The organism is Pseudomonas sp. NyZ201, assembly GCF_049860765.1.
Classification (GTDB): Bacteria; Pseudomonadota; Gammaproteobacteria; order Pseudomonadales; family Pseudomonadaceae; genus Aquipseudomonas; species Aquipseudomonas bharatica.
Genome location: NZ_CP187557.1, coordinates 1 through 56,143 on the forward strand (window position 1 = coordinate 1; position 56,143 = coordinate 56,143).

The window sequence follows — 56,143 nt, forward strand, 5'->3', positions numbered from 1 at the left end:
GTGTCAGTGGAACTTTGGCAGCAGTGCGTGGAGCTTCTGCGCGATGAGCTGCCTACCCAGCAATTCAATACCTGGATCCGTCCGCTACAAGTCGAAGCCGAAGGCGACGAGTTGCGCGTCTACGCGCCTAACCGTTTCGTACTCGACTGGGTCAATGAAAAGTACCTGGGCCGCTTGCTGGAACTGCTCGGTGAACACGGCAACGGTTCCGTGCCGGCGCTCTCCTTATTAATAGGCAGCCGTCGCAGCTCGGCTCCGCGTGCAGCACCCAACGCACCGCTCGCAGCTGCCGTGGCTGCTTCCCAGGCCGCGGCAGCCAAGGTTGCACCGGCGCCAGCCGTCAGCGAGCCGGTCAACCACGCCCCTTCTGCGCCTGTTGCCGAGCCTGCAATGGAAGAAGCGCCGTCCCGGGAAAGCTTCGATGCGATGGGGGGCGACGCTCCGGCCACTGCCCCCGTTGCCGCCAACGGTCGTTCGGAACAGCGTACCGTGCAGGTCGAAGGTGCACTCAAGCACACCAGCTACCTCAACCGGACCTTTACCTTCGAAAACTTCGTGGAAGGTAAATCCAACCAGCTGGCCCGTGCCGCAGCCTGGCAGGTGGCGGACAATCCCAAGCACGGCTACAACCCGCTCTTCCTTTATGGGGGCGTAGGCTTGGGTAAGACCCACTTGATGCATGCCGTGGGTAACCATCTGCTCAAGAAGAACCCCAACGCCAAGGTTGTCTACCTGCATTCCGAGCGCTTTGTCGCGGACATGGTCAAGGCGTTGCAGCTCAATGCGATCAACGAGTTCAAGCGTTTCTATCGTTCCGTGGACGCCTTGCTGATCGACGACATCCAGTTCTTCGCTCGCAAGGAGCGTTCCCAGGAAGAGTTTTTCCACACCTTCAATGCCCTTCTTGAAGGCGGCCAGCAGGTGATTCTCACCAGCGACCGTTATCCCAAGGAGATCGAAGGCCTGGAAGAGCGATTGAAATCACGCTTCGGCTGGGGCTTGACCGTAGCGGTCGAGCCGCCCGAGCTGGAAACCCGTGTTGCGATCCTGATGAAGAAGGCCGACCAGGCCAAGGTCGAGCTGCCGCATGACGCCGCGTTTTTCATTGCCCAGCGCATTCGTTCCAACGTTCGCGAACTCGAAGGTGCACTTAAGCGTGTAATCGCCCACTCCCACTTCATGGGCCGCGATATCACCATCGAACTGATTCGTGAATCGCTGAAGGATTTGCTGGCGCTGCAGGACAAACTGGTCAGTGTGGATAACATCCAGCGCACCGTCGCCGAGTACTACAAGATCAAGATTTCCGATCTGTTGTCCAAACGTCGCTCGCGTTCGGTGGCTCGCCCACGGCAGGTTGCCATGGCCCTGTCCAAGGAATTGACCAACCACAGTCTGCCGGAAATCGGCGATGTATTCGGCGGCCGTGACCACACCACCGTGCTGCACGCCTGCCGCAAGATCAACGAACTCAAGGAATCCGACGCGGATATCCGCGAGGATTACAAGAACCTGCTGCGGACCCTGACGACCTGATGTCAGCGCAGCTTTTCAAGGCAAGGGACTAGACCATGCATTTCACCATTCAACGCGAAGCCCTGTTGAAACCCCTGCAACTGGTCGCAGGCGTCGTCGAGCGCCGCCAGACCTTGCCGGTACTGTCCAACGTACTGCTGGTGGTCCAGGGTCAGCAGTTATCACTGACCGGTACCGACCTCGAAGTCGAACTGGTCGGCCGCGTCCAACTGGAAGAGCCGGCCGAGCCTGGCGAGATCACCGTACCTGCGCGCAAGCTGATGGATATCTGCAAAAGCCTGCCGAACGATGCGCTGATCGATATCAAGGTCGACGAGCAGAAGCTGCTGGTCAAGGCCGGTCGTAGCCGCTTTACCCTTTCGACACTGCCAGCCAACGACTTCCCGACCGTGGAAGAAGGTCCGGGCTCGCTGACCTGCACCCTGGAGCAAAGCCGCTTGCGTCGCCTGATCGAACGCACCAGCTTCGCCATGGCCCAGCAGGACGTGCGCTACTACCTCAACGGCATGCTGCTGGAAGTATCCACAGGTACCCTGCGTGCAGTTGCCACTGACGGTCACCGTCTGGCCATGTGCTCTATGAGCGCCGACATCGGTCAGGCCGACCGTCACCAGGTGATCGTGCCGCGCAAAGGTATCCTCGAGCTGGCACGCCTGCTCACCGAGCCGGATGGCACTGTCAGCATCGTCCTGGGTCAGCATCACATTCGCGCCACTACCGGTGAGTTCACCTTTACCTCGAAACTGGTGGACGGCAAGTTCCCTGATTACGAGCGTGTGCTGCCGAAAGGCGGCGACAAACTGGTGCTGGGCGACCGCCAGGCATTGCGTGAGGCTTTCAGCCGGACCGCGATCCTGTCCAACGAGAAGTACCGTGGCATCCGTCTTCAGCTGGCCGCTGGCCAGTTGAAAATCCAGGCGAACAACCCTGAGCAGGAAGAAGCGGAAGAAGAGATCAGCGTTGACTACAACGGCGCTTCGCTGGAGATCGGCTTCAACGTCAGCTATCTGCTGGACGTGCTGGGCGTAATGACTACCGAGCAGGTTCGTCTGATCCTGTCCGACTCCAACAGCAGCGCGCTGCTGCAGGAAGCGGACAATGATGACTCCTCCTATGTCGTCATGCCGATGCGTCTGTAATCTTTCCAGACAATTCTAGATGTCCCTCAGTCGTGTCTCTGTCACCGCGGTGCGTAACCTGCACCCGGTGACCTTCTCACCCTCCCCGCGTATCAACATCCTCTACGGTGCCAATGGCAGTGGTAAAACCAGCGTGCTGGAGGCCATTCACCTGTTGGGGCTGGCTCGTTCATTCCGTAGCACCCGACTGAACCCTGTCATCCAGTATGAAGAAGCCGTCTGTACGGTTTTTGGCCAGGTGGCACTAGGAGACGGCGCATCGAGCAATCTTGGTGTATCCCGAGAACGCCAGGGAGATTTCACCATCCGTATCGACGGGCAGAATGCCCGTGGTACCGCGCAACTTGCAGAAATCCTGCCGTTGCAGCTGATCAATCCAGATAGTTTCCGCCTGCTTGAAGGTGCGCCGAAGATCCGTCGCCAGTTCCTCGATTGGGGAGTGTTCCACGTGGAACCCCGCTTTATGGGAACTTGGCAACGACTGCAGAAGGCGCTGCGGCAGCGAAACTCCTGGCTCCGGCATGGTACACTTGACGCCGTTTCGCAAGCGGCCTGGGACCGTGAATTGTCCCTGGCCAGTGCTGAAATCGACGAATATCGCCGTAATTACATCAAAGCGTTGAAGCCTGTCTTCGAGCAGATCCTCAGCGAATTGCTGGAGCTGGAGGGGCTTACCCTCAGCTATTACCGAGGCTGGGACAAGGACCGGGAGCTTATCGACGTGCTCGCGGCCTCTCTTCAACGTGACCAGCAGATGGGGCATACCCAGGCTGGTCCGCAACGCGCAGATTTACGCCTCCGGCTGGGTGCGAACAATGCTGCGGACATTCTGTCCCGCGGCCAGCAGAAGTTGGTGGTTTGCGCGTTGCGTATCGCCCAAGGACACCTGGTCAGCCAGGCGCGCCGCGGTCAGTGTATTTACCTGGTGGATGACTTGCCGTCCGAGCTGGATGAGCAACACCGTCGTGCGCTGTGCCGCTTGCTGGAAGACTTACGCTGCCAGGTGTTTATCACCTGTGTAGATCACGAATTACTGAGGGAAGGCTGGCAGACGGATACGCCGGTTGCTTTGTTCCACGTGGAACAGGGCCGTATCACCCAGACCCACGACCATCGGGAGTGAAGGCATGAGCGAAAATCAAACGTACGACTCCTCCAGCATCAAGGTGCTGAAAGGGCTTGATGCCGTACGCAAACGTCCCGGTATGTACATTGGCGACACCGATGATGGTAGCGGCCTGCACCACATGGTGTTCGAGGTGGTCGACAACTCGATCGACGAAGCCCTCGCCGGCCATTGCGACGACATCACCGTAATCATTCACCCTGACGAATCCATCACCGTGCGCGACAACGGTCGCGGCATTCCGGTCGATGTGCATAAAGAGGAAGGGGTCTCCGCGGCAGAGGTCATCATGACCGTTCTCCACGCCGGCGGTAAGTTCGACGACAACTCCTACAAGGTTTCCGGTGGTCTGCACGGCGTAGGTGTCTCGGTAGTAAACGCCCTCTCCGAAGAACTGACCCTGACCGTTCGCCGCAGCGGCAAGATCTGGGAGCAGGTCTACGTTCACGGTGTTCCACAAGCGCCGATGAAAATTGTTGGCGAAAGTGAAACCACTGGTACCCAGATTCACTTCAAGCCTTCGGCTGAAACCTTCAAGAACATCCACTTCAGCTGGGACATCCTGGCCAAGCGGATTCGTGAACTTTCCTTCCTGAACTCCGGCGTCGGTATCCAGCTGAAGGACGAGCGTGCAGGCAAGGAAGAGTTCTTCCGTTATGAAGGTGGCCTGCGTGCATTCGTTGAATACCTGAACACCAACAAGACTCCGGTGAACCAGGTTTTCCACTTCAGCGTCCAGCGTGAAGATGGTGTAGGTGTGGAGATCGCCCTGCAGTGGAACGATAGCTTCAACGAAAACCTGCTGTGCTTTACCAACAACATCCCGCAGCGCGACGGCGGTACCCACCTGGTTGGCTTCCGCTCCGCCCTGACCCGTAACCTGAACAACTACATCGAGCAGGAAGGTCTGGCCAAGAAGAACAAGGTCGCGACTACCGGTGACGATGCCCGTGAAGGTCTGACCGCGATCATCTCGGTCAAGGTGCCGGATCCGAAGTTCAGTTCGCAAACCAAGGACAAGCTGGTTTCCTCGGAAGTGAAGACTGCCGTGGAACAGGAGATGGGCAAGTACTTCTCCGACTTCCTCCTGGAAAACCCGAACGAAGCCAAGGCCGTTGTTGGCAAGATGATCGACGCTGCCCGTGCCCGTGAAGCGGCGCGCAAAGCCCGTGAAATGACCCGCCGCAAAGGTGCACTGGATATCGCCGGCCTGCCGGGCAAACTGGCGGATTGCCAGGAGAAGGACCCTGCCCTTTCCGAACTCTACCTGGTGGAGGGTGACTCCGCAGGTGGATCGGCCAAGCAGGGTCGTAACCGCAAGACCCAGGCCATCCTGCCGTTGAAAGGCAAGATCCTCAACGTCGAAAAGGCCCGTTTCGACAAGATGATCTCCTCGCAGGAAGTCGGCACCCTGATCACCGCCCTCGGCTGCGGTATCGGGCGCGAAGAGTACAACATCGAGAAGCTGCGCTATCACAACATCATCATCATGACCGATGCTGACGTCGACGGTTCGCACATCCGTACCCTGCTGCTGACCTTCTTCTTCCGTCAGTTGCCTGAGCTGGTCGAGCGCGGCTACATCTACATCGCCCAGCCGCCGCTGTACAAGGTCAAGAAGGGCAAGCAGGAACAGTACATCAAGGACGACGAGGCCATGGAAGAATACATGACCCAGTCGGCCCTCGAGGACGCTGCCCTGTACCTGAACGAGTCTGCCCCGGCGATTTCCGGCCCGGCGCTGGAAGCCTTGGTCAATGAATTCCGTGGCGTGATGAAAACCCTGAAGCGCCTGTCGCGCCTTTATCCACAGGAGCTGACCGAGCACTTCCTGTACCTGCCGGCGGTTTCCGTGGAGCAGCTGTCCAACCAGGCCGCGATGCAGGAGTGGCTGGACAAGTTCCAGGAGCGCCTGAACGGCGTCGAGAAGTCTGGTCTGCTGTACAAGACCAGCCTGCGTGAAGACCGTGAGCGCAATATCTGGTTGCCGGAAGTGGAAATCACCTCCCATGGCCTGGCCAGCTATGTCACCTTCAACCGTGACTTCTTCGGCAGCAACGATTACCGCACTGTCACCGCGCTCGGTGCTCAGCTGGCGTCGTTGCTGGAAGAAGGCGCCTACGTGCAGCGCGGTGAGCGCAAGAAAGCGATCAACGAGTTCAAGGAAGGTCTGGACTGGTTGATGGCCGAAAGCACCAAGCGCCACACCATCCAGCGATACAAAGGTCTTGGCGAGATGAACCCGGACCAGCTGTGGGAAACCACCATGGACCCGGCCGTGCGTCGCATGCTCAAGGTCACCATCGAAGACGCGATCGCTGCCGATCAGATCTTCAACACCCTGATGGGCGATGCGGTGGAACCTCGCCGCGAGTTCATCGAAAGCAACGCGCTGTCGGTGGCTAACCTAGACTTCTGATAGTCGGGGATAAATCGGCAAAGTAACGAAGAAGGCCAACCCTCTGGGTTGGCCTTCTTCGTTTGTGCCAGGAAATTTAACCTGTTCCACGTGGAACATCGCTTACGCCCAGGTCCCTTGAATGGGATGTATCTGGAGAAAGGACGATGATCATCGGCGGTAACCTATATGTGGAGGCACTGTTCGGCAGTGCGACCTGGACCATCAGCTACCTGGTGATGGATGACGAAACCCGACACTGCGCCCTGATTGACAGTGTTCTCGACTACGATCCCAAGTCTGGACGCACCGATACCCATAGTGCCGATAGGCTGATCGACCGGGTCCGCGAACTCGGCGCCAGCGTGCAGTGGATTCTTGAAACTCATGTCCACGCCGATCACCTATCGGCAGCGGCCTACCTTAAACAGGCACTGGGCGGACAGTTGGCCATCGGTAGCAATATCACCCAAGTGCAGAAAACCTTTGGCGCCCTGTTCAATGCCGGTCCCGGTTTCGCTCGGGACGGTAGCCAGTTCGATGTGCTGTTCGGCGACGACAGTACATTCACCATCGGTGGCTTGAGGGCGCGAGCACTGCATACGCCCGGTCATACCCAAGCCTGCATGACCTACCTGGTCGAAGCCGGAGACGAGACGGTGGCTTTCGTCGGTGACACCCTGTTCATGCCCGACTACGGCACTGCCCGCTGCGACTTCCCCGGTGCCGATGCGCGTACCCTGTTCCGCTCCATCCAGCGCATTCTTGCCCTTCCCGCCCATACCCGGCTGTTCATGTGCCACGACTATCTGCCCGGTGGCCGCGAATTGCGCTACATGACCACGGTCGCCGAGCAACGCGCCAGCAACATCCATATTCGTGACGGCATCAGCGAGGATGACTTCGCCGCCATGCGCCAGGCCCGTGATGCCACTCTCGAGATGCCCGTACTGATGTTGCCTTCGGTACAAATCAACATGCGCTGCGGCCAGTTTCCCGAACCCGAGGAAAACGGCGTCAGCTACCTGAAGATCCCGATCAACGTTCTGTAGATACGCTTTCGCATCGTTACATCCTATTCGGCCAATAGCTCGCCCTGCTCCTCGGCACACAGCGCCAGCAAGTAATCCCAGACCACCCGCAGGCGTACGGACTTGTGCAGCTCGCGGCGGGTACTGATCCAGTAGCTGCGCTGGATGGTTTCGCTGGGCAGGATGCGCACCAGTCCAGGGTCGTGCCGGGCCATGTAGTTAGGCAACACCGCAATACCCAACCCCGCCCGAGCAGCATGCTGCTGGGCGATCACACTGGTGCTGCGGAACACCACGTTCGGCGCCCGGCAGAAGCTGTGCAGGAACAGCAATTCCTGGCTGAACAGCAGGTCATCGACATAGCCGATCCAGCTGTGCCGAGCGAGGTCCTCGCGGCTGTTGAGGGCGGGCGCCCGGGCCAGGTACTCGCGGCTGGCATAGAGCGCCAGGCGATAGTCGGTGAGCTTGCGGGTGATCAGCAGATCGGCGTTGGGCCGCTCAAGGTGAATGCTGATTTCCGCCTCGCGGTTGATGATGCTGACGAAGCGTGGCACCGCCACCAGCTCTACCTCCAGGCCCGGATAACGTTCGAACAACCCGCTCAGTCGTGGAGTGAAGAATACGATACCGATGCCTTCGGTGACCCCCAGGCGAATCTTGCCGAGCGGCGTAATTGCCTGGGTGATCTCCTCCTGCGCCAGCAGCGCGACGTTCTCCATCGCCTCCGCATGCTTGAGCAGAGCCTGCCCGGATGGGGTCAGTTCATAGCCCTGGGCATGCTGGACGAACAGCGCCGTGCCTAAACTCTGCTCGATATTCTCGATATGCCGGGCCACGGTACTGTGGGTGGTGTTGAGGCGCTTGGCGGCGGTCAGCAGGCGGCCGCTGCGCTGGAGTTCGAGAAAAAACCGCAGATCATTCCAGTCGAACATGTTGGTCCCATTCATCGCTGGCCTCGTTGGCGCTGTGCTAAAACGCACAACGGTTGAGTGAAATCTCTCGTTTTCAACTCGAAAGTAATCAACAACACTGAGGCAAGACAAGAATAAAAATCAGGCGAGAGGTTTGAAATGCCATCAGCCGAACTGTCCTACGACTACGTCATTGTTGGCGCCGGCCCGGCTGGCTGCCTGCTGGCCAACCGGCTTTCCGCCGATCCCGGTTGCCGTGTCGCCCTGCTTGAAGCGGGAGGTCGCGACAACTACCCCTGGATTCATATTCCGGTGGGCTACCTCTACTGCATCGGCAATCCCCGCACCGACTGGTGCTTCAAGACCGAGAACCAGCCTGGCCTTACCGGGCGCAGCCTTGGCTATCCGAGGGGCAAGGTCCTGGGTGGCTGTTCGTCGATCAACGGCATGATCTATATGCGCGGTCAGGCCGGCGATTACGATCGTTGGGCAGAGGAAGGCAACCCAGGCTGGGCGTGGAAGGATGTGCTGCCGCTGTTCAAGACCAGCGAAAAGCACTTTGCTGGCGCTTCGGACATACATGGCAGCGAAGGCGAGTGGCGGGTGGAACGGCAGCGTTATTCCTGGCCGATCCTCGACGCCTTTCGCGAGGCTGCGGCCCAGCAGGGTATTGCCAGCGTCGATGACTTCAACGGTGGCGATAACCAGGGTTGTGGATACTTCCAGGTCAACCAGAAATCCGGCGTGCGCTGGAACGCGTCCAAAGCCTTCCTGCGTCCTGTCGCTGACCGTCCCAACCTCGACGTGCTCACCGGTGTCGAAGTCGATCGGGTGCTCCTCGAGAACGGTCGTGCGGCGGCGGTACGGGGACGTCGGGAGGGCCAGTGGCAGGATTTCCGCGCCCGTCGCGAGATACTGCTGTGCGCCGGCTCCGTAGGATCACCGGGCATCCTGCAGCGCTCCGGCATCGGTCCGCGGCCGTTGCTCGAACGCCTGGGCATCGGCGTACAGCACGAACTGCCGGGCGTCGGCGGTAATCTCCAGGACCATCTGCAACTGCGCCTGATCTACCAGGTGGATAACGTGCGCACCCTCAACCAGGTTGCCAACAGCCTGTTCGGCAAGATGGGCATGGGCCTGCGTTATCTCTATGACCGCAGCGGACCACTGGCGATGGCGCCGAGTCAATTGGGGGCCTTCGTGCGCAGTGGTCCGGAGCAGACCTCGGCCAACCTGCAGTATCACGTCCAGCCGCTGTCACTGGACCGCTTCGGGGAACCGCTGCACCGCTTCGCCGCGTTCACCGCCTCGGTGTGCAACCTGCGCCCGGTCAGCCGCGGGCGTGTGGATATCCGCTCCGCCGATCCGTCCGTGGCGCCGATGATCGACCCCAACTACCTCAGCGCAGCCGAAGACCTCAAGGTTGCCGCCCAAGCCATCCGCCTGACCCGCGCCATCGTCGCTTCCCCTGCCCTGGCGCCCTTCTCGCCCAGGGAATACCTGCCGGGCGCAGCGCTGGATAGCGAAGAAGAACTGCAAAAGGCCGCCGGCCAGATCGGCACCACGATCTTCCACCCGGCCGGAACCTGCCGCATGGGCAGCGGTCCGCTGGATGTGGTGGACGCACAATTGCGAGTGCATGGAGTACCTGGCCTGCGGGTCGCCGATGCCTCGATCATGCCGAACATAGTGTCCGGCAACACCTGTTCCCCCACATTGATGATCGCGGAGAAGGCCGCGCAACTGATTCGCCAGGGCCATGAGGCCGCCGGCAAGCGTAGTGACCGAGCAACGATAACGACGCCCTGAGCCTTGCCCGGGCGGCGCGCAAGAGTGACACCGGCAGCAGTCGACCGGTGTCGACAGTGGACAACAACAATAATCACTGTGCCCCCAACGACGGGGCCGAGGACAGCACGATGTCGGACACCCTCCAGCAACAGGGCGCAACCACGACGGCCAACAGCCGTCGCGAAGAGCGCAAGATAATTTTCGCGTCATCCCTCGGGACGGTTTTCGAGTGGTATGACTTTTTTCTCTACGGGGCCCTGGCCGCGGTTATCAGCAAGCAATTCTTCGCCGGGGTCAACGACACCACGGCGTTCATCTTCGCGCTGATGGCCTTTGCCGCAGGCTTCCTGGTCAGGCCTTTCGGTGCCCTGGTATTCGGTCGCCTCGGTGACATGATCGGGCGCAAGTACACCTTCCTGGTGACCATTGTGCTCATGGGCCTGTCGACCTTCGCTGTCGGCCTGCTACCCACCTATGCCAGCATCGGCATCGCTGCGCCAATCATCCTGGTAGTGCTGCGCATGCTCCAGGGCCTGGCGCTGGGGGGCGAATACGGCGGCGCGGCTACCTATGTGGCCGAGCACGCGCCACCCGGCAAGCGCGGTTTCCATACCGGGTTCATCCAGTCCACCGCCACGCTCGGCCTGCTGCTTTCGCTGATCGTGGTACTAGGCAGTCGGTATATCAGTGGCGACCAGTTCGAAACCTGGGGCTGGCGCTTGCCATTCCTGCTTTCCATCGTGCTGCTGGCGATCTCTACCTGGATCCGCATGAGCATGCACGAATCGCCTGCCTTCGTGAAAATGAAGGCCCAGGGCAAGGTGAGCAAATCACCGATCCGCGAGTCGTTCACCTCCTGGCCGAACCTGAAGGTGGTACTGACCGCGCTGTTCAGCATCAACGCCGGACAGGCCGTGACCTTCTACACCGCCCAGTTCTACGTGCTGTTCTTCATGACCCAGATGCTCAAGATGGACCCGGCCCAGGCCAACTCGCTGTTGATCATCAGCGTGGTGATCGGCGCGCCGTTCTTCGTCTTCTTCGGTTGGCTGTCGGACCGCGTGGGGCGCAAGCCGATCCTGATGATTGGCCTGCTGCTGGCTACCGTCCTGTACTTCCCGCTGTTCAAGGCCCTGAGTCATTACGCCAATCCGCAGATCGACGCCGCCAGCCGCCAGGCGCCTATCGTGGTACTCGCAGATCCGGCCGGTTGCACGTTCCAGTTCGACCCTGTGGGTAAGGCACGCTTCGACAGCCCGTGCGACAAGGTGAAGACCTTCCTGGTCAAGCAGGGCCTTCCCTACAGCTCGCAAGCCCTGCCAGCCGGCAGTGCCGTGGCGGTGACCGTTGGCGAGCAGCGCATCGACGGCTTCGACGAAGCAGCCTTGCGTGCCGCCATCGACAAGGCCGGCTACCCGGCCAAGGCCGAGGCTGCCAACGTCAACCAGCCGATGGTGGTCCTGCTGATCGTGGTGATGATCCTGATCGCCACCATGACCTACGGCCCGCTGGCGGCGGTGATGGTCGAGCTGTTCCCGACCCGCATCCGCTATACGTCGATGTCCCTGCCCTATCACATCGGCAATGGCTGGTTCGGCGGATTCCTGCCAACCGTATCCTTCGCCCTGGTGGTATACACCGGGGATATCTTCTACGGACTGTGGTATCCGGTACTGATTACCGGGGTCAGCTTGGTGGTAGGTCTGTTCTGCCTGAAAGAAACCCGGGATGTGGATATCGACAAGATCTGAGCTGATCACATGCGCAAAAAAACCGGCTTAAAAGCCGGTTTTTTAATTCCGCGAAAAAACTTATGCACGATTTACATGAAACCTTCATACCCAGAAATATGTATGAATATCAGCAAGTTGCATTCGTTTTTCACGGGTCATCCAAATATTGTCAACAAGTTATCCACAGATCGCCTCAGGCCACCGAGGCAGTTTCGCTGGTGGTGGCTTGTGGCGGCAGCGAACCCAGGTCGCGCTGGGTCTGTTCGTTCCACGCTGCAGCGCGGTCGTTCAGCTCTGCGATGGCCCGCGGGCCGGAGCCCTCGGCCCACATCGGCTGGCCGATAACCACCTCGATGGTGCCGGAACGCTTGCCCCAACCCTCTTTCGGCCAGAACTTGCCGGCGTTATGAGCAATTGGCAGCACCGGCAGGTTGGCGTTCACTGCCAAGGCTGCGCCACTGCGGGAGAACTTGCCGACCTGACCGAAAGGCACGCGGGTGCCTTCCGGGAAGATCAGCACCCAGACATTCTGCTTGAGCAGCTCGTCGCCCTTGCTCGCGACCTGTTTCAGCGCGACCTTCGGGTTGTCCCGGTCGATGGCGATAGGCCGCAGCATGGCCATGGCCCAGCCGAAGAACGGCACGAACAGCAATTCGCGCTTGAGCACCTGGCTCAAGGGTTGGAAATAGGCAGAAAGGAAGAACGTCTCCCAGGTGCTTTGGTGATTGGACACGATCACACAAGGCCGCTCGGGGATGTTCTCGGCGCCGGTCACCTTGACCTTGATACCGAGGAATACACGTACCAGCACCAGCGCGAAGCGGCACCAGTAGACATTGATGAAGCGATAGCGCACCGGGAACGACATGAACGGTGCGACAAAGAAGCTCAGCGAGCACCAGAGCAGCGAACTGGTCCCCAGCAGCACATAGAACAGGAAAATTCTGATCGCCTGCAGGATCGACATAGCAGCGTGTACCGTTGCGGGCGTGCCCGCTCGAAGTAAGAACGCGCCCGCAAGGGCCGGCGCGTCAGGTGTGGATAAGTGTTCTGGCGATGGCGGCCAGGTCATCGAAGACCAGTGTATCCGGTGGTACGCCTTTGGCGAGGGTCTTCTCGCCTTTGCCGGTACGCACCAGGACCGGTTGTGCATCGACGGTCAGCGCGGCCTCCAGGTCACCCTTGCTGTCGCCGACGAACCACACGCCGGTCAGCTCGACCCGGTAATGTGCGGCAATCTCGCGCAGCATGCCGGGCTTGGGTTTGCGGCAATCGCAGCCGTCATCCGGCCCGTGTGGGCAGTGGACGATCAGGCCGACCTCGCCACCAAGACCGGCCACCAGCTCGCGCAGACGGGCGTGCATGGCGTCGAGGGTCGACAGCGGGTAATAGCCACGAGCGATGCCGGACTGGTTGGTGGCGACCGCCACCGTCCAGCCGGCCTTGCTCAACTGCGCGATGGCCTCGATCGAGCCGGGGATCGGAATCCACTCGTCCAGCGACTTGATGTAGGCGTCGGAGTCCTGGTTGATCACCCCGTCACGATCGAGAATCAGCAGTTTCAAGGCTTACCCCAGCAGCGAGATATCGGCCACGCCCAGGAACAGACCGCGCAGGCGGCTGAGCAGGGCATAACGGTTGGCCCGCACGCTGGCGTCCTCGGCATTGACCATCACCGCTTCGAAGAACGCATCCACAGGCTCGCGCAGGGCGGCCAGGCGTGCCAGCGATTCGGCGTACTGGCGCGAGGCGGCCATCGGCTGCACGGCCTGGTCGGCCTGCTGGATCGCCGAGTACAGCGAGAACTCGTTGGCGTTGTCGAAGTACTTCGGCTCGACAGTGCTGGCGATGGTGCCTTCGAACTTGCTCAGCAGGTTCGATACGCGCTTGTTCACCGCGGCCAGTGCCTCGGCCTCCGGCAACTTGCGGAAGGCCTGGACGGCCTGCACGCGCTGGTCGAAGTCCAGGGCGGAGCCCGGCTTCAGGGCACGCACGGACAGGTAGGTGGCGACGTCGATGCCTTCGTCTTCATAACGCGCACGCAGGCGGTCGAAGATGAACTCCAGCACCTGCTCGGCCAGGCCGGCGGCCTTGACCTTGGCACCGAACTGCTCGACGGCGACGTTCACCGCGTCGGTCAGGTCCAGGTCGAGCTGTTTCTCGATCAGGATGCGCAGCACGCCCAGGGCCGCGCGACGCAGTGCGTACGGGTCCTTGGAGCCGGTTGGCAGCATGCCGATGCCGAAGATACCGACCAGGGTATCGAGCTTGTCGGCGATGGCCACGGCTGCGCCGGTCAGGGTCGACGGCAGTTCGGCACCGGCGCCGCGCGGCATGTACTGCTCGTTCAGGGCCAGGGCGACGTCTTCCGGCTCGCCGTCGTTGAGTGCGTAGTAATAACCGGCGACACCCTGCATTTCGGGGAATTCGCCAACCATTTCGGTAGCCAGGTCGCACTTCGACAGCAGGCCGGCACGCGCAGCACGCTGCGGATCGCCACCGATCTTGCCGGCGATGAATGCGGCCAGCTTGCCGACGCGCTCGGCCTTGTCGAAGACGCTGCCCAGCTGGGCCTGGAACACCACGTTTTGCAGGCGCTCGTTGAAGCTTTCCAGCGGCTGCTTCTTGTCCTGCTTGAAGAAGAACTCGGCGTCGGTCAGGCGTGGACGCACGACCTTCTCGTTGCCTTCGATGATCTGCTTCGGATCGCGGCTCTCGATGTTGGCCACGGTGATGAAGCGCGGCAGCAGCTTGCCGTCGACGTCCAGCAGGCAGAAGTACTTCTGGTTGTCCTGCATGGTGGTGATCAGGGCTTCCTGCGGCACTTCGAGGAAGCGCTCTTCGAACGAGCACACCAGCGGCACTGGCCATTCGACCAGGGCAGTCACTTCGTCCAGCAGCGCCGGCGGCACGATGGCGGTGCCTTCCTGCTGCATGGCCAGCTCGGCGGTACGCTTGCTGATCAGCTCGCGGCGCTCGTTGAAATCAGCCAGGACGTAGGCCTTGCGCAGGTCTTCCTGGTAGTTGGCCGGGGCGGAGATGCGCACGTTTTCCGGGTGGTGGAAGCGGTGGCCACGGGATTCACGGCCGGCTTTCTGGGCGAGGATGGTGCAATCGACCACGTCGTCGCCGAGCAGCATTACCAGCCACTGGGTCGGACGCACGAACTCTTCCTTGCGGGCACCCCAGCGCATGCGCTTGGGAATCGGCAGGTCGTTCAGCGAATCCTCGACGATGGTCGGCAGCAGGCTGGCGGTCGCCTTGCCCGGGATATGCTGGGAGAAGCGCAGCTTGGCGCCGCTCTGGTCGATCTCGGACAGCTCGACACCGCATTTCTTGGCGAAGCCCAGGGCGGCCTGGGTCGGGTTGCCTTCGGCGTCGAAGGCAGCCTGACGGGGCGGGCCGTCGACGTTGATGCTGCGATCCGGCTGCTGGGTATCCAGGTCACGGATCAGAACGGCCAGGCGGCGGGGTGCGGCATAGACGTGCTTGGCGCTGTAGTTCAGGCCGGCAGCCTGCAGGCCCTTCTCGATGCCGGCAAGGAATGCGTCGCCGAGGCTGGCGAGGGCTTTCGGTGGCAGTTCTTCGGTGCCCAGTTCAACCAGGAAATCTTGAGCACTCATTCCGCAGCCTCCAGCTTGGCCAACACTTCATCACGCAATTCAGGGGTTGCCATCGGGAAGCCGAGGCGGGCACGGGCTTGCAGGTAGCTCTGGGCCACGGCTCGGGCCAGGGTGCGCACGCGCAGGATGTAACGCTGGCGCTCGGTCACCGAGATGGCGCGGCGGGCGTCCAGCAGGTTGAAGGTGTGCGAGGCCTTGAGGACCATTTCGTAGGTCGGCAGCGGCAGCTCCAGCTCGATCAGGCGGTTCGCTTCGCTTTCATAGAAGTCGAACAGTTCGAACAGCTTCTCGACGTTGGCGTGCTCGAAGTTGTAGGTCGACTGCTCCACTTCGTTCTGGTGGAACACGTCGCCGTAGGTGACCTTGCCGAACGGGCCGTCGGTCCAGACCAGGTCATACACCGAATCGACGCCCTGCAGGTACATGGCCAGGCGCTCGAGACCGTAGGTGATCTCGCCGGTGACCGGCAGGCACTCGATGCCGCCAACCTGCTGGAAGTAGGTGAACTGGGTGACTTCCATGCCGTTGAGCCAGATTTCCCAGCCCAGGCCCCAGGCGCCGAGGGTCGGCGATTCCCAGTTGTCTTCGACGAAACGGATGTCGTGGACCAGCGGGTCGAGGCCGATGGCTTTCAGCGAGCCCAGGTACAGCTCCTGGAAGTTCGCCGGGTTCGGCTTCAGGACCACCTGGAACTGGTAGTAATGCTGCAGGCGGTTGGGGTTTTCGCCGTAGCGACCATCGCCCGGGCGACGGCTTGGCTGGACATAGGCGGCGTTCCAGGTCTCAGGGCCTACGGCGCGCAGAAACGTGGCGGTATGAAAAGTGCCGGCGCCCACTTCCATATCGTAGGGCTGAAGCACCACACAACCTTGCTCGGCCCAGTACTGCTGGAGCGCGAGGATCAAGTCTTGGAAGGTACGCACGGCTGGCGTAGGCTGGCTCACGAAATTCACCTGTTTCTAGGGCTGCGAATATAAAGAGCGGGAGTATAACCCGATTCGCCCCTGCCTCTACCCATGGTGCTTTATGCCTCGTTGCTTTTGGTGTACCGACGATCCGCTGTACCAGGCTTATCACGACCACGAATGGGGCACGCCGCAGCGCGACGCGGGGCAACTGTTCGAAATGCTGTTGCTCGAAGGGTTCCAGGCCGGTCTTTCCTGGATCACCGTGTTGAAGAAACGCGAGCGTTATCGCCAGGTGATGTTCAGCTTCGATCCGCATCGACTGGCCGAAATGACCGATGAGGAAATCGAGGAGCGCATGCTTGATCCCGGCATCATCCGCAACCGCCTCAAGCTCAATGCCGCACGGCGCAACGCCCGCGCCTGGCTGGCGCTGGAAGACCCGGCGGCGCTGCTCTGGTCGTTCGTCGGCGGGCAGCCGAAGATCAATCACTTCGTCGGGCGTGGCGAGGTGCCGGCGGTTACCGATGAAGCCAAGGCCATGAGCAAGGCCCTGCAGAAAGCCGGCTTCACGTTCGTCGGCCCGACCATCTGCTACGCCTTCATGCAGGCAACCGGCATGGTCATGGACCACACCACCGATTGCGATCGATACGCCGCCCTGCTGCGCTGACGGGTACAATGCCCGGCTTGTGTATGGAGGAACCTGCCTGTGGATAAATTCAAGGGCGCCTTGATGGTCGGGGCGCTGCGACTGTTTGCCAAGCTGCCTTGGGGCGCCGTGCAGCGCGTCGGTGCGGCCATCGGCTGGATCATGTGGAAAGTCCCGAACAGTTCGCGCGAGGTGGTGCGCATCAACCTGGCCAAGTGCTTCCCGGAGATGGACCCGGTCGAACGCGAGAAGCTGGTGGGCCGTTCGCTGATGGATATCGGCAAGTCCTTTACCGAAAGCGCCTGCGCCTGGATCTGGCCGGCGCAGCGTTCCATCGATCTGGTGCGTGAGGTCGAGGGCCTGGACGTGCTGAAGGACGCCCTGGCTTCAGGCAAGGGCGTGGTGGGCATCACCAGCCACCTGGGCAACTGGGAGGTGCTCAATCACTTCTATTGCAGCCAGTGCAAACCGATCATTTTCTACCGGCCTCCTAAGTTGAAGGCTGTGGATGACTTGCTGCGCGAGCAGCGCGTGCAACTGGGCAACCGCGTAGCGCCTTCGACCAAGGAAGGCATCCTCAGCATCATCAAGGAAGTGCGCAAGGGCGGCCAGGTAGGCATTCCGGCGGACCCTGAGCCGGCCGAGTCGGCAGGGATCTTCGTGCCGTTCCTCGGGACCAAAGCGCTGACCAGCAAGTTCGTGCCGAACATGCTGGCCGGCGGCAAGGCGGTGGGTGTATTCCTGCATGCCCTGCGCTTGCCGGATGGCAGTGGTTTCAAAGTGATTCTGGAAGCGGCGCCGGAGGCGATGTACAGCACCGACACCGAGACCTCGGCGGCGGCGATGAGCCAGGTTGTGGAAAAGTATGTACGGGCCTATCCGAGCCAGTACATGTGGAGCATGAAGCGCTTCAAGAAGCGGCCGGCGGGAGAGGCTCGCTGGTATTGAGGGCGTACGCGGACCCTGTGGGAGCGGGTTTACCCGCGATGACGTCGGTGGATTCACCATCGCAATCGCGGGTGAACCCGCTCCCACAGGGGCGCGGTGAATTCAATTGCCGGCTTTATCCAGTTTCCTGAGAAACACCACCATCTCTTTCTCGGCCTGCTTGTCCCCATGAGCCCGCGCCGCCGCGATGCCCCGCTCCCAGGCATCCCGTGCCGCCAGGTTATCCCCAGTCGCCAGCCACGCCTTGCCGAGCAGTTTCCACGCCGCCGAATACTTCGGGTCCATCTCGACACACCGGGCCAGATGCACTGCCGCCTCTGCGCCATTGCCCTCGTCCAGCCACGATTTGCCCAGGCCAAAGCGCAGCAGGGCGTTATCCACACCCTTGGCCAGCATCTTTTCCAGCGATTCGCGCATGGTGTCTTTCCTTAGAAGAAGGTCAGGCCAACGTGGAACAGCTTTTCCACGTCACGGATGTACTTCTTGTCCACGACGAACAGGATGACGTGGTCGCCCGTGCGGATCACCGTGTCGTCGTGGGCGATCAGCACTTCTTCGTCACGGATGATCGCGCCGATGGTGGTGCCCGGCGGCAGGTTGATGTCCTCGATGGCCTTGCCGACCACCTTGCTCGACTTCGCGTCACCATGGGCGATCGCCTCGATGGCCTCCGCCGCTCCCCGGCGCAACGAGTGCACGCTGACGATATCGCCGCGTCGCACGTGGGTCAGCAGCGTGCCGATGGTCGCCAATTGCGGGCTGATGGCGATATCGATCTCGCCGCCCTGCACCAGGTCCACGTAGGCCGGGTTGTTGATGATGGTCATCACCTTGCGCGCGCCCAGGCGCTTGGCCAGCAGCGAGGACATGATGTTGGCCTCGTCGTCGTTGGTCAGGGCCAGGAAGATATCGGCATCGGCGATGTTCTCTTCCAGCAGCAGGTCGCGGTCCGAAGCACTGCCCTGGAGCACCACGGTGCTGTCGAGGGTGTCCGAGAGGTAGCGGCAACGTGCCGGGCTCATCTCGATGATTTTCACCTGGTAACGGCTTTCGATGGCCTCGGCCAGGCGTTCGCCGATCTGCCCGCCGCCAGCGATGACCACACGCTTGTTGCCTTCGTCGAGGCGGCGCAGTTCGCCCATGACCGCACGGATATCGGCCTTGGCGGCGATGAAGAACACCTCGTCGTCAGCCTCGATCACCGTATCGCCCTGCGGCAGGATCGGCCGGTCGCGTCGGAAGATCGCGGCCACCCGGGTTTCCACATTGGGCATGTGCGCGCGGATCTGGCGCAGTTGCTGGCCCACCAGCGGCCCGCCGTAATAGGCCTTGACCGCCACCAGCTGGGCCTTGCCCTCGGCGAAGTCGATCACCTGCAACGCGCCGGGGTGTTCGATCAGGCGCTTGATGTAGTGGGTGACCACCTGCTCCGGGCTGATCAGCACGTCCACCGGGATGGCTTCGTTGTCGAACAGGCCGGCGCGGGTCAGGTAGGCCGATTCGCGAACCCGGGCGATCTTGGTCGGCGTATGGAACAGCGTATAGGCGACCTGGCAGGCGACCATGTTGGTCTCGTCGCTGTTGGTCACCGCCACCAGCATGTCGGCGTCGTCGGCGCCGGCCTGGCGCAGGATGGTCGGGAACGAGCCGCGGCCCTGGACGGTGCGGATATCCAGGCGATCGCCCAGGTCACGCAGGCGGTCGCCATCGGTATCCACCACGGTGATGTCGTTGGCTTCGCTGGCCAGGTGTTCGGCCAGCGTGCCGCCGACCTGTCCCGCGCCGAGGATGATGATCTTCATCCGCTCCCTTCCCTTTTCTGTTAACCGCGTGCGGCGGCGATCTTGATCAGCTTGGCGTAGTAGAAACCGTCGTGCCCGCCTTCCTGGGCCAGCAGCTGGCGGCCGTGTGGCTGGCGGATGCCGGCGTCGGTAGCCAGGTCCAGCTCGCGGGCACCGGGGGTGCGGTCGAGGAAGGCCGCGATCACCTCGGTGTTCTCCGTGGGCAGGGTCGAGCAGGTGGCATAGAGCAGCATGCCGCCCACTTCCAGGGTCGGCCACAGGGCATCGAGCAGTTCGCCCTGGAGGCTGGCGAGGGCGGCGATATCGTCGGCCTGGCGGGTCAGCTTGATATCCGGGTGACGGCGGATCACCCCGGTAGCCGAGCAGGGCGCGTCCAGCAGGATGCGCTGGAAGCCCTTGCCGTCCCACCAGCTGGCGGTGTCGCGGGCGTCGCAGGCGATCAGCTGGGCGTCGAGGCCGAGGCGGTCGAGGTTTTCGCGCACGCGAGTCAGGCGCTTGGCTTCGAGGTCGATAGCGACTACACCGGCCAGTTTTTCTTCGGCTTCGAGCAGGTGGCAGGTCTTGCCGCCGGGGGCGCAGCAGGCGTCCAGCACCCGTTGGCCGGGAGCCAGTTCGAGCAGGTCGGCGGCCAGTTGCGCCGCTTCGTCCTGCACGCTGATCCAGCCCTGGTCGAAACCGGGCAGGTTGCGCACGTCGCAGGCTTCGGCGAGGACGATGCCGTCGCTGCTGAACCGGCACGGTGCGGCCTCGATACCGGCGTCACGCAGCAAGCCGAGGTAGGCGTCGCGGTGGTGGTGGCGGCGGTTGACCCGCAGGATCATCGGCGGATGAGCGTTGTTGGCGGCGCAGATGGCTTCCCATTGCTCCGCCCAGAAGGCCTTGAGCGATTTCTGCAGCCAGCGCGGGTGGGCGGTGCGCACCACCGGGTCGCGCTCCAGCTCGGCGAAGATGGCCTGCCCTTCGCGTTGTGCACGGCGTAACACGGCGTTGAGCAGGCCCTTGGCCCACGGCTTCTTCAGTTTGTCGGCGCAGCCCACGGTTTCGCCGATGGCAGCATGTTCCGGGACGCGGGTGTAGAACAGCTGGTACAGGCCGACCAGCATCAGCGCATTCACATCAGCGTCGGCGCTCTTGAATGGCTTCTGCAGCAGGCGCTCGGCCAGTGCCGACAACCGCGGCTGCCAGCGTGCAGTGCCGAAGGCGAGGTCCTGGACCAGGCCGCGGTCACGGGCCTCGACCTTGTCCAGTTGCGCTGGCAGCGAACTGTTCAGCGAGGCCTTGCCGCTGAGCACGGCGGCCAGGGCGCGGGCGGCAGCCAGACGCGGGTTCATTGGCCGAGCACCGTGCCGCTGGCGAATTTCTCGCGGCGGCTGTTGAACAGATCGCTGAAGTTCAGGGCCTTGCCACCGGGCAATTGCAGGCGGGTCAGGCACAGCGCGCCTTGCCCGCAGGCGACGATCAGGCCGTCCTTGCTCGCCGAGAGGATTTCACCCGGGGCGCCCTTGCCCTCGGCGGGCTTGGCGGCGAGCACTTTCAGGGTTTCGCCGTCGAGGGTGCTGTGGCAGATCGGCCAAGGGTTGAAGGCGCGGACCAGGCGTTCCAGTTCGTCGGCCGGACGGCTCCAGTCCAGGCGCGCTTCGTCCTTGTTCAGCTTGTGTGCATAAGTGGCCAGGGCGTCATCCTGCACTTCGCCCGGCAGGGTGCCGGCATCGAGCCCGGCAATGGCCTCCAGTACGGCGGGCGGGCCGAGTTCGGCAAGGCGGTCATGCAGGCTGCCGCCGGTGTCCTCGGGGCTGATCGGGGTACTCACCTTGAGCAGCATCGGCCCGGTATCCAGCCCGGCTTCCATGCGCATCACGGTCACGCCGCTTTCGGCGTCGCCCGCCTGTACCGCGCGCTGGATCGGCGCCGCGCCGCGCCAGCGCGGCAACAAGGAGGCGTGGCTGTTGATGCAGCCGTGTCTGGGAATATCCAGCACCACCTGCGGCAGGATCAGGCCGTAGGCCACCACCACCATCAGGTCGGGCTTCAGTGCGGCCAGTTCGGCCTGGGCGTCGGCATTGCGCAGGGTCGGCGGTTGCAGCACCGGGATAGCGTTATCCACAGCCAGTTGCTTGACCGGGCTCGGCATCAGTTTCTGTCCGCGCCCGGCCGGGCGGTCCGGCTGGGTATAGACGGCAATGATTTCGTGCTGGCTGGCCAGCAGGGCCTTGAGGTGTTCGGCGGCGAACTCGGGGGTGCCCGCGAAGACGATGCGCATGCAGTTCTCGCTTAAAAGAAAAAGGCTTGCCGGAGCAAGCCTTCAGGAATGAGGAGGATCAAGCTTGCTGGCGGTGCTGCTTTTCCAGCTTCTTCTTGATGCGGTCGCGTTTGAGCGTCGACAGGTAATCGACGAACAGCTTGCCGTTGAGGTGGTCGCACTCGTGCTGGATGCACACGGCCAGCAGGCCTTCGGCGATCAGCTCGTAGGGTTTGCCGTCGCGGTCCAGGGCCTTGACCCGGACTTGCAGGGGACGGTCGACGTTCTCGTAGAACCCGGGGACCGACAGGCAGCCTTCCTGGTACTGGCCCATGTCCTGGGTCAGCTCTTCCAGCTCGGGGTTGATGAACACCCGCGGCTCGCTGCGATCTTCACTGAGGTCCATGACCACCACACGCTTGTGCACGTTGACCTGGGTAGCGGCCAGGCCGATGCCGGGGGCGTCGTACATGGTTTCGAACATGTCATCCACCAACTGGCGGATGGCGTCGTCCACTTCCGTCACCGGTTTGGCGATGGTGCGAAGGCGCGGGTCCGGGAATTCGAGGATGTTCAGAATGGCCATAGGCGTATGAGCTGCACTGTGCGGTGGGTGACAAACATGAACGCACATAATAAAGGGATTCAGCGCGTTCGGCACCTGTGAAAAGGTCGGCTAGGGTTGAATTGCCGGCTTTCGATGAAAGTTTTCAAAGCATTATCAACAGAGTTATCCACAGGTTGTGAAGTGTGGGCGGCTCACCAAAGATCAAGGATGGTCTTATGTCTTGCGCTGAATTTACCGTCTGTCCCCCTGCCGAGCTGGAAGCGCGATTGCGTTTACAGCGGCTGCCCGAGATCGGCGCACAACGCTTCTGCAAATTGATTCAGGTGTTCGGCAGTGCTTCGGCCGCGCTCAGTGCGCCGGCAGCGGCCTGGTCGGCGCTGGGTCTGCCGCGGGCAGCCCACGAAGCGCGGCGCTGTGCCGAAGTGCGTGACGGCGCTGGCGCTGCAATGCGCTGGCTAGAGCAGCCCGGCCAGCATTTACTGATGTGGGACGACCCCGGCTACCCCGCCCTGCTTGCGGAAATCCCGGATCCGCCGCCGCTTCTGTTCGTCGCTGGAAACCTCGCCCTTGTGGATAAACCTCAACTGGCAGTCATCGGCAGTCGACGCGCTACTCCACCTGCGCTGGGCACTGCAGCGGCCTTTTCCCGCAGCCTGGCCAAGGCTGGTTTTGTCATCACCAGCGGGCTCGCACTGGGTATCGACGGGGCCGCGCACCAGGCCGCCATCGACGCCGGCGGTGCGACGATCGGCGTGCTAGGCAGCGGGCTGGAAAAACTTTATCCACAGCGCCATCGCGCGTTGGCACGGCGCATGCTGGAGAGCGGTAGCGCCCTGGTTTCGGAGTTTCCACTGGATGCCGGTCCGCAGCCTGGCAACTTCCCTCGGCGCAACCGCATCATCAGTGGCTTGTCCCTCGGCGTGCTGGTGGTGGAAGCGAGCCTGGCCAGTGGCTCGCTGATCACCGCCCGTCTGGCGGCGGAACAGGGGCGCGAGGTATTTGCCATTCCCGGCTCTATCCATCACCCCGGGGCCAAGGGCTGCCATCAGCTGATTCGCGATGGCGCGTTGCTGGTGGAAAGCATCGAGCAGATCCTCGAAAGCCTGCGTGGCTGGCAGAATCTTTCGCCAGCGCCCGTGGACAAGCCGCCTCACCCTCTTGTCGCACTCTTGCTTGCCGCGCCGCAGACCAGCGAAGCCCTGGCCCAGGCCAGTGGCCAGAGCCTGGCCAAGGTGCTGGCGGCATTGACCGACCTGGAGCTGGACGGCCGGGTGTGCAATGAAGCCGGGCGTTGGTTTGCCCGCCCTGGCTAAGTACACTGCGCAGCAGCCTACAAGCGGAGTGACAGAAATGGTGAACAGTTGGCGTGCGCAACAAGCCGCGCGGGAAATCCGGGCCGGAGCGGTCATCGCCTATCCGACCGAAGCGGTCTGGGGCCTGGGCTGTGACCCATGGAACGAGGAGGCGGTGGATCGCCTGCTGGCGCTGAAATCGCGTTCGGTGAACAAGGGCCTGATCCTGATCGCCGACAACATCCGTCAGTTCGACTTCCTGTTCGAAGACTTCCCCGATGTCTGGATCGACCGCATGAGCGCTACCTGGCCCGGGCCGAACACCTGGCTGGTGCCGCATCAGGGCTTGCTGCCGGAATGGATCACCGGGGTGCATGACACGGTGGCGCTGCGGGTCAGTGATCATCCGCTGGTGCGGGACCTGTGCTCGCTGACAGGGCCGCTGGTCTCGACATCGGCCAACCCGGCAGGACGCCCGGCGGCAAAGAGCCGGTTGCGGGTCGAGCAGTATTTCCATGGCCAGCTGGACCTGGTGCTGGGTGGAGCGCTGGGCGGCAGGAAGAATCCGAGCGTGATTCGCGACCTGGCCAGTGGCGAGGTGGTTCGGGCCGGGTGATGTTTGCTGCGGCTGATGCCCCTATCGCTGCGGTGCGGCGGTCCGACAAGCCAGCTCCCACAGGCCCCTTGTGGGAGCTGGCTTGCCAGCGATGAGGCCATCAGCTGCACCACAAAAAATCAGGGAATCAGCACGGTCGACCCCACCGTCTTCCTCGCCGACAGCTCACTTTGCGCTTTCGCCGCGTCCGCCAGCGGATACCGCTGCTGGATATCCACCTTCAGCTTGCCACTGGCAATCATCCCGAACAGCTCGTTGGCCATCGCCTGGGTGTTCTCGGCGTTGTTGGCGTAGCTGGCCAGCGTCGGACGGGTCACGTACAGCGAGCCCTTTTGCGCCAGTATCCCCAGGTTCACGCCGGTTACGGCGCCCGAGGCGTTGCCGAAGCTGACCATCAACCCACGCGGTGCCAGGCAATCCAGCGAGGTCAGCCAGGTGTCCTGGCCGACGCCGTCGTACACCACCTTGCATTTCTTGCCATCCGTCAGTTCCAGGACCCGCTTCGCTACGTCTTCATGGCTGTAGTCGATGGTCGCCCAGGCACCCAGGGCCTTGGCGCGCTCGGCCTTTTCCGCCGAGCTCACGGTACCGATCAGCTTCGCGCCAATCGCCTTGGCCCACTGGCAGGCCAGTGAACCGACGCCGCCGGCTGCGGCATGGAACAGGATGATCTCGCCCGGCTGCACGTCATAGGTCTGGCGCAGCAGGTACTGCACGGTCAGGCCCTTGAGCAACACCGCTGCGGCGTCCTCGAAGCTGATGCTCTGCGGCAACGCCACCAGGTTGTTCGCCGGCAGCTCATGCAGTTCGCTATAGGCGCCCAGCGGACCACCGGCATAAGCCACGCGATCACCCACCTTGAAGCGGCTCACGCCCTCGCCCACCGCCTCGACCACCCCGGCACCTTCGGTACCCAGGCCCGACGGCAGGCTCGGCGGAGCGTACAGGCCGCTGCGGAAATAGGTATCGATGAAATTCAGACCGATGGCGTGGTTACGCACGAGGACATTGCCCGCTGCGGGCGCCTTGGGCTCGAATTCGACCAGGGTCAGTACCTCGGGGCCGCCATGCTGGTTGAACTGGATACGCTTGGCCATCTGCTCTCTCCTGAGACGTCGGGAAAGGGCCTATCGGACGCCTTTTGCTTGACCGCCGTCAACTACGGCGGGCACATGCACGGTGGTATGCTACGCGGCGAATTTTCCGCCGGATCCCGCCCGGGCCGGCCCAAGCCCGCTTCAAGGTGACCTGATGACTAGCCGCACCGAGGCCGTGAAAGCCTACCTGCTCGACCTGCAAGACCGGATTTGCGCTGCCCTGGAAAACGAAGACGGCGGTGCCCGCTTCGTCGAGGACGCCTGGACCCGCGAAGCCGGTGGCGGCGGGCGCACCCGGGTGATCGGCGATGGCAAGGTCATCGAGAAAGGCGGCGTCAACTTCTCCCATGTGTTCGGCAGCGGCCTGCCACCTTCTGCCAGCGCCCACCGTCCGGAACTGGCCGGCCGTGGCTTCGAAGCCCTCGGCGTGTCGCTGGTGATCCATCCGCACAACCCGCATGTGCCGACTTCCCACGCCAACGTGCGCTTCTTCATAGCCGAGAAGGAAGGCGAAGAAGCCGTCTGGTGGTTCGGCGGCGGCTTCGACCTGACCCCGTACTACGGCAACGAGGAAGACTGCGTGCACTGGCACCGCGTCGCCGAGCAGGCCTGCGCGCCGTTCGGTGCAGACGTCTACCCGCGCTACAAGGCCTGGTGCGACCGCTATTTCCACCTCAAGCACCGTGGCGAGCCGCGCGGCATCGGCGGCCTGTTCTTCGACGACCTGAACGAATGGGACTTCGACACCTGCTTCGCCTTCATCCGCGCCATCGGCGACGCCTATATCGACGCCTACCTGCCGATCGTCCAGCGCCGCAAGCACGATGCGTATACCGCCGAGCAGCGCGAATTCCAGGAGTACCGTCGCGGCCGATACGTCGAGTTCAACCTGGTCTACGACCGCGGCACCCTGTTCGGCCTGCAGTCCGGCGGGCGTACCGAATCCATCCTCATGTCGCTGCCGCCGCAGGTGCGCTGGGGCTACGACTGGAGGCCGGCGCCGGGCAGTGCCGAGGCGCGCCTGACCGAGTATTTCCTCACCGATCGTGACTGGCTGGGTCTGGACAACAGCGGGCACTGAGCCCATTGTGCACACCCGTTTGCCCGGTCGCCGGGCCTGATTCAGGAAGCGCATGAATGGACCAGTACGTTGTATTCGGCAATCCCATCGGCCACAGCAAGTCGCCGCTGATTCATCGGTTGTTCGCCGCCCAGACCGGTGAAGAACTCGAATACGACACCCTGCTGGCCCCGCTCGACGACTTTACCGCCTGCGCCCTGGGTTTCTTCAAGCAAGGCCTGGGCGCCAACGTCACCGTGCCGTTCAAGGAAGAAGCCTTCCGCATGGTCGACAGCCTGACGCCACGGGCCAGGCGCGCTGGCGCGGTCAATACCCTCAGCCGCCAGGCCGACGGCAGCCTGCAGGGCGACAATACCGACGGCGCCGGGCTGGTGCGTGACCTGACGGTCAACGCCGGGGTCGAACTGGCCGGCAAGCGCATCCTCCTGCTCGGTGCCGGCGGTGCTGTGCGTGGCGTGCTCGAACCCCTGCTGGCGCACAATCCGGCGTCGCTGGTGATCGCCAACCGCACGGTGGAAAAGGCCGAGCAACTGGCCCGCGAATTCGCCGACCTCGGTCCGGTCGCGGCCAGTGGTTTCAGCTGGCTGAAGGAGCCGGTGGACCTGATCATCAACGCCACCTCGGCCAGCCTCGCCGGCGAACTGCCGCCGATCGACCCGGGCCTGATCCTGCCAGGGCACACCGTGTGCTACGACATGATGTACGGCAAGGAGCCGACGCCATTCTGCGTCTGGGCGCACGAACATGGCGCGGTGCAGGTGCTGGATGGCTTGGGGATGCTGGCGGAGCAGGCGGCGGAAGCATTCTTCATCTGGCGCGGAGTGCGCCCGGATACTGCGCCGGTGCTGGCGGAACTGCGGCGGCAACTGGCGCGGGCTTGACCAGACCTGCCTCGGCCCTTGCAGGAGCGTGGCTTGTCGGTCCGCCGAACCGCCGCGAAGGGCCGCTAAACCCCAATTTTCCAGCGAAGCGTTACTCCTCGAACCTGATCGGACACCCCTCCACCCCTTCCAGCTTCTGTAGTTCCTCCACCACCTGCGGCCGTGCCCGGCGCAAGACCAGTTGCCTGCCCTGTCGTCGCAAGCGCCGCGCTTCCTGATGCAGCATCTCCACTCCGGAGTAGTCGATGAAGTTGATCTGCCGTGCATCGATGACCACGTCTGACGCCTGGCAGCGCTGCAGGCGGACCTGAAGGTAATGGCTGGCGCCGAAGAAGATCGAGCCGCCGACGCGCAGCACGTCCGCGTCGCCTTCACGCAGCTGCTGCACCCGTGGCTGCGAGGTGCGCTTGAGGTAGAAGAACAGCGAGGCCAGCACGCCGGCGTAGATGGCCGTTTGCAGTTCCAGCAGCAGGGTGGCAAGGAAGGTGAGCGTCATGACCACGAATTCCGGCCGGCTGACCCGGTACAGCGCGCGAATCGCACGGTGATCGACCAGGCCCCAGCAGATCAGCAGGATGCTGCCGGCCATGGCCGGGATCGGGATATGCGCGATCAGTTGCGCACCGGCCACGGCGAACAGTGCCACCCAAAGTGCCGAGAACACCCCTGCCAGCGGAGACCGGGCGCCAGCGTCATAGCTCAGGCCGGAGCGGGTGAACGATCCCGAGGACAAGTACCCCGAGAACCAGGCGCCAACCATGTTCGACAGGCCTTGGGCACGAATCTCCTGGTTGGCGTCGATCAGTTGCTCTGAACGGATCGACAGCGAACGGGCGATGGACAGGCTGGTAACCAGCCCCAGCATGCCCACCGCCACGGCGCCGGGCAGCAGGCGCAGGATCATTTCCAGATCCCACAGCGGCAGTGGGCTGAGCGGCGGCAGCTTGCCGGCGAAAGCCGGTACCAGGGCGACGTGGCCGAACACCGCCGGCCAGGCCAGTACCAGTAGCGTGGACGCCAGCAAACTTATCAACAGGGCTGGCCAGCGCGGGCGCAGAAGCTTGATGCCCAATCCGGTGAGCATCGTGCCAAGTCCCAATGCCAGTGACGGGCCATCGATCTCGCCCACATGGGCCAGCAAGCTTTGCAGCGCGCGCAGCGCCGTGGCCTGGCTTTCCAGGTCGAGGCCCAGCAGGCTCGGCAGCTGGCCGAGGGCGATCACCACGGCGGCGCCACAGGTAAAGCCGATCACCACTGAATGCGAGACGAAGTTGACCAATGCACCGAAGCGCAGCAGGCCCAGCAACCACTGGAACACGCCGCCAAGGAAAGTCAGGAGCAGGATCAGGGTGATGTAGTCGCTGCTGCCGGGCACGGCCATCGGGCTAACGGCAGCGTAGAGGACGATGGAGATGGCTGCCGTCGGGCCGCAGATCAGGTGCCAGGAAGAGCCCCACAGGCAGGCGACCAGCACCGGTACGATGGCGGCGTACAGTCCGTATTCGGCGGGCAGGCCGGCGATCAACGCATAGGCGATGGATTGCGGCAGTGCCAGGATCGCGCCGCTCAGGCCCACCAGCAGGTCGCGGCGGATGCTGCTGCGGTTTTGCCGGGGCAGCCAGCGCAGGAAGGGTAGGAGTCGGTGGCGGTCGGGCCAGGCCATGGGGCGCTCATTCTCCGATGGAAGCCGTTCAGGGTGGAGGTTCCGGCTTGCCGGTGCAAGCCGGGGCGACTCAGAGTTTCGCTTTCACCGCAGCCAGGGCGTCACCGCCGTCGCGGGTCGTGACGCCTTGCAACCAGCCATCCAGCGCGCCCGGATTGGCGCGGATCCAGGCCTTGGCCGCGTCCTCGTAGCTGACCTTGCTTTCCACCACGCTGGCCATGATGGTGTTTTCCATGTCCAGGCTGAAGTTCAGGTTGGCCAGCAGTTTCGCCGGGTTCGGGCAGGCTTGTGCATAACCCTTGCGGGTCAGGGTGTAGACGCTGCCGCTGCTGCCGAACCACTTCTCACCCCCGGTGAGATAACGCATCTTCAATTGCACGTTCATCGGGTGCGGGGTCCAGCCGAGGAAGACAATCGGCTTCTCGCGCTTAACGGCCCGCTGTACCTGCGCCAGCATCGCCTGCTCGCTGGATTCCACCAGCTTCCAGCCGCCGAGATTGAACTCGTTCTTGTCGATGATCGATTGCAACGAGAGGTTGGCCGGGGCGCCGGAGCCGATGCCGTAGAGTTTGCTGTCGAACTCGCCGGCGCGCTTGTGCAGATCGGCAAAGTCCTTCACGCCGGACGCCCAGACGTACTCCGGCACGGCCAGGGTGAACTCGGTACCTTCGAGGTTTCGCGCCAGTCGGTTGACCTCGCCGCTGGCGACGAACTTGTCATGAAAGCCCTGCTGCGCCGGCATCCAGTTGCCGAGGAAGGCATCCACCAGCCCGTCCTTGAGCCCGCCATAGATGATCGGCACCGCCAGTGCATCGACCTTGACCTGGTAGCCCGCGCCTTCCAGCAGCACCCGGGCCACGGCGTTGGTGGCAGCGATATCGCTCCAGCCCGGGTCGGCCATCTTCACTGTGTCGCACTTGCTGTCGTCGGCCTGCACGGCACCGGCAACGAGGGTACATACAACCGCGATAACGCTTGTGGATAACCCTTTCATGCTCAGTCCTCGGATGGTTAATGGCTTGGTTGTGGATAACGTGCCTTGCGTTCGAGATCGTCGAGATCGATGTGGTTGCGCATGTACTGCTGGCTGGCGTCGACCATGGGCTGGTGGTCCCAGCTCTTGAGCCTGCCGCTGGACAGCGCACCCGCCACGAAGCGGCGACGACGCTGGCTGGCCAGGACCTGCTCGCGCAGTTGAGGGATATTCCAGCGCTGGCGCGCTTCCTCGAGGAAGGCAGCGACCCGCTCGGCCTGCTGCGGATGGGTGGCCAGGTTGTCGAGTTCGCGCGGGTCCCGGTCGAGGTTGTAGAGCAGGCAGGGATCGTCTTCGCTGTAGATGAATTTCCACGGCCCGCGGCGGATCATCATCAGCGGACCGATGGTGCCCTCGGCCATGTATTCACCGATTACCTCGTCATGACCGCCGTCACCTTGCAAATGGCCGAGCAGCGAACGCCCATCCATTGGCAAATTGTCTTCGACCCGGCCGCCGGCCAGCTCGACCAACGTCGGCAGCAGGTCACAGGTAGACACCGAGGCACCGACCCGGCCCGGCGCAAATTGCCCCGGGGCGTGCACCAGCAGCGGCACCCGGGCGGACATCTCGAACCAGTGCATCTTGTACCAGAGCCCGCGCTCGCCAAGCATGTCGCCGTGGTCGCCGGAGAAAACGATCAGGGTGTCCTTGGCCAGGCCGGTTTCCTCGAGGGTCGCCAGCAGCTTGCCGATATTGGCGTCGATATAGCTGCAGGCGCCGAAATAGGCGCGTCGGGCGTCGCGGATCTTCTCCACCGGCAGCGGCTTGTCCCACAGGTCGTAGACCTTGAGCAGGCGCCGGGAATGCGGGTCGAGCTGGTCCTGGGTGAACGGCACGTGGGGCATCGGGATGGCGTCGTCGCTGTAGAGGTCCCAGAACGCCTTGGGAATGGTGTACGGGTCGTGGGGATGGGTCATGGACACCGTCAGGCAGAACGGCCGTTCGCCGCTTTCACGCACGTGGTCGTAGAGGTATTGCTGCGCCTTGAACACTACCTCCTCGTCGAAGTCCAGCTGGTTGGTGCGCACGCAAGGCCCGGCCTGCAGCACCGAGGACATGTTGTGGTACCAGCTTGGGCGATGCTCCGGAGCGTCCCAGTTCACGCTCCAGCCGTAGTCCGCCGGGTAGATATCGCTGGTCAGGCGCTCCTCGTAGCCGTGCAACTGGTCCGGGCCGCAGAAGTGCATCTTGCCCGACAACGCGGTGCGGTAGCCGAGGCGGCGCAGGTAGTGAGCGTAGGTGGGAATGTCGGCAGGGAAATCGGCCGCGTTGTCGTAGGCGCCGATCTTGCTCGGCAACTGGCCGCTGACCAGGGTGAAACGCGACGGCGCACATAGCGGGCTGTTGCAGTAGGCCGAATCGAATACCACCGCTTCGGCGGCCAGGCGCTCCAGGTTGGGCATCTTGATCGGCGATGGCCCGTAGATTGGCAGCAGCGGCGCTGCCATCTGGTCGGCCATGATGAAAAGAATGTTCCGGGCGTTCATAGGTCACGGCATTCCATGGTCAGGAGTTATGGGAAGCAGCTGGAATCCAGAGTGCGGCTGTGCATAACTTGGGTAAAGCCCATGCCGGGCAATGACTGGGATTAGCTGAGCTTATGTTTGAGGCCTTGGACGGGTTATCTCTCGACGTATTGCGGGTATTCGAGGCGGCCGCCCGCCTGCACAGCTTCACAGCAGCGGCGGTGGAACTGGGTACCACCCAGCCGGCGGTGAGCCAGCAGATCAAGCGCCTTGAAGCGCGGCTGGGCGCGCGCCTGTTCGACCGGATCTACCGCGGCATAGAACTGACCGAAGCCGGTGTACTGCTGTACGAGCACGTACACATGGGCATGCTCGATATCGATGCTGGCGTGGCCCTGGTTGCCGGTCGTGACCAGCACGAAGTGCTGCGGGTGGCCACGGATTTTGCCTTCGCCGCCTACTGGCTGATGCCCCGCCTACAGCGTTTCCACGCCGCCTGGCCGCAGGTCGATGTAAGCCTGGTCACCAGCGAGCGAAGCCAGGCCATGTTGCGGCCGGATATCGATGTGGCGGTGCTGTTCGGCGACGGTCGTTTTCGCCAGGGCGAGAGTACATGGCTGTTCGACGAAGAGGTTTTTCCGGTTTGCAGCCCGCGTTTGCTGGATGGAATGCAGCTTCCGCTGGCGCCACAGGCCTTGTCGAAGCTGCCCTTGCTGCACCTGCGCGGTGAGTCGGCGAGCCGCTGGTTCGACTGGAATGGCGTGTTCCGCGAGCTGGAGTTGCCCGGTCCGCCCAGCCCCGGCCCCTTGCGCTTCGACAATTACACCTTGCTGATCCAGGCCGCGATCGCCGGCCAGGGCGTAGCGATCGGCTGGCGTTATCTCGTCGATGCCCTGCTCGACCAAGGCTTGCTGTGCAGACCGCTGGCTACGTCTATTCGTTCTGAAAATGGATACTACGTAGTACGTCCTTTCCGTAAAAGGCGTAGTACGCTGGTCGAGCGATTCGTCGATTGGCTGGGTGAAGAACAATCCCGGCAACCGGTATAGTCCCGGTCCGGTCGGTTTGCGTGATTCAGGAGTGAGAGTGGAAAGGATCAAGGGCTATCACGCCCATGTTTATTACGACGCCAGCACCTTCGAGCAGGCGCGGGCGCTGTGCGAGGAAACGGCGCAGCTGTTTCCGGTGACCATGGGCCGCATGCACCGGCAGCCGGTAGGGCCGCATCCGGACTGGAGCTGCCAGTTGGCGTTCGCGCCGGAGTTGATCGGGGTGGTGTTGCCGTGGCTGGCGCTGTATCGGAAGGGTTTGGTGGTGTTCCTGCATCCGCTGACCGGGGATGAGCTGGCGGACCACCGGGACCATGCGATCTGGATGGGGGATGTCAGGCCGCTGGACCTGTCGATCTTCGAGTGATCTTCACTCTTCGGGCCTGTGAATAACCCTGTGGGAGCTGGCTTGCCAGCGATTGCTGTAGTGAATTCACCATCGCAATCGCTGGCAAGCCAGCTCCCACAGGTTCAGCGGATGGGCCTTAGGATTTGCGCGCAGCGCGCACGCCTTCGGCCAATGCCGAACACAGCGACAGCACGTTATCCACAGCCTGCTCCGGGCTGGTTGCCGTGGCGATCTTGTCCACCAGCGCCGAACCCACCACCACCCCATCCGCCAGCCGCGCAATGGCCGCAGCCTGCTCCGGCGTACGAATCCCGAAACCAACGCTGATCGGCAGATCGGTATGCCGACGCAGCCGTGCCACTGCCTCGGTCACGTGCTCGGTGGTCGCCGAACCGGCACCGGTCACACCGGCGACCGACACGTAGTAGACGAACCCGGAACTGCGCTCCAGCACCCGCGGCAGACGTGCGTCGTCCGTGGTCGGGGTGGTCAGGCGAATGAAATCGATACCCGCGGCCTGGGCCGGGGTGGCCAGCTCGGCGTCGTGCTCCGGTGGCAGATCGACAATGATCAGGCCATCGACACCGGCCTCATTGGCCTGGGCGACGAACTCGGCCACGCCAAAGCGGTGGATCGGGTTGTAGTAACCCATCAGGACGATCGGCGTGGTCTGGTCATCGGCGCGGAATTCCCGAACCATCTGCAGCGTTTTCGCCAGGGTCTGGCCCGCTTCCAGTGCGCGCAGGGTCGCCAGCTGGATAGCCACGCCATCGGCCATCGGGTCGGTGAACGGCATGCCCAGTTCGATCACGTCGGCACCCGCCGCCGGCAGGCCCTTGAGGATCTTCAGCGACGCGTCGTAGCCCGGGTCGCCGGCAGTGATGAAGGTCACCAGGGCTGCACGGCCTTCCTGCTTCAACTCGGAAAAACGTTGTTCGAGACGGCTCATGCCTGCTTCTCCTGCGCGGCCATATGGCTCATTACGGTTTGCATGTCTTTGTCGCCACGGCCGGACAGGCAGATCACCATCAGGTGGTCCTTGGGCAATGTCGGTGCGCGCTTGATGGCTTCGGCCAGGGCGTGGGAGCTTTCCAGCGCCGGGATGATGCCTTCCAGGCGGCAGCAGGCGTGGAACGCATCCAGGGCTTCGTCATCGGTGATGCTGACGTACTCGACGCGCTTGATCTCGTGCAACCAGGCGTGTTCCGGGCCGATGCCGGGATAGTCGAGGCCGGCGGAAATCGAGTGGGCGTCGGTGATCTGGCCGTCGCCATCCTGCAGCAGGTAGGTGCGGTTGCCGTGCAGTACGCCCGGTACGCCACCGTTGAGGCTGGCGGCGTGCTTGTCGGTGTCGACGCCATGGCCGCCGGCTTCGACGCCGATGATCTGCACGCTGGCGTCATCGAGGAAGTCGTGGAACAGGCCCATGGCGTTGGAGCCGCCGCCAACGCAGGCGATCAGGCTGTCCGGCAGGCGACCTTCCTTCTCTTGCAACTGGGCGCGGGTTTCCTTGCCGATGATCGACTGGAAATCGCGGACCATCGCCGGGTACGGGTGTGGGCCGGCCACGGTGCCGATCAGGTAGAAGGTGTCTTCGACGTTGGTCACCCAGTCGCGCAGGGCTTCGTTCATCGCGTCCTTCAGGGTGCCGGTGCCGGCAGTGACCGGAACGATCTCGGCACCCAGCAGCTTCATGCGGAACACGTTGGCCTGCTGGCGCTCGATGTCGGTGGCGCCCATGTAGATCACGCAAGGCAGGCCGAAGCGTGCGGCGACGGTGGCGGTGGCCACGCCGTGCATGCCGGCGCCGGTTTCGGCGATCAAGCGTTTCTTGCCCATGCGCTTGGCCAGCAGGACCTGGCCGATGCAGTTGTTCACCTTGTGCGCGCCGGTGTGGTTCAGCTCTTCACGCTTGAAGAAGATCTTCGCCCCGCCGAGGTGCTCGGTCAGGCGTTCGGCGAAGTACAGCGGGTTGGGGCGGCCAATGTAGTCGCGCTGGAAATAGGCCAGTTGCTCGAGGAACTCCGGGTCGGCCTTGGCCGCTTCGTATTCGCGGGCCAGGTCAAGGACCAGCGGCATCAGGGTCTCGGCTACGTAGCGGCCGCCGAAGGCGCCGAACAGGCCATTGGCGTCGGGGCCGCTGCGAAGGTTGCTCTGGGTCATGGGTCGCTCCGTAGGGAAGGATTTGGCTGACAATGGTCCTACTCTAACCACGACAGGCGCCACTGAAAACCGATAAGATCGCCGCAACCTGTCAGGAAAACTCACACGTCATGTCCAGGGAACTGCCACCGCTCAATGCCCTTCGGGCTTTTGAATTCACCGCTCGCCTGGGAAGTGTCAGCCAGGCGGCGGAACAGCTTCATGTGACCCACGGCGCTGTCAGTCGCCAATTGAAGGTGCTGGAAAGCCATTTGGGTGTGAGCCTGTTCGTCAAGGATGGGCGAGGCATCAAACTCACAGATGCCGGCTTGCGCCTGCGCGAGGTCAGCGGCGAGGCGTTCGAGCGCCTGCGGGCGGTGTGCGCCGAACTGAGCCAGAGCAGCGCCGAAGCGCCCTTCGTCCTCGGCTGCTCGGGCAGCCTGCTGGCGCGCTGGTTCATTCCTCGTCTCGGTCGTCTAAAGGCGGACCTGCCGGACCTGCGTTTGCACCTGTCGGCTGGCGAGGGTGATCTTGACCCGCGTCGTCCGGGGCTGGACGCGCTTCTGGTGTTTGCCGAACCGCCTTGGCCTGCGGACATGCAGGTCCACGAGCTGGCGCGGGAGGCCGTGGGGCCGGTGCTCAGCCCGCGTTTTCCGGGCTTCGAGCGCTTGCGCGAGGCGCCGGCCAGCGCCTTGCTGGAACAGGCCTTGCTGCATACCACCTCGCGCCCCCAGGCCTGGCCCGACTGGGCTCGCCAGCAACACCTGGACCCCGGCGCATTGCGCTACGGTCAAGGCTTCGAGCATCTGTACTACTTGCTGGAGGCCGCGATGGCCGGGCTGGGTGTTGCCATCGCACCGCAACCCCTGGTGGCCGACGATCTGCGCGCCGGTCGCCTGGCCGCGCCCTGGGGCTTCAGCCAGACGCAGGCGTCATTGGTACTGTGGGTGCCTCGACGCGCCGCGGACGGGCGCGCCGAGCAACTGGCGGGGTGGTTGCGCGCGGAGCTGGCGCAACAGGACGATCAGTCGCCGCGCTTGCACATCAGGTAAGCGGCCAGCAGGCCCAAGGCACCGATTGCCACGCCGGCGGTGGTCCAGGGGTGTTGCTGGGCATAGTCGCGGGTCGCCAGCCCGGTTTCCCGGGTCTTGGTCTTCACCTCTTCATAAGCGTCGCCCAGCAGGCTGCGGGAATGACGCAGGGCGTTTTCGGCGTTGCTGCGCAAGGCCTTGAGGGTTTTGCGCGACTCGTCCGAAGCGTCGTCCTTCAGGCTTTCCAGAGATTTGAGCAGGCTTTCGATTTCCGCTTCCATGCTTTGCAGCGAGGCTTTGCGTAGCGAGCTATTGGCCATGGTGACTCTCCTTCAGGGTTGAGTGAGGTGTGTAGGTTCCGACTGCGACAGGCCTGGAAAGTGCGATCGAACGTTTCGCTTCGCTCGCCGCTCAGAGGTAAAACGGCCCGGCGCTGCTAGGCTCTATCCGCACCCACCCAAGGAGAACAGCGAATGTCCGATCATCACACGTACAAGAAGATCGAGCTTGTCGGCTCGTCCCCCACCAGCATCGAGGACGCCATCAACAATGCCCTGGCCGAAGCCGGCAAGAGCATCAAGCACCTGGAATGGTTCGAGGTGGTGGATACCCGCGGGCATATCCAGAACAACAAGGCGGCGCATTTCCAGGTCACCCTGAAGGTCGGGTTCCGCATCGCCAACAGTTGAAACGAAGCGCAGGTTTGATAGGCAGGGCTCCGGGGGGACCGGGGCCTTTGTCGTTTTGATCCACAAGGAGAGCGATCAATGAAGAAGGTGTTGCTGGCAGTTGCATTGATGGGCCTGGCCGGTACGGCGCTGGCGGCGGGCAAGCCGTGCGAGGAGCTGAAGAGCGAGATCGCGGCGAAGCTGGATGCCAAGGGGGTTCAGCATTATTCGCTGGAGATCATGGAGAAGGGCGCCGGGGGCGGCCACGTGGTTGGGTCCTGTGAAGGTGGGACCAAGGAAATCGTCTACAAGCGCGGGTAAGGACAACACGGACCCTGTGGGAGCGGGTTCACCCGCGATTGCAGTAGTGAATTCACCACCGCATCGCGGGTGAACCCGCTCCCACAGGGTACGCGCCCGGCTTTAGTTGCCGAACACCGTCTGCGCCATCAGCTCATACGACCGCACCCGATCCGCATGCTCGTACAGGTCCGAGGTGAAGATCAGCTCATCCGCCCCGGTCTGTTCCAGCAGCACTTCCAGCTTGCCCTTCACCTTCTGCGGGCTGCCGATCATCGCCAGGCCGAGGAAGTCCCCTACCGCATCCCGCTCATGCGGCAGCCACAGGCCGTTCATGCTGGGCACCGGCGGTTTCTGCATCAGGCTTTGGCCGCGCATCAGGGCGAGGATGCGCTGGTACACCGAGGTCGCCAAGTAGTCGGCCTGCTCGTCGGTATCGGCCACCACCATCGGCACACCCAGCATCACGTACGGCGCGTCGAGCACCGCCGACGGCTTGAAGTGGTTGCGGTACACGCGGATCGCCTCGTGCATGTAGCGCGGCGCGAAGTGCGAGGCGAAGGCGTAGGGCAGGCCCAGTTGACCCGCCAGTTGCGCGCTGAACAGGCTGGAGCCGAGCAGCCAGATTGGGACATTGGTGTCGTGCCCGGGTACGGCGATCACTTTTTGATCAGGCGTGCGCGGGCCGAGATAGCGCATCAGCTCCATGACATCGTCCGGGAAGTCGTCGGCGCTGCCGGAACGCTCGCGGCGCAGGGCCCGGGCGGTCATCTGGTCGGATCCGGGGGCACGGCCGAGGCCAAGTTCGATGCGGCCGGGATACAGGCTGGCCAGGGTGCCGAACTGCTCGGCGATCACCAGCGGTGCATGGTTGGGCAGCATCACACCGCCAGAGCCGAGGCGGATGGTCGAAGTGCCGCCCGCCAGGTACGCCAGCAACACCGAGGTCGCCGAGCTGGCGATGCCGTCCATGTTGTGGTGCTCGGCTACCCAGAAACGGTGGTAGCCGAAGCGTTCGACGTTTCGGGCCAGGTCCAGGGAGTTGCGCAGGGCCTGCGCCGGGCCGCCGTCCTGGCGCACCGGCACCAGGTCGAGGGTGGAAATCTTGATATCCGTGAGTCGCTTCATGGGTTCTCCAGGGCAAACGCAAGCCGCCTGGACTGGCAGCCTTTGTTGCTTCTGTGGGGGCACTTGGCGGGGAATCAATCCCCCGGGGGGCGAACGGGCTGAACTTGGCCGCCGCCCCGGCCTCTGAATTCAGGAACGGCGCCGCTCGCGCCGATAACCCGAGGAGGCATCATGAAGAAGACTGCATCGGCTCACTGGCAAGGTGGCTTGAAGGACGGCAAAGGCACCATCTCCACCGAAAGCGGCGCACTCAAGCAGATCCCCTATGGTTTCAACACGCGGTTCGAAGGCACGCCGGGGAGCAATCCCGAAGAGCTGATCGGCGCCGCCCATGCCGGCTGCTTCTCCATGGCCCTGTCGATGATTCTCGGCGAGGCGGGCCTGAAGGCGGACAGCATCGATACCACCGCCGAAGTGACCCTGGACAAGCAGCCCGACGGCTTTGCCATCACTGCCGTGCACCTGATCCTCAAGGCCAGGGTGCCGGGCGCCAGCGACGAACAGTTCCAGGAGCTGGCGAACAAGGCCAAGGCCGGGTGCCCGGTGTCCAAGGTGCTCAACGCGAAAATCAGCCTGGATGCGACGTTGCAATCCTGATAGCAGAACCGTGGCATGCTGCGTCGGTCCAACGGGAGTTGGCTGACGTTCTTTGCCACGAGGAAACTGTTCATGATCCGTATTGCAATCGCTGTACTGGCGTCGTTGCTGGCCGCCAACGCTTCCGCCGCGGTCAAGCCGTGCGAGGAACTGAAGGCGGAAATCGAAGCCAAGATCCAGGCCCGCGGGGTGACGTCCTACACGCTGGAAATCGTGCCGAACAGCGAAGTCCACGACCAGAACATGGTCGTGGGCAGCTGTGAAAATGGCACCAAGAAGATCATCTACCAGCGCAACGGCAACTGATTCACGGCACGCAGTTGATCATTCGCTCTTCGGCCAGCACCTGGCGCTCGGCGTTGTACAGCCGGGCGTTGGGCTGCATGGCCACGGCGCGCGCCTCCAGGCGATAGCGCTGGCCGGCCTGGAAGCCGTCGTATTCGACGGTCAGGTAGCAGGTGCGCTCGGTCGGATCGATGTTGAAACCACCGGCATAGATCTCGTAGTCGAAACGCACCACCAACTCGTGCTTGCCCGGCGTCACCTGGAAGAAGCGACCGTCGGTGAGGCGCTTGCCGTCCAGGCGCTCGGCCATGACCAATTTGCCGGGAGTGATGGTGTAGAAATCGACCCAGGCCTGGTTCTGGTCCACCGGTGGCAGGGGCGTGGCGCAGGCGCCGAGGGTGCTGAAGGCGAGCAACATCGCTGGCTGTCGCATGATGGTCTCCGCAGGCGAGCGATATAAAGCACAAGCATAGCGCTATCAGGTTCGCTGACAACCTGCCGGCAGCCCGCGCCCTACCACCTTGCTCTGCTCGTCATACAGCTTGGCCCAAGGCCGGAAGCCGATGCTGCCGGTCTCCAGGCGGTAGCGCTGGCCGGCGCTGAAATCGGCGAATTTCAGGTTGAGCTGGCAGTCGCGCCACAGCGGCTCGCTGACGGGGCCGATATTGCTCGGATCTACCGGGAACAGGTAACGCACGGTCAACTGGTGGTTTCCGGGAGTGACCTGGAAGTAGCGCTTGTCGGCCCAGGCACGCTCGTCCACTTCGACGGCGTGCAGGGTCTGGTCCTGGGCGGGTGCCAGGTCGACCCAGGCCTGGGACGGGTCCGGATCGGGCAGGCCGGCACAGCCGGCGAGCGCCAGCAGGGCGCTGGCAGCGAGCATGGTTCGCATGGCAAAACTCCGGGCGGGCAGGATAGTCTTGAAGCGATACGGACTTGAGCGAGACCACCCCACGCATGATTCGAATTCTTCTTCTGCTGCGCTCAAGCTCCGGGGCACTCGACCACGTTTTGCGGGTGTTTGTTCCCCTGCTGGTGGCTGGCCTGCTGAACGGTTGCAGCAGCCTTGGCTATTACGGCCAGCTGGCCAGCGGGCAATGGCAACTGTTGCGGGCGCGGGAACCGGTGACCGAGGTGATTGCCAACCCTGCGACCGATCCCGGGTTGCGTCAGCACCTGCAGCGCTCGCAGCAGGCGCGGGCATTTGCCAGCGAGGTGTTGAAGCTCCCCGACAACCGCAGCTACCGGGTATATGCCGATATCGGCCGGCCCTACGTCGTGTGGAACGTGTTCGCCACACCCGAGTTCTCCCTCGACCCCAAGACCCATTGCTTCCCTATCGCCGGCTGCGTGGCCTACCGCGGCTACTACAGCCAGTCCGCGGCACGCGGGGCGGCAGCGCTGCAGAAGCTCGACGGGCAGGATGTGTATATCGGCGGGGTCGAGGCCTATTCGACCCTGGGCTGGTTCGATGACCCGATCCTCAATTCCATGGTCAACTGGAGCGACGAACGGCTGGCAACGGTGATTTTCCACGAGCTGGCGCACCAGCGCGTCTATGTGAAGGACGACACGGCATTCAACGAGTCCTTCGCCACGTTCGTGGAGCAGGAAGGCACCCGGCAATGGCGCGTGGCGCGCGGCTTGCCGGTGCAGCCGGCGGATGCAGGCAAGCAGCGCGACCAGTTCGTCGCGCTGGTGCTGGCGTGTCGGGAGCGGCTCAAGGCGTTGTACGCGCAGCCACTGGATGCGCCAGCGATGCGGGCGGCCAAGCAGGCGGAGTTCGAACGCCTGCGCACGGAGTATCGGCAGTTGCGGGATAGTGAATGGGGCGGGGTCGGGCGCTTCGATGCGTGGATCAACGGGCCGATGAACAATGCCAAGCTGCTGCCGTTCGGGCTGTATGACCAGTGGGTACCGGCGTTTGCCGGGTTGTTTGCCGAATCGGGTGGGGATTGGCAGCGGTTTTATCGACGGGTCGAGGAAGTGGGTTCGCTGCCGGTCCAGGAGCGGCAGCGGCTGTTGAATCGCATCGCTGGCAAGCCAGCTCCCACAGGGGTCTGAGTCGCCGCGGACACTGTGGGAGCTGGCTTGCCAGCGATGAGGCCCTCAAGACCGCAGGAATGCCTGATGCATCTCTGCCAGGGTCTCGAAGTGCCAGGCCGGCTGCTCCGCCACCAACTCCTCCCGGCTACCAAACCCATACCCCACCGCAATCGCATCCAGCCCGTTGCTGCGCGCACCGATCAGGTCATGCTTGCGGTCGCCGATCATCAGGGTCTGCGCCGGGTCCAGCCCCTCTTCGGCCAGCAGGTGGCCGATCAGGTCGACCTTGTTGGTCCGCGTGCCATCCAGCTCGCTGCCGTAGATCACCTTGAAATGCCGGGCGAAGTCGAAGTGCCGGGCGATTTCCCGGGCGAACACCCAGGGTTTGGAGGTGGCGATATACAGCGTCCGGCCCTGTCCTTGAAGCTCCGCCAGCAGCTCGCCAACCCCGTCGAACACGCGGTTCTCGTACAGCCCGGTGACCTTGAAACGCTCACGGTAGAAATTCACTGCCTCCCAGGCCTTCGCCTCGTCGAAGCGGTAGAACTGCATGAACGCCTGCAACAGCGGCGGGCCGATGAAGTGCTCCAGGCGGGTCAGGTCGGGCTCGTCGATGCCAAGCTTGGCCAGGGCGTACTGGATGGAGCGGGTGATGCCTTCGCGCGGGTCGGTCAGGGTGCCGTCGAGGTCGAAGAGGATGTTCTGCTGGTGCATGTCGGTCTCGCTGGAAATGGGGGACGTCACTCGGGCTGGTCGTAGCCCTCGGCCAGGTGCTGGTCCTTGAGGCGCACATAGTTGGCGGCGCTGTAGGGGAAGAACGCGAGCTCCTTGTCGGTCAGCGGCCGTGCCTGCTTCACCGGGCTGCCGACGTAGAGAAAACCGCTTTCCAGGCGCTTGCCCGGCGGCACCAGGCTGCCGGCGCCGATGATCACTTCGTCCTCGACGACCGCACCGTCCATGATCGTGCTGCCCATGCCCACCAGGATGCGGCTGCCGAGGGTACAGCCATGGAGCATGACCTTGTGGCCGATGGTCACGTCGTCGCCGATCAGCAGCGGGAAGCCGTCGGGGTTGAAGGGGCCGGCGTGGGTGATGTGCAGCACGCTGGCGTCCTGCACGCTGGTACGGGCGCCGATGCGGATGCGGTGCATGTCGCCGCGGATCACCGTCAGCGGCCAGACCGAGCTGTCGTCGCCGATCTCGACATCGCCGATGACCACCGCGCTGCGGTCGACGAAGGCACGTTCACCAAGGCGCGGCGTGTGCTGCTGGTAAGTGCGGATGGCCATGAATAGGAAACCTCTCTAAGGCTAATTAGCTGCGGGCGACGGCGATTGTAATTAAGATGGCCCGGTGTTTCTTCTGCCAAGGTGTCTAACCGTGAGTGCGAACAACCCGCTTCTGCAGTCCTATGACCTGCCGCCCTTCTCGGCGATCCGCGCCGAGCACGTGCTGCCGGCGATTGAACAGATCCTGGCCGACAACCGCAATGCCATTGCCGAAATTCTCAAGACCCAGGGCCGCAACCCGAACTGGGCCGGGCTGGTTCTGGCCATGGACGAGCTCAATGACCGCCTCGGCGCGGCCTGGAGCCCCGTCAGCCACCTCAACGCCGTGTGCAACAGCGCCGAATTGCGCGAAGCCTACGAGGCCTGCCTGCCGGCCCTGAGCGCCTACTCCACGGAGCTGGGCCAGAACCGCGAACTGTTCCAGGCCTACGAGGCGCTGGCCGCGAGCCCCGAGGCCGCCAACTTCGATGTGGCGCAAAAGACCATCATCGAGCACGCCCTGCGCGACTTCCGCCTGTCGGGTATCGACCTGCCGCCGGAGCAGCAGAAGCGCTATGCCGAAGTGCAGAGCAAGCTGTCCGAGCTGGGCAGTCGCTTCTCCAACCAGCTGCTCGACGCGACCCAGGCCTGGACCAAGCACGTTACCGACGAATCCGCCCTCGCCGGCCTGACCGATTCGGCCAAGGCGCAGATGGCCGCTGCCGCCCAGGCCAAGGGCCTCGACGGCTGGCTGATCAGCCTGGAGTTCCCCAGCTACTACGCGGTGATGACCTACGCCGAGGACCGCGCCTTGCGCGAAGAGGTCTACGCCGCCTACTGCACCCGCGCCTCCGACCAGGGCCCGAATGCCGGCCAGTTCGACAACGGCCCGGTGATGCGCGAGATCCTCGACCTGCGCCAGGAACTGGCCGAACTGCTTGGCTTCGCCAACTTCGCCGAACTGAGCCTGGCGACCAAGATGGCCGAATCCAGTGACCAGGTGCTGGGCTTCCTGCGCAACCTGGCACAGCGCAGCAAACCCTACGCCGCCCAGGACCTGGCCCAGCTCAAGGCCTACGCCGCCGAGCAAGGCTGCGCCGACCTGCAAAGCTGGGACAGCGGTTTCTATGGGGAAAAGCTGCGCGAACAGCGCTACAGCGTTTCCCAGGAAGCCCTGCGTGCCTATTTCCCGATCGACAAGGTGCTGTCGGGCCTGTTCGCCATCGTCCAGCGCCTGTACGGCATCGAGATCGCCGAGCAGAAGGGCTTCGACACCTGGCACCCGGACGTGCGTCTGTTCGAGATCAAGGAAAACGGCCAGCATGTCGGCCGCTTCTTCTTCGACCTTTACGCCCGCGCCAACAAGCGTGGCGGCGCCTGGATGGACGGCGCCCGCGACCGTCGTCGCACTGCCGATGGCGCGCTGCAAAGCCCGGTGGCCAACCTGGTGTGCAACTTCACCCCGGCCGCGCCCGGCAAGCCGGCGCTGCTGACCCACGATGAAGTGACCACCCTGTTCCACGAATTCGGTCATGGCCTGCACCACCTGCTGACCCGCATCGAGCATGCCGGCGTCTCCGGCATCAACGGCGTGGCCTGGGATGCGGTGGAACTGCCGAGCCAGTTCATGGAGAACTGGTGCTGGGAGCCGGAAGGCCTGGCGCTGATCTCCGGCCATTACGAAAGCGGCGAACCGCTGCCGCAGGACCTGCTGGAGAAAATGCTCGCAGCGAAGAACTTCCAGTCCGGCCTGATGATGGTCCGCCAGCTTGAGTTCTCCCTGTTCGACTTCGAACTGCATGCCCGCCACGGCGATGGCCGCAGCGTGCTGGAAGTGCTCGAAGGCGTGCGCGACGAGGTCTCGGTCATGCGTCCGCCGGCGTACAACCGTTTCCCCAACAGTTTCGCGCACATCTTCGCGGGCGGTTATGCCGCCGGTTACTACAGCTACAAATGGGCTGAAGTGCTGTCGGCCGACGCCTTCTCGCGCTTCGAGGAAGAAGGCGTGCTCAACGCCGAGACCGGCCGTGCCTTCCGCGAAGCGATCCTGGCCCGCGGTGGTTCCCGGGAGCCGATGCTGCTGTTCGTCGACTTCCGTGGTCGCGAGCCCTCCATCGACGCCCTGCTGCGCCACAGCGGCCTGAGCGAGGACCTGGCGGCATGACCACGACCAAGAAGCGCTTCATCGCCGGCGCGGTCTGCCCGGCCTGCAGCGAGCCGGACAAACTGATGATGTGGAGCGTGGACGGCACGCCTCATCGCGAGTGCGTGGCCTGCGGCTTCACCGACACCCTCAACGAGCAAGGGCTGTCGGTGCCGAAGGAGCTGGGTACGCGGGTCAACCAGGATGCGCTGAAACCGGCGAAACCTGCGGTGCAGACGGTGCAGTTCTTCCCGAATCCGAAGTTGAAGAAGCCTTCGGAGTAATCGCACGGTCTTCCACAGGACTGTGCCTTTGCACTAATCCTGTGGGAGCTGGCTTGCCAGCTCCCACAGGGGGCGGCGTCGCGACGGAAGGCGTGGACGGCAAATAAAAACCTCGATACTGTATAAAAACACAGTATCGAGGTTTTTCGTCATGGTCACTCCGGTCCGCGGTCGCGGTACGGCCCATAATCCGCACAACCGCTTCGCCCCCAACCGCTCGGTGGTCGAGGACGATGGCTGGTACCAGGAAGTGCCCATGACCCAGGGCACCGAGATCCGCATCGAAACCGCGAAGACCATCATCACCCGCAACAGCTCGCCGGACCTGCCCTTCGACCGTTCGATCAACCCCTATCGCGGCTGCGAGCATGGCTGCATCTATTGCTATGCGCGACCGAGCCACGCCTATTGGGACCTTTCCCCCGGCCTGGATTTCGAAACCCGGCTGATCGCCAAGACCAACGCCGCCGCCGTGCTGGAGCAGCAACTATCGAAACCCGGCTATGCCTGTGCGCCGATCAACCTCGGTTCCAACACCGATCCCTACCAGCCCATCGAGCGCGAGCAGCAACTGACCCGGCGCCTGCTGGAAGTGCTGTTGCGCTACCGGCATCCGGTGACCATCGTCACCAAGGGCTCGTTGATCCTGCGCGACCTCGATCTGCTCGGCGAGCTGGCGAAGCAGCGCCTGGTGTCGGTGATGATCAGCCTGACCACCCTCGATGATGAGCTGAAGCGCACCCTCGAGCCGCGTGCCGCGGCGCCGAAGGCGCGCTTGCGGGCGATCCGGGTGATGCGCGAGGCGGGAATTCCGGTGGGGGTGCTGTGCTCGCCGATGATCCCGGCCATCAACGACAGCGAGCTGGAGCGTCTGCTCGAGGCGGCCAGCGAGGCCGGAGCATTGACCGCAGCCTACATGCTGCTGCGTTTGCCTTTGGAAGTGGCGCCGCTGTTCGAACAGTGGTTGCAGGACCATTATCCGCAGCGTGCGGCCCATGTTCTCAGCCTGGTCCGCCAGAGTCGCGGCGGAGAGCTCTACGACAGCCGTTTCGGCGCGCGGATGCGCGGAGAGGGCGTATTCGCCGACCTGCTGGCGCAACGCTTCGACAAGGCTATCCGGCGCTACGGGCTCAACCGCCGGGGCGGTTATTCGCTGGATTGCTCGGCGTTCTGCCCGCCGGGTGGGCAGTTGTCATTGTTGTAAAAACAATAATGGCCATTGGCGATTAATGTTTTTTTGATACCATGGAAATCCCGGCAAATGCTTCTGGAACGCCCGTTCTAGAGCCTTCGAATTCAGGTTGAGTTAAGTTTCGACACGTAGCGTACGAATTCAGGCAGACAGAAATGTGATTTGTTGACTACATCTGTAATCCAAGTGACGTAAGCCTGTCTGAATCCTAACCCGGTAAAATGGACTTACCTACGAACCTGTCAAAGAGGATGCATCATGTCGAACAAGGAACCCTCTCCGACCGGCCCGGCTACCCCTGAAGCCGAGACTGCCGATGGCGCTCTGAAACATATCGTTGATGGCTTTCTGCGTTTCCATCACGAAGTCTTCCCTGAACAGGAAGAGCTGTTCAAGAAACTGGCCACGGCGCAGAAGCCGCGTGCCATGTTCATTACCTGCGCCGACTCGCGGATCGTTCCCGAACTGATTACCCAGAGTTCTCCCGGCGACCTGTTCGTGACCCGCAACGTGGGCAACGTGGTTCCGCCCTACGGGCAGATGAACGGCGGCGTCTCGACGGCGATCGAGTACGCGGTCATGGCCCTGGGCGTGCACCACATCATCATCTGCGGTCACTCCGATTGCGGTGCGATGCGTGCGGTACTCAACCCGCAGTCGCTGGAGAAGATGCCGACGGTCAAGGCCTGGCTGCGCCACGCCGAAGTGGCCCGCACCGTGGTCGAGGACAACTGCCAGTGCGGCACCGAGCACGAGAGCATGCAGGTCCTGACCCGCGAGAACGTCATCGCCCAGCTTCACCACTTGCGTACCCACCCGTCGGTGGCCTCGCGCCTGGCGGCTGGCCAGTTGTATATCCACGGCTGGATCTACAACATCGAAACCAGCGAAATCTCCGCCTACGACGCCGAAAGCGATGCCTTCCTGCCGCTGACCCGCGGCGCGCCGATTCCAAGCGCTACCCCGAAAGGCCGCTACTGAGCCTTTTTCGCAACACCTGAAAATCGCTGACGCAACCCACCACGGCCCGCTGCCCGCGGCGCCGTGGACGGGCGTCGGCTGCCTTTGAAAACGTTTTGATGCCTTGCCGCAGCGTCGGCGGTTTCCGGCTGCCCGCGATTCGGGCGGCGCCCCGACGCCTGCGTAAAAGAGTGGCCAGAGGAATGGCCTGAAAAAAGGAGAACAGGATGAACATGACGCATTTCAAAGCGGCGCTGCCGCGGGACCTGCTGGCTTCGGTAGTGGTGTTCCTGGTGGCGCTGCCGCTGTGCATGGGGATCGCCATCGCCTCTGGCATGCCGCCGGCCAAGGGCTTGATCACCGGCATCGTCGGCGGTCTGCTGGTGGGCTGGCTGGCCGGCTCGCCGCTGCAGGTCAGCGGTCCGGCGGCGGGGTTGGCGGTGCTGGTCTTCGAACTGGTACGGACCCACGGCATGGCGATGCTCGGGCCGATCCTGCTGCTGGCGGGATTGCTGCAATTGCTTGCCGGGCGCTTGCGCCTGGGCTGCTGGTTCCGGGTTACGGCGCCGGCGGTGGTGTACGGCATGCTCGCGGGTATCGGTGTGTTGATCGTGTTGTCCCAGGTGCATGTGATGTTCGATAGCTCGCCGCTGCCGTCAGGCCTGGAAAACCTCCTCGGTTTCCCCGCCGTGGTGAGTGCGTCGCTGCCGTTCGAGTCTGCCGGCAACGGCTGGCAGGCCGGGGCAATCGGGCTGGGTACCATCGCGGTGATGTGGGGCTGGGAGCGCTTCAAGCCGACAACCCTGCGCTTCGTTCCCGGTGCCCTGCTCGGTGTGAGCGCGATGACCCTGCTGAGCATCGGCCTGGATCTGGGCGTGAACCGCGTGCAAGTGCCGGCCAACCTCAGTGAAGCCATCGACTGGCTGCGCCCGGCCGACCTCATGGCCCTGGCCGATCCGGCCCTGCTGGTCGCCGCCTTCGCCCTGGCCTTTATCGCCAGTGCCGAAACCCTGCTTTCGGCAGCGGCCGTGGACCGCATGCACAGTGGCCAGCGCTCGGATTTCGACCGCGAATTATCGGCGCAGGGTGTCGGCAACATGATTTGTGGTGTGCTCGGCGCATTGCCGATGACCGGCGTGATCGTGCGCAGCTCGGCCAACGTCCAGGCCGGTGCCAGGACCCGTCTGTCGGCGATCTTCCATGGCCTGTGGCTGCTGGCCTTCGTCGTGCTGCTGGGTAGCGTGCTGCAGCAGATTCCAGTGGCTAGCCTGGCCGGCGTGCTGGTATTCACCGGGGTCAAGCTGGTGGACCTGAAGGCGTTTCGCGGCCTGGGCCGCTATGGACGCATGCCGATGTTCGTCTACGCGGCCACGGCGCTGGCCATCGTCTTCACCGACCTGCTGACCGGCGTGCTGCTGGGCTTTGCCCTGACCCTGGTGAAGCTGGCGCTGAAGGCGGCGCGGCTGAAGATCAGCGTCACCAGCCTGGAACGCGAGGGCCATATGGAACTGCGCCTGAGTGGTGCCGCCACCTTCCTCAAGGTCCCGGCCCTGACCCAGGCACTGGATGGCATTCCGCCGGGGACCACCCTGCATGTCCCGCTGGCCAACCTGAGCTATATCGACCATGCCTGCCTCGAGCTGCTGGAAGACTGGGGTCGGGCCAATGCCAGCAACGGCTCGTCGCTGGTGATCGAGTCGCGTCGCCTGAAACGGCGTGTCGAAGGACGCGTAAGGACCACGGTGGGCCTCGGTACCTGAGCCCGACCTGACGACCAACGGCACCGCCCTGCTGATCGCGCACATTGCAGGCGGTGCCATCACTCACCTACTATCAAGAATCAATACCATTTGCATCCTCCTGCGCGGATCCTTCATGTCCTCCCCTGCCCAGACCCTCTACGTTAAACATTCCCCCTGGCTGCTGCTGTTCCTGCGTCGCCGCCTCGGCAATGGCTGGGATGCCGCGGATCTGCTGCATGACACCTTCCTGCGCGTGCTGCGCCGGCCGCTCGAGTTCGACAACCAGACCGGCGAACGCTCCTACCTGGCGACCATCGCCAAGGGCCTGTGCATCGATCACTGGCGCCGCGCCCAACTGGAAAGGGCCTGGCGCGAGAGCCTGGTGGCCCGGCCCGAGGCAGTCCAGCCTTCCGCCGAGCATACGGCCTTGCTGATCGAGACCCTGGCGGAAGTGGATGCCATGCTGATGCGCCTGCCTGCCAAGGTTCGCGAGGCGTTTCTGATGGCCCAGGTCGAGGGCATCACCTACGGGGTGATCGCCGAACGGCTGGAGGTCAGCGAGCGCATGGTCAAGAAATACATGGCCCAGGCGTTCCTGCATTGTGCCGTGCTCGAAGCCGAGCTCGACGGCGTGCTGGTGGAGTAAGGCGATGCGCGCAACCCATGAAAAGCTCAGCCACGCCAGCCTTGAACATGCCGCCCAGTGGTATGTGCGGCTATTGGAAGAAGGCGACCAGAACGGCGTTCGCGAACAGTGGCAGTCCTGGCTTGACCAGCATGCCGAACACCAGGCCGCCTGGCGCTATATGGAGCGCGTCGGCGAGCGCTTCGCACCGCTGCGCAACGAAGGCGAGCGCGCTGGCCGGGTACTGCGCGAACGACATCCGGCACGCCTGGGTCGCCGGCAGACGGTGAAGTCCATGCTGGTGCTGGCGCTGGGTTCGATGGCCGGCTTCGGTGGCTGGCAGGCCGCCTCGCGCAATGGCTGGACCGCCGACCTGCATACCGGCACCGGCGAGAACCGCAAGATCGCCCTGGCCGACGGCAGCACCCTGTGGCTGGGTGCGCAAACGGCGGTCGATACCCGCTTCGATGGCCGCCAGCGCCTGCTCGACCTGCGTTTCGGCGAGGTCCTGTTGCACTCGACGGTGCAGGACCGCCGCCCGCTGCTGATGGAAACCGGCGCCGGCCTGTTGCAGATGGCGGCAACGCCGGTCCGCGTCGCGCTGCGCTACGCCGAGGGCAATGCCCGGCTCAGCGTGTACCAGGGCCAGGTCGAGCTTTTCACCCGTACGGGCAACCGCACGCTGGTCGAGGCTGGACAGCGCGTCGATTTCTCGGCGTTGGCCATCTCGCCTGCTGCGCCGGTCCAGGCCGCTGGCGAGTCCTGGATTCGCAACCGGCTGACTGCCGAGGCCATGCCCCTGGCCGATCTGATCGATGCGCTGGGCCGCTATCGCCCCGGTCACCTCGGCCTGCATCCGGAGCTGGCCAGCCTCGCGGTGATGGGCACTTTCCCCCTCGATGACACCGACCACGCCCTGCGTCTGCTGGAAGCGGCGCTGCCGATCCGGGTCAAGCGCATGACCGACTGGTGGGTAACGGTCGAGCCCGCCTGAGTTTTTTCGGCGGGTGGTTCCCTTTTTTGCGCGTCGTCCGGTTCAACCGCAGAACCCTCTCATTGACCCCATGAACACAACAGGGACTGCCATGTCGTCGCCCCGCTCCTGCGTATTGGCCCTCGTGCCGATGACCTTCCTCACCTTCGCTCCGCTGGCCCTGCTGCCTGCCGCCGTCCAGGCCGCCCAGGCCAGCACCCGGGTGCAGACCTTCCATGTCGCGGCCGGCAGCCTGAGCGCCGTGCTCAATGACTTCAGCAGCCAGGCCGGGATCTACCTGGCGGGCAGCGACAACCTTGCGGCCGGCAAGCGCAGCGCCGGGCTGGACGGTGACTACAGCGTCGAACAGGCGCTGCTGCTGTTGCTCGGTGGCTCGGGGCTGGTGGCCGTACCGCAGGGTGCTAGTGGCTACGTGCTGCAGCCGGCGCCGCAAGGTGACTCGGTGCAGCTCGACGCCACCTCGATCAACGCCCAGGGCCTGGCCGACAGCTACGGCCAGGACGACAAGGGCTACCGCGCGACCCATTCGGCGACGGCGAGCAAGACCAGCACCGCCCTGGCCGATACCACGCGTTCGGTATCGGTGGTCACCCGCCAGCGCATGGAAGACCAGCAGTCCCAGAGCCTGACCGAAGTGCTCGGCTATGTGCCGGGCATCTTCGCCCCGCCGTTCGCGGCCGGTGACGGCGGCGCCGGCGACCTGTTCTTCATCCGTGGCTTCAACGCCACCGACTATGGCTACGGCTTGCTGCGCGACGGCCTGCGGGTGCAGGGCAACCGCTACGACACCACCAGCGAGCCTTACGGCCTTGAGCGCATCGAAGTGTTCCGCGGCCCGACCTCGATCCTCTACGGTGAAAACGCGCCGGGTGGTGTCGTCAATATGGTCAGCAAGCGGCCCACGGCCGAGTCGCGCGGCGAAGTGCAACTGAGCTACGGCTCCAACGAGCGCCGCCAGCTGGGCATCGACGTGTCCGGACCGCTGACGGACAACGGCAATGTGCTGGGCCGCCTGGTGCTGCTCGGGCGCAAGTCGGGGACCCAGGTCGACCATCAGCCGGATGACCGGATCTACATCGCGCCGTCCCTGACCCTGAACTTCGATGAACAGAACGACCTGACCCTGCTGGCCACCTACCAGCGCGACCGCACCCTGATGGAGTTGGGCTATCCGGCTGCCGGCACCCTGCTGCACAACCCCAATGGCAAGATCAGCAAGCACGCCCTGCTGGGCAATCCGGACTGGGACAACTTCGAACGGGAGGTGTGGACCCTCGGCTACGAATTCCATCATCAGTTCAACGATGACTGGCAGTACCGGCAGAACTCGCGCTACATGCAATCGCGCATCGACCGCCAGGAGATCTGGCCGGGCAGCCTGGACAATGGCGGTTTCGGCACCACCGTGACCAACACCGCCTATGACCGCTACAACAAGTCCATCGCCTACTCGCTGGACAACCAGGTCGAGGGCCACTTCGACCTCGGTGCGCTGGAGAACACCCTGCTGGTCGGTGCCAGCCTCGACCGTACTTCGTTCAACCAGGACTGGAACGCCGGCTTCGGTGGCCGGGTGAACGTGTTCGATCCGGTCTATACCGGCGATCCGGTGACGTCGACGCGGGTGCAGGACGCGCTGCTGGAACAGACCATGTATGGCGTCTACAGCCAGATCCAGACCCGCCTGGACAACTGGGTCATGCTGCTCGGCGGGCGCTATGACCGGGTCAACAGCGAGTACCGCAACCGTCGCGGCACCCTCAATGCGCCGGCCGATCTCGACTACTGGGACGGCCAGTTCACCTGGCAGACCGGGTTGATGTACCAGTTCGACAACGGCGTCTCGCCCTATGTCAGCTACTCCACCGCCTACAACCCGACCCAGCAGGTGTCGAGTGCGTCCGGCCCGCTGGACCCGACCCTCAGCGAGCAATACGAAGTGGGTTTGAAGTACGAGCCCAAGGGCTGGAACACCTTGGTCAGTGCCTCGGTCTACGACCTGCGCAAAAAGGATGACTCGCTCTACGACAGTGTCACCGGCGACTACCGCAATGTCGGACGCAGCCGGGCCAAGGGTGTGGAACTGGAACTGAACAGCGACATCACCGCCAACATCAACGTGACGGCGGCCTACACCTACACCGACTCGCGGGTGACCAAGGACGTGGCGGGGTCGTTGCTGGAGGATCATCAGGTGACTGGCGTACCACGCAACCAGGCGTCGGTATGGGGAACCTACCGCTTCCTCGACGGACAGCTGAAAGGGCTGAAGCTGGGCGCGGGCGTGCGCCACTTCGACAGCACCTTCGCCTACACCAGCCCATCGCTGTACGGGAAGCTGGATACCGGTGACGTGACCCTGGTGGATGCGACCGTCGGCTATCAGCTGAATGCGCATTGGTCGGCGGAAGTGAACGCACGCAACCTGTTCGACCAGGAGTATGTGGCCGGTTGCAACAATGCCGGGCGTTGCTACTGGGGTGAAGAGCGGACGGTGCTGGGGACGCTCAGTTACAACTGGTAATTGAGCTAGCGGAGACTGTGTGGGAGCGGGTTTACCCGCGATTGCGCCAGTGGATTCGCCACCGCAATCGCGGGTGAACCCGCTCCCACAGGGTTCGTCGTGCCTGCTCCTAGGCGGGTTGCTGCTGACCCAGCTCCAACCCCACCCCCAGCTGCCGCGACAGGCAAGGCCAGCGTTTCCATGCCGCGCCGGTTTCAGGGCTGCTCAGCTTCTCGCGATAGGCTTCCACCGATTCCAGGGCGAAGCTCTCGTCGTCGAGCATGTTGTCCAGGGAGTGATGGACCACTTCATCCAGCTGGTTGGCGAATTCCTCGCCGATGAGTTGATGGGCAATCAGGTTGGCAACCGTGGTGTCCAGGGGGATCAGCGGCTGCTGGAAATGCTTGATGTACAGGTCGTTGACTTCTTCCACCAGGCGGTGCGCCAGGTAGGCTTCGTCCAGCAGGCTGTCCAGGCCGACATGCCCGGTCATGATCTGCGGCGGGGTGATGAAATACGCTTCGGCGATTTTCAGCACCGGTTTGATCTGCGATTCGATTCCGGCTTCGCGGGCAACGGTATTGGCGGCTTCCAGCAGCTCGGGTACCTGATCGATGTAGGCGTTGACGAAACGGTTCAACGCACCCTGGGCATCCTGCTCGGGCAATTGGATCAGCGGGTGAAGGTGGGGCAATTGCACTGCAAGTTGGGATTTTAGTTGGCCGGTCTTGGCCTCGTGTTCTTGTGCTTGAGTGATCTGCTCGCGCAATGCGGCAATGTTCATGACAACTCCAGGGACAGCCAGTGACAAAACGGAAACCACTAAATTAGTCCTATTTTGTTATCGCCTAAGACGTATTTCTCATAACGCTTATGCACTTTTGTCTACTTGCGTTATATCACTGTGCCATCATCCTTATAAGTCAATGTCTTACAGCATTTCGCGCTGATCGCTTAAGGCTCGCCAGTCCTTTTCCGCCGCGTCGTTGCGCGCTTTCGACCCCTGTCTATACTCCGGTTTGAATGAAGTCTGGCTGATGAGGCCCCGCCTGCAGTGCAGCGGGGGGCCGCCGTCGAAGTCCGCAGTCTTGACGCCGTGCCCCCTGCCGTAGGCCCTGCCTCCGGGATAACAAGAACGATAAGGGGAACCCGCAATGAAGCGACATCCACACGCCTGGATGGGGCTGCTGCTGTGGTCGGTGATCGCTCCGGCGCAGGCCGCCTGGACCGTGAACATGGCCCCGGGGGCGACCGAAGTCAGCAATGCCGTGTTCGACCTGCACATGACCATCTTCTGGATCTGCGTGGTGATCGGCCTCGTGGTATTCGGTGCGATGTTCTGGTCGATGATCATCCACCGTCGTTCCACCGGCCAGCAGCCCGCGCATTTCCACGAGCACACCTGGGTGGAAATCATGTGGACCGTGGTGCCCTTCCTGATCCTGGTGGCCATGGCCATTCCGGCGACCAAAACGCTGATCGATATCTACGATGCCAGCGAATCGGACGTGGATATCCAGGTCACCGGTTACCAGTGGAAATGGCACTACAAATACCTGGGCCAGGACGTCGAGTTCTTCAGCAACCTGGCGACGCCTGCCGAGCAGATCCACGGCAAGGCGCCCAAGGACGAACACTACCTCCTCGAAGTCGATCAGCCGCTGGTGTTGCCGGTGGGTGCCAAGGTGCGCTTCCTGGTCACCGCCGCCGACGTGATCCACTCCTGGTGGGTACCGGCCTTCGCGGTCAAGCGCGACGCCATTCCCGGCTTCGTCAACGAGGCCTGGACCCGGGTCGAGAAACCCGGCATCTACCGCGGCCAATGCACCGAGCTGTGCGGCAAGGACCACGGTTTCATGCCGGTGGTGGTCGAGGTCAAGTCCAAGGAGGACTACGACGCCTGGCTTGGCGAGCGCAAGGCCGAGGCGGCCAAGCTGAAGGAGTTGACCAGCAAGGAATGGACGCTCGAAGAGCTGGTCGAGCGCGGCGACAAGGTCTACCACACCACCTGCGTCGCCTGTCACCAGGCCGAAGGCCAGGGCCTGCCGCCGATGTTCCCGGCGCTCAAGGGCTCGAAGATCGCCACCGGCCCGAAAGAAGATCACTTGAACCTGGTGTTCCACGGCAAGCCCGGCACCGCCATGGCGGCGTTCGGCAAGCAACTCTCGGAAGTCGATCTGGCCGCCGTCGTCACCTATGAACGCAACGCCTGGGGCAACAACAAGGGCGACATGGTCACGCCGAAAGACGTGCTGGCGATCAAGCAGGCGGAAAGCAAATGAGCCGAGGAGACAGGACATGAGCACAGTGATCGACGACCACGGTCATGCCGGGCATGACCATGCCCACGGCCCGGCCAAGGGCCTGATGCGCTGGGTGCTGACGACCAACCACAAGGACATCGGCTCGATGTACCTGTGGTTCGCCTTCTGCGCCTTCCTGCTGGGCGGCTCCTTCGCCATGGTGATCCGCGCCGAGCTGTTCCAGCCCGGGCTGCAGATCGTCCAGCCGGAATTCTTCAACCAGATGACTACCATGCATGGCCTGGTGATGGTCTTCGGCGCGGTGATGCCGGCCTTCGTGGGCCTGGCCAACTGGATGATCCCGCTGATGATCGGCGCCCCGGACATGGCCCTGCCGCGGATGAACAACTTCAGCTTCTGGTTGCTGCCGGCGGCCTTCGGCCTGCTGGTCTCGACCCTGTTCATGCCCGGCGGCGGACCGAACTTCGGCTGGACCTTCTACGCACCGCTGTCGACCACCTACGCGCCGGAAAGCGTGACCTTCTTCATCTTCGCGATTCACCTGATGGGCATCAGTTCGATCATGGGCGCGATCAACGTGATCGCCACCATCCTCAACCTGCGCGCCCCCGGCATGACCCTGATGAAGATGCCGCTGTTCGTCTGGACCTGGCTGATCACCGCGTTCCTGCTGATCGCGGTGATGCCGGTGCTGGCCGGGGTGGTGACCATGATGCTGATGGATATCCACTTCGGCACCAGTTTCTTCAGCGCCGCCGGTGGCGGTGACCCGGTGCTGTTCCAGCATGTGTTCTGGTTCTTCGGGCATCCCGAGGTGTACATCATGATCCTGCCGGCCTTCGGCGCGGTCAGCTCGATCATCCCGGCGTTCTCGCGCAAGCCGCTGTTCGGCTACACCTCGATGGTCTACGCCACCGGGGCGATCGCCTTCCTGTCGTTCATTGTCTGGGCGCACCACATGTTCGTGGTCGGTATCCCGGTGGTGGGCGAGCTGTTCTTCATGTACGCCACCATGCTGATCGCCGTGCCCACCGGGGTG

The 56,143-nt window shown here is 63.3% G+C and carries 54 protein-coding genes (1 of these 54 cut by a window edge); 31 read left to right on the plus strand and 23 right to left on the minus strand.

The genetic code is table 11. The annotated features are described in order from the left end of the window. From dnaA to ACPFMA_RS00025, 5 genes are all read left to right on the plus strand, one after another. Positions 1-1,536, plus strand: coding sequence for a chromosomal replication initiator protein DnaA (gene dnaA, locus ACPFMA_RS00005; RefSeq protein ID WP_064302154.1), 1,536 nt, complete (start codon positions 1-3; stop codon positions 1,534-1,536). A gap of 35 nt (positions 1,537-1,571) precedes the next feature. Then, positions 1,572-2,675, plus strand: a complete 1,104-nt coding sequence (gene dnaN / locus ACPFMA_RS00010; RefSeq protein WP_075804316.1) for a DNA polymerase III subunit beta — start codon at positions 1,572-1,574, stop codon at positions 2,673-2,675. A gap of 19 nt (positions 2,676-2,694) precedes the next feature. Continuing rightward, positions 2,695-3,798 carry a DNA replication/repair protein RecF gene (recF, locus tag ACPFMA_RS00015; protein ID WP_009402562.1) on the plus strand — a complete coding sequence of 368 codons (1,104 nt, stop codon included), beginning with the start codon at positions 2,695-2,697 and terminating at the stop codon, positions 3,796-3,798. A 4-nt stretch (positions 3,799-3,802) separates the two neighbouring features. Then, on the plus strand, positions 3,803-6,220 hold the full coding sequence (gyrB, locus tag ACPFMA_RS00020; protein WP_064302152.1) for a DNA topoisomerase (ATP-hydrolyzing) subunit B: 2,418 nt from the start codon (positions 3,803-3,805) through the stop codon (positions 6,218-6,220). Between the two features lie 146 nt (positions 6,221-6,366). Continuing rightward, positions 6,367-7,251 carry an MBL fold metallo-hydrolase gene (locus ACPFMA_RS00025; protein ID WP_425929475.1) on the plus strand — a complete coding sequence of 295 codons (885 nt, stop codon included), beginning with the start codon at positions 6,367-6,369 and terminating at the stop codon, positions 7,249-7,251. A gap of 23 nt (positions 7,252-7,274) precedes the next feature. Here the strand turns inward: ACPFMA_RS00025 and ACPFMA_RS00030 are convergent, their stop codons facing one another. Further along, complete coding sequence (locus tag ACPFMA_RS00030; protein WP_064302223.1) at positions 7,275-8,162, minus strand: LysR family transcriptional regulator; 888 nt, start codon at positions 8,160-8,162, stop codon at positions 7,275-7,277. A 138-nt stretch (positions 8,163-8,300) separates the two neighbouring features. Here ACPFMA_RS00030 and ACPFMA_RS00035 point away from each other — a divergent pair, with 138 nt between their 5' ends. Both ACPFMA_RS00035 and ACPFMA_RS00040 read left to right on the plus strand, forming a co-directional pair. Continuing rightward, positions 8,301-9,950 (plus strand): GMC family oxidoreductase, encoded by a 1,650-nt coding sequence (locus tag ACPFMA_RS00035; protein WP_425929476.1) that lies wholly within the window; start codon positions 8,301-8,303, stop codon positions 9,948-9,950. A gap of 110 nt (positions 9,951-10,060) precedes the next feature. Further along, complete coding sequence (locus ACPFMA_RS00040; protein ID WP_279899639.1) at positions 10,061-11,683, plus strand: MFS transporter; 1,623 nt, start codon at positions 10,061-10,063, stop codon at positions 11,681-11,683. A 175-nt stretch (positions 11,684-11,858) separates the two neighbouring features. On the opposite strand, the gene ACPFMA_RS00045 is transcribed toward ACPFMA_RS00040, so the two are convergent. The 4 genes from ACPFMA_RS00045 to glyQ form a co-directional block, all read right to left on the minus strand. Continuing rightward, on the minus strand, positions 11,859-12,632 hold the full coding sequence (locus ACPFMA_RS00045) for a lysophospholipid acyltransferase family protein (RefSeq protein ID WP_009401853.1): 774 nt from the start codon (positions 12,630-12,632) through the stop codon (positions 11,859-11,861). A 64-nt stretch (positions 12,633-12,696) separates the two neighbouring features. Then, positions 12,697-13,230 (minus strand): D-glycero-beta-D-manno-heptose 1,7-bisphosphate 7-phosphatase, encoded by a 534-nt coding sequence (gene gmhB, locus ACPFMA_RS00050; protein WP_420058497.1) that lies wholly within the window; start codon positions 13,228-13,230, stop codon positions 12,697-12,699. 3 nt (positions 13,231-13,233) lie between these two features. After that, positions 13,234-15,288: a glycine--tRNA ligase subunit beta gene (gene glyS, locus ACPFMA_RS00055; protein WP_420058498.1), complete on the minus strand. Its 2,055-nt coding sequence runs from the start codon at positions 15,286-15,288 to the stop codon at positions 13,234-13,236. Further along, positions 15,285-16,232: a glycine--tRNA ligase subunit alpha gene (gene glyQ, locus ACPFMA_RS00060; protein ID WP_009401850.1), complete on the minus strand. Its 948-nt coding sequence runs from the start codon at positions 16,230-16,232 to the stop codon at positions 15,285-15,287. The genes glyS and glyQ overlap by 4 nt, the downstream gene beginning before the upstream one ends. An 82-nt stretch (positions 16,233-16,314) precedes the next feature. Between glyQ and ACPFMA_RS00065 the strand changes: the two genes are divergently transcribed. Both ACPFMA_RS00065 and ACPFMA_RS00070 read left to right on the plus strand, forming a co-directional pair. After that, a complete protein-coding gene (locus ACPFMA_RS00065; RefSeq protein WP_425929477.1) occupies positions 16,315-16,866 on the plus strand; it encodes a DNA-3-methyladenine glycosylase I in 552 nt (183 codons plus the stop codon). A 39-nt stretch (positions 16,867-16,905) separates the two neighbouring features. Beyond that, positions 16,906-17,793, plus strand: coding sequence for a lysophospholipid acyltransferase (locus tag ACPFMA_RS00070; protein WP_009401847.1), 888 nt, complete (start codon positions 16,906-16,908; stop codon positions 17,791-17,793). 102 nt (positions 17,794-17,895) lie between these two features. Here the strand turns inward: ACPFMA_RS00070 and ACPFMA_RS00075 are convergent, their stop codons facing one another. Genes ACPFMA_RS00075 through def form a run of 5 tightly spaced genes read right to left on the minus strand, consistent with a single transcriptional unit; the run spans position 17,896 to position 22,420 of the window. After that, positions 17,896-18,210, minus strand: coding sequence for a tetratricopeptide repeat protein (locus tag ACPFMA_RS00075; RefSeq protein WP_420058499.1), 315 nt, complete (start codon positions 18,208-18,210; stop codon positions 17,896-17,898). Positions 18,211-18,221: 11 nt separating this feature from the next. Beyond that, positions 18,222-19,595: a Trk system potassium transporter TrkA gene (trkA, locus tag ACPFMA_RS00080; RefSeq protein WP_064302146.1), complete on the minus strand. Its 1,374-nt coding sequence runs from the start codon at positions 19,593-19,595 to the stop codon at positions 18,222-18,224. 20 nt (positions 19,596-19,615) lie between these two features. After that, positions 19,616-20,926 (minus strand): 16S rRNA (cytosine(967)-C(5))-methyltransferase RsmB, encoded by a 1,311-nt coding sequence (gene rsmB / locus ACPFMA_RS00085; RefSeq protein WP_425929478.1) that lies wholly within the window; start codon positions 20,924-20,926, stop codon positions 19,616-19,618. Then, the gene (gene fmt, locus ACPFMA_RS00090; RefSeq protein ID WP_425929479.1) at positions 20,923-21,855 is read right to left on the minus strand and encodes a methionyl-tRNA formyltransferase; all 933 of its coding nucleotides are present in this window, start codon (positions 21,853-21,855) and stop codon (positions 20,923-20,925) included. The genes rsmB and fmt overlap by 4 nt, the downstream gene beginning before the upstream one ends. A 58-nt stretch (positions 21,856-21,913) precedes the next feature. Further along, entirely contained in the window at positions 21,914-22,420 is a 507-nt protein-coding gene (def, locus tag ACPFMA_RS00095; RefSeq protein ID WP_009401839.1) for a peptide deformylase, read from the minus strand. Between the two features lie 197 nt (positions 22,421-22,617). Between def and dprA the strand changes: the two genes are divergently transcribed. After that, complete coding sequence (gene dprA, locus ACPFMA_RS00100) at positions 22,618-23,715, plus strand: DNA-processing protein DprA (RefSeq protein WP_425929480.1); 1,098 nt, start codon at positions 22,618-22,620, stop codon at positions 23,713-23,715. 37 nt (positions 23,716-23,752) lie between these two features. Next, on the plus strand, positions 23,753-24,310 hold the full coding sequence (locus ACPFMA_RS00105) for an L-threonylcarbamoyladenylate synthase (protein ID WP_064302142.1): 558 nt from the start codon (positions 23,753-23,755) through the stop codon (positions 24,308-24,310). Between the two features lie 119 nt (positions 24,311-24,429). On the opposite strand, the gene ACPFMA_RS00110 is transcribed toward ACPFMA_RS00105, so the two are convergent. Further along, complete coding sequence (locus ACPFMA_RS00110) at positions 24,430-25,407, minus strand: NADPH:quinone reductase (RefSeq protein ID WP_425929481.1); 978 nt, start codon at positions 25,405-25,407, stop codon at positions 24,430-24,432. Between the two features lie 154 nt (positions 25,408-25,561). On the opposite strand from ACPFMA_RS00110, the gene hemF reads away from it, so the two are divergent. After that, a complete protein-coding gene (hemF, locus tag ACPFMA_RS00115; RefSeq protein ID WP_425929482.1) occupies positions 25,562-26,488 on the plus strand; it encodes an oxygen-dependent coproporphyrinogen oxidase in 927 nt (308 codons plus the stop codon). Between the two features lie 56 nt (positions 26,489-26,544). After that, positions 26,545-27,369, plus strand: a complete 825-nt coding sequence (aroE, locus tag ACPFMA_RS00120; RefSeq protein WP_425929483.1) for a shikimate dehydrogenase — start codon at positions 26,545-26,547, stop codon at positions 27,367-27,369. A gap of 91 nt (positions 27,370-27,460) precedes the next feature. On the opposite strand, the gene ACPFMA_RS00125 is transcribed toward aroE, so the two are convergent. The 3 genes from ACPFMA_RS00125 to betC form a co-directional block, all read right to left on the minus strand. After that, positions 27,461-29,032, minus strand: a complete 1,572-nt coding sequence (locus tag ACPFMA_RS00125) for a SulP family inorganic anion transporter (protein ID WP_420058505.1) — start codon at positions 29,030-29,032, stop codon at positions 27,461-27,463. 70 nt (positions 29,033-29,102) lie between these two features. Next, on the minus strand, positions 29,103-30,026 hold the full coding sequence (gene choX / locus ACPFMA_RS00130) for a choline ABC transporter substrate-binding protein (protein WP_425929484.1): 924 nt from the start codon (positions 30,024-30,026) through the stop codon (positions 29,103-29,105). Between the two features lie 17 nt (positions 30,027-30,043). Then, on the minus strand, positions 30,044-31,555 hold the full coding sequence (gene betC, locus ACPFMA_RS00135) for a choline-sulfatase (protein ID WP_425929485.1): 1,512 nt from the start codon (positions 31,553-31,555) through the stop codon (positions 30,044-30,046). A 113-nt stretch (positions 31,556-31,668) separates the two neighbouring features. Here betC and ACPFMA_RS00140 point away from each other — a divergent pair, with 113 nt between their 5' ends. Together ACPFMA_RS00140 and ACPFMA_RS00145 are read left to right on the plus strand one after the other, a co-directional pair. Beyond that, positions 31,669-32,583, plus strand: coding sequence for a choline sulfate utilization transcriptional regulator (locus ACPFMA_RS00140; RefSeq protein WP_420058507.1), 915 nt, complete (start codon positions 31,669-31,671; stop codon positions 32,581-32,583). Positions 32,584-32,620: 37 nt separating this feature from the next. Continuing rightward, positions 32,621-32,950 (plus strand): DOPA 4,5-dioxygenase family protein, encoded by a 330-nt coding sequence (locus ACPFMA_RS00145; RefSeq protein WP_009401812.1) that lies wholly within the window; start codon positions 32,621-32,623, stop codon positions 32,948-32,950. A gap of 118 nt (positions 32,951-33,068) precedes the next feature. Here ACPFMA_RS00145 and trpA read toward each other — a convergent pair whose 3' ends face one another. Together trpA and trpB are read right to left on the minus strand one after the other, a co-directional pair. Next, positions 33,069-33,881 (minus strand): tryptophan synthase subunit alpha, encoded by an 813-nt coding sequence (gene trpA, locus ACPFMA_RS00150; protein WP_420058508.1) that lies wholly within the window; start codon positions 33,879-33,881, stop codon positions 33,069-33,071. Next, positions 33,878-35,095 carry a tryptophan synthase subunit beta gene (gene trpB / locus ACPFMA_RS00155; RefSeq protein WP_009401807.1) on the minus strand — a complete coding sequence of 406 codons (1,218 nt, stop codon included), beginning with the start codon at positions 35,093-35,095 and terminating at the stop codon, positions 33,878-33,880. Before trpB ends, trpA begins: the two co-directional genes overlap by 4 nt. Positions 35,096-35,205: 110 nt before the next feature. Here trpB and ACPFMA_RS00160 point away from each other — a divergent pair, with 110 nt between their 5' ends. After that, the gene (locus tag ACPFMA_RS00160) at positions 35,206-36,126 is read left to right on the plus strand and encodes a LysR family transcriptional regulator (RefSeq protein ID WP_425929486.1); all 921 of its coding nucleotides are present in this window, start codon (positions 35,206-35,208) and stop codon (positions 36,124-36,126) included. On the opposite strand, the gene ACPFMA_RS00165 is transcribed toward ACPFMA_RS00160, so the two are convergent. Then, positions 36,099-36,425: a DUF883 family protein gene (locus ACPFMA_RS00165; protein ID WP_009401802.1), complete on the minus strand. Its 327-nt coding sequence runs from the start codon at positions 36,423-36,425 to the stop codon at positions 36,099-36,101. The genes ACPFMA_RS00160 and ACPFMA_RS00165 overlap by 28 nt on opposite strands. A gap of 153 nt (positions 36,426-36,578) precedes the next feature. On the opposite strand from ACPFMA_RS00165, the gene ACPFMA_RS00170 reads away from it, so the two are divergent. Together ACPFMA_RS00170 and ACPFMA_RS00175 are read left to right on the plus strand one after the other, a co-directional pair. After that, entirely contained in the window at positions 36,579-36,794 is a 216-nt protein-coding gene (locus tag ACPFMA_RS00170; protein WP_009401800.1) for a dodecin, read from the plus strand. Between the two features lie 78 nt (positions 36,795-36,872). After that, positions 36,873-37,094 (plus strand): DUF1161 domain-containing protein, encoded by a 222-nt coding sequence (locus ACPFMA_RS00175; RefSeq protein WP_425929487.1) that lies wholly within the window; start codon positions 36,873-36,875, stop codon positions 37,092-37,094. Positions 37,095-37,196: 102 nt separating this feature from the next. Here ACPFMA_RS00175 and ACPFMA_RS00180 read toward each other — a convergent pair whose 3' ends face one another. Then, positions 37,197-38,201, minus strand: a complete 1,005-nt coding sequence (locus ACPFMA_RS00180) for an LLM class flavin-dependent oxidoreductase (RefSeq protein WP_064302131.1) — start codon at positions 38,199-38,201, stop codon at positions 37,197-37,199. Between the two features lie 171 nt (positions 38,202-38,372). Here ACPFMA_RS00180 and ACPFMA_RS00185 point away from each other — a divergent pair, with 171 nt between their 5' ends. Both ACPFMA_RS00185 and ACPFMA_RS00190 read left to right on the plus strand, forming a co-directional pair. Further along, entirely contained in the window at positions 38,373-38,798 is a 426-nt protein-coding gene (locus ACPFMA_RS00185) for an OsmC family protein (protein WP_064302130.1), read from the plus strand. A gap of 72 nt (positions 38,799-38,870) precedes the next feature. Further along, positions 38,871-39,104: a DUF1161 domain-containing protein gene (locus tag ACPFMA_RS00190; protein ID WP_009401792.1), complete on the plus strand. Its 234-nt coding sequence runs from the start codon at positions 38,871-38,873 to the stop codon at positions 39,102-39,104. A 1-nt stretch (position 39,105) separates the two neighbouring features. Here ACPFMA_RS00190 and ACPFMA_RS00195 read toward each other — a convergent pair whose 3' ends face one another. Continuing rightward, positions 39,106-39,516 (minus strand): hypothetical protein, encoded by a 411-nt coding sequence (locus ACPFMA_RS00195; protein ID WP_064302129.1) that lies wholly within the window; start codon positions 39,514-39,516, stop codon positions 39,106-39,108. Between the two features lie 45 nt (positions 39,517-39,561). Further along, positions 39,562-39,975 carry a hypothetical protein gene (locus tag ACPFMA_RS00200; protein ID WP_064302128.1) on the minus strand — a complete coding sequence of 138 codons (414 nt, stop codon included), beginning with the start codon at positions 39,973-39,975 and terminating at the stop codon, positions 39,562-39,564. Between the two features lie 83 nt (positions 39,976-40,058). On the opposite strand from ACPFMA_RS00200, the gene ACPFMA_RS00205 reads away from it, so the two are divergent. Beyond that, complete coding sequence (locus ACPFMA_RS00205) at positions 40,059-41,147, plus strand: aminopeptidase (protein WP_425930634.1); 1,089 nt, start codon at positions 40,059-40,061, stop codon at positions 41,145-41,147. Between the two features lie 45 nt (positions 41,148-41,192). On the opposite strand, the gene ACPFMA_RS00210 is transcribed toward ACPFMA_RS00205, so the two are convergent. Beyond that, entirely contained in the window at positions 41,193-41,843 is a 651-nt protein-coding gene (locus ACPFMA_RS00210) for an HAD family hydrolase (RefSeq protein ID WP_009401787.1), read from the minus strand. Between the two features lie 26 nt (positions 41,844-41,869). Continuing rightward, positions 41,870-42,418, minus strand: coding sequence for a gamma carbonic anhydrase family protein (locus tag ACPFMA_RS00215; protein WP_009401785.1), 549 nt, complete (start codon positions 42,416-42,418; stop codon positions 41,870-41,872). Between the two features lie 91 nt (positions 42,419-42,509). On the opposite strand from ACPFMA_RS00215, the gene prlC reads away from it, so the two are divergent. The 8 genes from prlC (at position 42,510) to ACPFMA_RS00255 (ending at position 52,861) form a co-directional block, all read left to right on the plus strand. Then, entirely contained in the window at positions 42,510-44,561 is a 2,052-nt protein-coding gene (gene prlC / locus ACPFMA_RS00220) for an oligopeptidase A (RefSeq protein WP_425929488.1), read from the plus strand. After that, positions 44,558-44,824 (plus strand): YheV family putative zinc ribbon protein, encoded by a 267-nt coding sequence (locus ACPFMA_RS00225; protein WP_009401780.1) that lies wholly within the window; start codon positions 44,558-44,560, stop codon positions 44,822-44,824. The genes prlC and ACPFMA_RS00225 overlap by 4 nt, the downstream gene beginning before the upstream one ends. 151 nt (positions 44,825-44,975) lie before the next feature. Beyond that, positions 44,976-46,028: a PA0069 family radical SAM protein gene (locus tag ACPFMA_RS00230; protein WP_064302126.1), complete on the plus strand. Its 1,053-nt coding sequence runs from the start codon at positions 44,976-44,978 to the stop codon at positions 46,026-46,028. 246 nt (positions 46,029-46,274) lie between these two features. After that, positions 46,275-46,997: a carbonic anhydrase gene (locus ACPFMA_RS00235; RefSeq protein ID WP_009401776.1), complete on the plus strand. Its 723-nt coding sequence runs from the start codon at positions 46,275-46,277 to the stop codon at positions 46,995-46,997. A gap of 206 nt (positions 46,998-47,203) precedes the next feature. Continuing rightward, positions 47,204-48,736 (plus strand): SulP family inorganic anion transporter, encoded by a 1,533-nt coding sequence (locus tag ACPFMA_RS00240; RefSeq protein WP_425929489.1) that lies wholly within the window; start codon positions 47,204-47,206, stop codon positions 48,734-48,736. 115 nt (positions 48,737-48,851) lie between these two features. Next, the gene (locus ACPFMA_RS00245) at positions 48,852-49,364 is read left to right on the plus strand and encodes a sigma-70 family RNA polymerase sigma factor (RefSeq protein WP_009401772.1); all 513 of its coding nucleotides are present in this window, start codon (positions 48,852-48,854) and stop codon (positions 49,362-49,364) included. Positions 49,365-49,368: 4 nt separating this feature from the next. Further along, positions 49,369-50,337, plus strand: coding sequence for a FecR domain-containing protein (locus ACPFMA_RS00250; RefSeq protein WP_425929490.1), 969 nt, complete (start codon positions 49,369-49,371; stop codon positions 50,335-50,337). Between the two features lie 130 nt (positions 50,338-50,467). Next, a complete protein-coding gene (locus ACPFMA_RS00255) occupies positions 50,468-52,861 on the plus strand; it encodes a TonB-dependent siderophore receptor (protein ID WP_425930635.1) in 2,394 nt (797 codons plus the stop codon). Between the two features lie 109 nt (positions 52,862-52,970). Here the strand turns inward: ACPFMA_RS00255 and ACPFMA_RS00260 are convergent, their stop codons facing one another. Beyond that, a complete protein-coding gene (locus ACPFMA_RS00260) occupies positions 52,971-53,624 on the minus strand; it encodes a hypothetical protein (protein WP_009401767.1) in 654 nt (217 codons plus the stop codon). A 370-nt stretch (positions 53,625-53,994) separates the two neighbouring features. On the opposite strand from ACPFMA_RS00260, the gene coxB reads away from it, so the two are divergent. Both coxB and ctaD read left to right on the plus strand, forming a co-directional pair. Then, entirely contained in the window at positions 53,995-55,122 is a 1,128-nt protein-coding gene (gene coxB / locus ACPFMA_RS00265; RefSeq protein ID WP_425929491.1) for a cytochrome c oxidase subunit II, read from the plus strand. Between the two features lie 16 nt (positions 55,123-55,138). Next, positions 55,139-56,143: the 5' portion of a cytochrome c oxidase subunit I gene (gene ctaD, locus ACPFMA_RS00270; RefSeq protein ID WP_009401764.1), read on the plus strand. The gene runs 588 nt beyond the window's last position; the window shows 1,005 of its 1,593 coding nt (coding positions 1-1,005); it begins with the start codon at positions 55,139-55,141; its stop codon lies beyond the right edge, outside the window.

Coding starts and splice junctions, on each gene's coding strand:
- ACPFMA_RS00160 (WP_425929486.1), top strand. CDS start 35,206: ATGTCCAGGGAACTGCCACCGCTCAATGCCCTTCGGGCTTTTGAATTC.
- trpB (WP_009401807.1), bottom strand. CDS start 35,095: ATGACCCAGAGCAACCTTCGCAGCGGCCCCGACGCCAATGGCCTGTTC.
- ACPFMA_RS00225 (WP_009401780.1), top strand. CDS start 44,558: ATGACCACGACCAAGAAGCGCTTCATCGCCGGCGCGGTCTGCCCGGCC.
- trkA (WP_064302146.1), bottom strand. CDS start 19,595: ATGAAGATCATCATCCTCGGCGCGGGACAGGTCGGCGGCACGCTGGCC.
- ACPFMA_RS00185 (WP_064302130.1), top strand. CDS start 38,373: ATGAAGAAGACTGCATCGGCTCACTGGCAAGGTGGCTTGAAGGACGGC.
- hemF (WP_425929482.1), top strand. CDS start 25,562: ATGACTAGCCGCACCGAGGCCGTGAAAGCCTACCTGCTCGACCTGCAA.
- ACPFMA_RS00200 (WP_064302128.1), bottom strand. CDS start 39,975: ATGCGAACCATGCTCGCTGCCAGCGCCCTGCTGGCGCTCGCCGGCTGT.
- recF (WP_009402562.1), top strand. CDS start 2,695: ATGTCCCTCAGTCGTGTCTCTGTCACCGCGGTGCGTAACCTGCACCCG.
- gyrB (WP_064302152.1), top strand. CDS start 3,803: ATGAGCGAAAATCAAACGTACGACTCCTCCAGCATCAAGGTGCTGAAA.
- ACPFMA_RS00045 (WP_009401853.1), bottom strand. CDS start 12,632: ATGTCGATCCTGCAGGCGATCAGAATTTTCCTGTTCTATGTGCTGCTG.
- ACPFMA_RS00230 (WP_064302126.1), top strand. CDS start 44,976: ATGGTCACTCCGGTCCGCGGTCGCGGTACGGCCCATAATCCGCACAAC.
- ACPFMA_RS00175 (WP_425929487.1), top strand. CDS start 36,873: ATGAAGAAGGTGTTGCTGGCAGTTGCATTGATGGGCCTGGCCGGTACG.
- ACPFMA_RS00035 (WP_425929476.1), top strand. CDS start 8,301: ATGCCATCAGCCGAACTGTCCTACGACTACGTCATTGTTGGCGCCGGC.
- ACPFMA_RS00125 (WP_420058505.1), bottom strand. CDS start 29,032: ATGGCCTGGCCCGACCGCCACCGACTCCTACCCTTCCTGCGCTGGCTG.
- choX (WP_425929484.1), bottom strand. CDS start 30,026: ATGAAAGGGTTATCCACAAGCGTTATCGCGGTTGTATGTACCCTCGTT.
- fmt (WP_425929479.1), bottom strand. CDS start 21,855: ATGCGCATCGTCTTCGCGGGCACCCCCGAGTTCGCCGCCGAACACCTC.
- ACPFMA_RS00245 (WP_009401772.1), top strand. CDS start 48,852: ATGTCCTCCCCTGCCCAGACCCTCTACGTTAAACATTCCCCCTGGCTG.
- ACPFMA_RS00195 (WP_064302129.1), bottom strand. CDS start 39,516: ATGCGACAGCCAGCGATGTTGCTCGCCTTCAGCACCCTCGGCGCCTGC.
- ACPFMA_RS00235 (WP_009401776.1), top strand. CDS start 46,275: ATGTCGAACAAGGAACCCTCTCCGACCGGCCCGGCTACCCCTGAAGCC.
- ACPFMA_RS00030 (WP_064302223.1), bottom strand. CDS start 8,162: ATGTTCGACTGGAATGATCTGCGGTTTTTTCTCGAACTCCAGCGCAGC.
- ACPFMA_RS00075 (WP_420058499.1), bottom strand. CDS start 18,210: ATGCGCGAATCGCTGGAAAAGATGCTGGCCAAGGGTGTGGATAACGCC.
- def (WP_009401839.1), bottom strand. CDS start 22,420: ATGGCCATTCTGAACATCCTCGAATTCCCGGACCCGCGCCTTCGCACC.
- ACPFMA_RS00250 (WP_425929490.1), top strand. CDS start 49,369: ATGCGCGCAACCCATGAAAAGCTCAGCCACGCCAGCCTTGAACATGCC.
- ACPFMA_RS00170 (WP_009401800.1), top strand. CDS start 36,579: ATGTCCGATCATCACACGTACAAGAAGATCGAGCTTGTCGGCTCGTCC.
- betC (WP_425929485.1), bottom strand. CDS start 31,555: ATGAACGCCCGGAACATTCTTTTCATCATGGCCGACCAGATGGCAGCG.
- ACPFMA_RS00165 (WP_009401802.1), bottom strand. CDS start 36,425: ATGGCCAATAGCTCGCTACGCAAAGCCTCGCTGCAAAGCATGGAAGCG.
- rsmB (WP_425929478.1), bottom strand. CDS start 20,926: ATGAACCCGCGTCTGGCTGCCGCCCGCGCCCTGGCCGCCGTGCTCAGC.
- coxB (WP_425929491.1), top strand. CDS start 53,995: ATGAAGCGACATCCACACGCCTGGATGGGGCTGCTGCTGTGGTCGGTG.
- trpA (WP_420058508.1), bottom strand. CDS start 33,881: ATGAGCCGTCTCGAACAACGTTTTTCCGAGTTGAAGCAGGAAGGCCGT.
- ACPFMA_RS00210 (WP_009401787.1), bottom strand. CDS start 41,843: ATGCACCAGCAGAACATCCTCTTCGACCTCGACGGCACCCTGACCGAC.
- aroE (WP_425929483.1), top strand. CDS start 26,545: ATGGACCAGTACGTTGTATTCGGCAATCCCATCGGCCACAGCAAGTCG.
- ACPFMA_RS00140 (WP_420058507.1), top strand. CDS start 31,669: ATGTTTGAGGCCTTGGACGGGTTATCTCTCGACGTATTGCGGGTATTC.
- ACPFMA_RS00255 (WP_425930635.1), top strand. CDS start 50,468: ATGACCTTCCTCACCTTCGCTCCGCTGGCCCTGCTGCCTGCCGCCGTC.
- ACPFMA_RS00105 (WP_064302142.1), top strand. CDS start 23,753: ATGGTGAACAGTTGGCGTGCGCAACAAGCCGCGCGGGAAATCCGGGCC.
- dnaN (WP_075804316.1), top strand. CDS start 1,572: ATGCATTTCACCATTCAACGCGAAGCCCTGTTGAAACCCCTGCAACTG.
- ACPFMA_RS00065 (WP_425929477.1), top strand. CDS start 16,315: ATGCCTCGTTGCTTTTGGTGTACCGACGATCCGCTGTACCAGGCTTAT.
- ACPFMA_RS00180 (WP_064302131.1), bottom strand. CDS start 38,201: ATGAAGCGACTCACGGATATCAAGATTTCCACCCTCGACCTGGTGCCG.
- glyS (WP_420058498.1), bottom strand. CDS start 15,288: ATGAGTGCTCAAGATTTCCTGGTTGAACTGGGCACCGAAGAACTGCCA.
- dprA (WP_425929480.1), top strand. CDS start 22,618: ATGTCTTGCGCTGAATTTACCGTCTGTCCCCCTGCCGAGCTGGAAGCG.
- ACPFMA_RS00215 (WP_009401785.1), bottom strand. CDS start 42,418: ATGGCCATCCGCACTTACCAGCAGCACACGCCGCGCCTTGGTGAACGT.
- ACPFMA_RS00025 (WP_425929475.1), top strand. CDS start 6,367: ATGATCATCGGCGGTAACCTATATGTGGAGGCACTGTTCGGCAGTGCG.
- ACPFMA_RS00240 (WP_425929489.1), top strand. CDS start 47,204: ATGAACATGACGCATTTCAAAGCGGCGCTGCCGCGGGACCTGCTGGCT.
- ACPFMA_RS00260 (WP_009401767.1), bottom strand. CDS start 53,624: ATGAACATTGCCGCATTGCGCGAGCAGATCACTCAAGCACAAGAACAC.
- ACPFMA_RS00110 (WP_425929481.1), bottom strand. CDS start 25,407: ATGGCCAAGCGTATCCAGTTCAACCAGCATGGCGGCCCCGAGGTACTG.
- ACPFMA_RS00190 (WP_009401792.1), top strand. CDS start 38,871: ATGATCCGTATTGCAATCGCTGTACTGGCGTCGTTGCTGGCCGCCAAC.
- ACPFMA_RS00040 (WP_279899639.1), top strand. CDS start 10,061: ATGTCGGACACCCTCCAGCAACAGGGCGCAACCACGACGGCCAACAGC.